A 57,671-nucleotide genomic window follows, 5' to 3' on the forward strand; every position below is an offset into this window, starting at 1 on the left:
TTTAAGAAATGTTTTACCTTTGGAAATCTATTTTTTAAATTTTAGTTCCCGAATCTTGTTTTGATTTGCTTTCACTTTTAAGAAATGTTTTACCTTTGGAAATCCATACCGATTAATTTCTATTCCAAAGATAGTTTTGATTTGCTTTCACTTTTAAGAAATGTTTTACCTTTGGAAATCTCAAACGGTTGGAAGGGCTTATTTGCGGTGTTTTGATTTGCTTTCACTTTTAAGAAATGTTTTACCTTTGGAAATCATAACGCATACGCCAATGATAATAATGACAGTTTTGATTTGCTTTCACTTTTAAGAAATGTTTTACCTTTGGAAATCGATGAACTACACAACCTGCCTGAACTATTAGTTTTGATTTGCTTTCACTTTTAAGAAATGTTTTACCTTTGGAAATCAAAAATTTCATGGTTGATTGTGATGCCGTTGTTTTGATTTGCTTTCACTTTTAAGAAATGTTTTACCTTTGGAAATCAAAAGGGTATGTGTGTCAAAAGAAATTATTGTTTTGATTTGCTTTCACTTTTAAGAAATGTTTTACCTTTGGAAATCTTTCCTGATTCAGACCCTGTAGAGCCTTGTGTTTTGATTTGCTTTCACTTTTAAGAAATGTTTTACCTTTGGAAATCAAGATTATGCTAATAATTTGATTTCCAAAGGTGTAAACAATGTTCCTTCCAAAAAAAATCTACAATTATTAAACGTAAATTCGCTCCCAGTTTTACATTTTTTAAAAAAGTTCTAACATTGGTTTTTGGCCTTCCAATGGTTGTTTTGCAATACCGTGATAAACCTCCATCATTCCAAACTGCTTATCAGTCATACAACCTATAACCACATGCCCCTTCGCTGGCAATATTTTTTTTACGCCTTGGATATACCGATCTGCATATTCCTTGCTAAGACAATGTCTGGAATAGATGGAAAATTGAAACATGGAAAATCCTGCCCGAATTAAGTTCTTTCTAAACAAGGCATATTCTCGCTTTTCTGCTTTAGTTTCTGTTGGTAAATCAAAATACACCATGACCCACATGATTCTATAATGGTTAAATCGTTCTGACTGATTCATAACAAATCAGGTAATTCAAGAAACTGAATGCTTGATTCATCGTAGCATTTGGAAAGTGATCGACACATCGTTATAATGGCATTTTGGACTGGACTTTTATGGCCTGCGATATCCACGTCAAATAATAAAAAATCCAGAATTTCTTTCCTAACTGAAATCTCTAATTCTAAGATTGCCTGTTCACCAAATTTTTCAGAATCGATCATATGCAATATATGCTGGTCGATCAGTGGTCTAAACGGCTCCATCATATCATCCGCCAAACAAAATGGATTGTATTGATTCCTGTGGTTAATACCAATAATAGGCAAAAGGCCAGCAAGTACCAAGCCTCTTGCGACCGCTGATCTTAAAATGATATAGCCATAATTTAAAATTTGATTGGGCGACTCTCCAAACCGATCTCTAACAAATCCTTTTATTGGAATTAGCCTTTTCCAATACCAGGCCGCGCCTTGAGCTTCTGCATTGGCTGTATCTCCACTCCTTACTCCTGCTGACAATTTCTTTAGATATGCTACATCAATTCCCCTTTTCTCCAGTATTTTGGCTTGATTTTTCAATTTTGAAGCTATTACTCTTTGCCAAATATTTTTATTCATTGGCTTGGATGCATTTACTTGGTTTTGGATCTTCAATGTTGCTTGTGAATGTCCATAAAGAGGCAACCACATTCCAAGCGGCATATGCTTTACATCACATACTACTACATTCACTTGATGTTCAATACATGCTTGAAGGGTAGGAATTGTTAGATAGGCTTGGGGATGATCAATCATGATCATCATATAGTCCTCGATTGGGCGAGAATGAGATTGTCCTGCCTGATCTGTAATAATAAATTGATCCAGTTGTGTCCTAATCTTGACAGGATTCTGTATGGTAATTGTCTTCTTAATCAATTGTTTAATTAAAACTCTTTAGAAATAATATTGCCTAGCAAATCCAACTTCACTTTAACGGCTTTAAATGTATTTGAAGTCCAACGTATTTTAACAGGAGGTTTGTCATAATCAGCTTTGATATTGGAAATACACGATTTTCCTATATCAATAATATTCCCTGTAAACTTTATTACATGGTAGAGATTATCATTTAGGTATTCCTGATTACTCCAATCAATTTCGTCAGTATGTTCCTTATAAATGATAAATTTATCATAAGCGGATACCGTAAATTTCAATTTTTTATCATTATACATTCTATTAATAACCGGTTCTCCATTCAATTTTCTACTTACAGCTTTATAAAAATTTAAGGAATCAAAGTCTCGTTTCTTGGTTATTTCATCTTCATAAATAGCCAAGGTAAAATTATTGCCAGGTTCTACAAAAGTCTTGGTATCACGTCTGAGCATTGGTAGTTCCCTAGAATTATTGATGCATCTCACTCTTCTTAAAGGCCTTCCTTGCCAATAAATTGGTTCTTTTATAACTGCGGCCCATCCTCCAGAATTAATTTCTATGAGACTATTCAAATAATTTCTAATTGATGGATCAACTATTTTATCAAATTGCTTTGGGACTAAAGTTTTAACATCCTTTCGGACAACATAACTGTATGTTCCTGAATCATTAAAATTGATTCTTCCGTACAAAGTATCTTCGTGTAAAGAACCTCTCAAGGAGATTGTGCTCTGTAGATGCCCTCTTTTACTATATCGATACTTATTGATAGATTTAGAGATTAACTTTTGGTTGTATTTATGGACTACCAGAATTGAATTTATTTTATCTTCTATCTCAGTTCTAAAAGAAGGCCATGGAGTCAATATATCATCAAATCTGAGATTATTATATTTTCCGGATTTGGACAAAGCCAATTGTTGAATATGTGAGGGATTCGTAGAAGCAATCACTACCGCATCAATAAAATGGTGCCTATGATCACCTCTGTTTTTTACAAATGTTCTCATTTCCTGGTCCAATCCATCGTACAATAATTTATTCAAGCCCCAGGCCTGTCTTAAATAACTGGTTGTACCACCTTTTGTCGTGTAAACATTAGGAATACATTCTCTTATCTTACCGACTGCCAATCTGGCTATATAGGCAGAATCTGTAAGTTGATTGCTTAAGAAGTCCTCAGACAATGACTCCTGTAAAAAAATATCCCTCTTTGCTTCATTTGCAAATAAAGCGATTCTTTTCTTGAAATTTTCATAGTCTGCTTTTGACTTTGTTGCAAAGTACTCAATTGGCGTCCTCTCTCCTTTCTCCTTGTTTACCTGTCTTTCACAGATCGTTTTATTCATAAAGGAATCATCCAAAGATCTGCTGAAAGGAATTATATGTTCAATTTCAATTTCTGGGCTGATCAATTGACTTAAATTGATCACTTTTCCAGTGTACGGTGATATTCTATCAGCCTCCAACCACAATCTATATTTCTCCAGATCCGATGCCTTAATAAATTCTGCAAATCCTTTAAATTCTTTAAAATCATCTGCATCACAACCCAATTCTAACCAAAGTTCATATTTTTTAAGCATAGAATCATTATAAGCCAACTCATACCCACAAACCTTTGAAAGTACTTCTAAATAAAGGGCTCTCTTTTTCTCTTTATTTCTATTTCTATTAAATATTTTTTCTCTTTGTTCCTTTGGTTTTTTTAATTCTCTGCCCAATTCAATTCTAATCACATCAGGTTTGCCGTGTTTATCGATGATCCTATTCACCAAATTGATACAGATATGTACGCTTTTCTGAACAACTGGATTTCTAAACTCATTGGTTTTTGGATGCTCTACTTTATCTTTAAAAGTCTCTATTTTATTATACGAATGATGATAACCGGCCATGTCACATGCAGCTGAGTAATTATACCCACTTTTCAAATATTCCAAAATTTTCAAAGCCGCCTTATGACTAATATTGGAATAATCAGCCTCCATGGGCATAGACCATAATTTATCTGCTGTTTGTCCATCTATTTGGAACTTCCTCAATAAATATTCCTTAAATTTAATCTTTTGATCATCTTCGGTAAATAACAAAGAATGATAAATGGAGAGTATTTCATCGTATGAAAATAAATTGAATTTTGAAGCCAATACCTCTTTAATTCGAATTAAGGTAGTGGTTGATTTTAACTCAATACTATTAAATACAACCCTTCTTGATAAACCAAGTACCTTTTTTAACTCTGCTTCTTTCACTCCAACCTTAGAATAATACAAATTAGCAGCCAGCATTTTTTGATCTTCCGACAAGGAATCTGTCTCACCTGTATCATAATCCGTCCAAACTAAATTATGGATTGCGGACCAAAACCTAAATTCTTGAAATAAAGGATGACTTTTGGGCATGCATTTCTTGTTTGCTTCAAATCTACAATTGCTCACAAGATGTTTGCATGATTTGAGTTTTCTTTGAAAAAATATTTCCTGCATCACATCCAAAATAATCTGTTCATTCACCAAATGATTATTAAGACTCAATTGCTTACTTAGAATATCGTGCAGCTCCTTTTTATACATTTCTCGATCTGTATACCTATCGAGAATTCTCTCTTCCAACCTGTTTCCCTTTCTGTGTTCACAAATTAAGTCATAATAATAATGTCCTAATGTCATAAATCCTCCTTCCTTAAGTTTAGCATGCAACTCATCAATGCTTTTCTTCACTTTTCCAGTCTCGGAGTTTCCTTCACCCTCTCTTAACTCCATAGATCTGGAACTCTTAAAGCCCCTCTTACCTGCAAAATATAATAGAATCCTTGATAATTCTATAGGATCCAGAATTCGATTTAATCCCTCAAATCTAATCCTGTACAAATCTAAGGGATCAGATGAGTGTTTAATCCCATCGTAGATTTCACATTGCCAAGATTGAGTTAGCAAAGCTCGAATTCTTCTTATGCGCATTTTCCTTCGAAAATTACGTCTTCTGGCACTTCTATATCCTGTGCGTTGCTGTGCATAAGACTCCTCTTTACCACTCACTTGATCTTGATTATTACCTCGTGGAAAAATAATTACTCCTCCATCTATCAAAGCTGTGTCCTTTTCAATCAATGCCCACCCCAAAGAATTGGTGCCTAAATCAAGTCCTAAAATTTTTGTCATTAATAGATAATTTCTTACAAATATAGTAACTTTGCTCTTGAAAGCAAATCAGAATAAAGATTATTCTGTAGGCTTTTAGCCTTAGCCCCACTTCGGTAGGGGCTTTTTTTATCTAATTTTTTTAGATATAAATATTAAAATTTTAACCTATAAATTAATTAGATATTTATAATATCCACACCTTGTAAAAAATATGCCTGATCAAGTTATGATTAAAATGATTCGTCTATTTATAAATACTTGACTTCATCCACGTTTCAGCATTCTGGTATGCCATTTTATCAAATAAATTTGGTGATAAATGTTGGCTCATTTTTTCACGCAAGCTTCTCTCCACTTTAGGCAGGTCTTTTTCTCCAGCACCCACCTCTGTGTAAGTCATATAAAAATCAGTACCAAATAATAGTCTGTTGGATCTGTGAGAATGTATGTTACTATCAAAGTCTGATTTAATTAATTCTTTTATAAAATGCTCATCGTACAACGAGTAAGAAACATCCATATAAACATTTGAATTATTGTCTACAAGCTCAAGACATTTTTGGTACCAATTTCTTTTGTCTTTGTTTTTTCCATTCCTGCGATCAATTTCAAGGTTGATCTCTTCATTGGATCCTGAATGAGCCAGACAAATTTTCAAATCCTTAAATTCTTTCAATACTTCTATATAATTATCCGGATCACTAAAGCATCTTGCTCTTCCGGTGTAGTCCTTTCTGACATTCAACCAAGCTAAACTGGGCAGGTTAATCTTTCTGTGTTGACCATTCAGATCAAGAGGATTCCTATCAATTTCAGTAGTTTGTTTGACATATCTTGATCCCCCAATGGAACAATGCGTCATGATTGGCAACTTATTATCAATTGCAAATTGGTAGAAGGGTCTAAGTCTGAAATCCCAAGGAAAATAACCCTCAGCGGGATACATTTTCAAACCAAGGAAACAACCTGATGCAAACTTTTCTTGCAGTAATTGGTAGATTTCATTTGGATCCGTTAAAAAATCATAATTTCTAGGCTCCATGAAATAAAATGGTAAAATCTCAGTTGGAAATTGATGTTTGAGTTCTAGGATTTCTTTGACAAAATCATCATAACTAACCTTAGCCTTTGCATTGCTTACAAATTTAAAATCTTGCATAAGAACTACAAACCGAGTCTTGGGTGGATAGGCAGAGCGCAAGATTTCAAATTGCTGTCTAACCGTCATTCCATAACCAAACTTAATAAAATTAATGTATCTTTTGATAGAGTCAGTACCGAAATATGAAAACAAATTGAGGGCGCGGTTTCCCAATGGATGATCCAAGATACTTCCAACAGAAGGCAATAGAAAATTTGGAATCCATTTTACATACAGCTTGAGTAAATCTTCCGGTACATGATATTCATTGAAAAGGTGGGTATGGCAATTGATCATTCCTTTCATGGCATTTGGCTTTGAGTTTCAGAACTAGGTTCGGGCTTTATACCACCCTTTCGAATATTTAGAAATCTGGCTAACAAATCAAACCAGAATCCTGACTGAACTGTCAATAATAAGCCCCCTATTAACCAACCTATGAAATTTGCCAAGTTCAGGTATTTCCCATAAATTTCAACAATCATGTCTCTAACCACACCAATTCCGGTAGATAGATTGGCTGATTCCCAGCGCAGCTCCAAACTACTGCTAAATTTATAACCAAATGGCAGCTCCACTTTTTGAAGATTCTTAATCGATTCAAGCCATTCTTTATAATTACTTTTATTTGCAGAATTTAAACTGTCTGCTACCATTTTTTCTGCGACTTGGATAGTTGCTTCTCTCAAAGCTGAATTTTGTTTCATTTCCTTGAAGATTTCAATAGGATTAAAATTGAAAACTATACAAAACAAGGTGGTCCATCCAATTAAATGGGATTGAACCTTCCTTTTATACCATCCGCTTGTCCGCTCTCCGTAATGTTGGTACCATATCATCAACTCTTTTGAAAGCTGCTCTAAATTAATTTTAGATGGGTCGACGAAAGCAGGACTTGATAAAATGGCTTTAAGTGGACTGTCATCCATATTTGTCACAGCATCCTTCAATAAATCTGCGTTTGTCAATTGATCTGGAGAGCTGAGAATCGCTTGACCTGATTCATAGGTATATTTTGTCAGTGAATTTTTATAATTCGACAACACCACATCCAAAACAGCCTGGGCAAAGTTACGATCCGGAATGTAGGATGGAAGTTCTTTGCTTTTGCTCAATAGTCGAATGGTAGGATGAGAGTAGATTTGTCCTATCAACTGACCTGTATTATGTGATTCAAACATCCTTGCCAAGGAATCTCGGAGAAATTTCCCCCTGCTGTTTGTATAAGAAGAATACCATTCGTAGAGAGCTCCAAAAAGAAGACTGGCCAGCAATATAATGGTGACCATCGAAATTATGAGATCCAAAGTTTGACCGATCATTTTACCCAAAGTTTTAACAAAAGTAAAGGCTTGACACCCAAAATGCAATATAACTTTTGTTATACTTCAGGTATTTTTCCAGCGCTGTAATTCAAGCTGGTTTTGTTTTGCTTTCTCTTTTAAGAAATGTCCAGGCTTTTAAAATCACACATTAGCCTATTTCTTAATCACACTCATTGATACCATTCCATTTGTACTCAAAGCTGAAAGCAAATACATTCCGGACGGAAGCTGTTGATCTGTTTTAATTTCAATCATTCGATCAGAGATATTCCTTGTGGATATTTCAATATTTTGACCCAATGAATTTGTTAATTGAAGCTCAGAAGTATTGGGAATTGAAACATTACATCGAAGTACCAATTTATCCTGAAATGGATTCGGAAAAACATTCCACTCCGTATCTTCAACATCTCTGTTTGCAATCACCATACCAGGTGTAAATCTAAACACCTGATTCTCCTTAGGCCATCCATTGAAATAGATACCGGGTGTATTTAAATCAGTAGCCGTATTGGAATGAATCGCACTGAAACTATCTGGATTGCCACTCACATATAGAAAAGTATCCAAATGAATATCTTCCGTGATTGTATCAAAACTGGTATTATAAGCCAAAGACACCAACGGACCAGGAAAGAATCCAAATATTTCCTGAATATTGTTTAATTCAGATGGTCCAAAATGCATTTCTATGGCATTGTCTTTCTCATAAAACCTAAATTGGAAGTTGACAAAATCATTGATCGTTGGATCGTCCGTGTAAAAACCCGCATTGTTGTATTCCACGATCGCCACACGCTCTCCAACGGTTCCGGTATTTTGTACGTAAATCGGTGACAATGGCTCTCCTTCTGCAGTATTCATCCCCAAATCCATATAATCGGCGTATAAGAAAATCACTGACTCTGGAAAATCATCCATCAAGGCATCAGGATGAACAAACCAGCCATTCGTGACTCCTAAGAGTCCATCAGCAGATTCACCCATAAAATTTAAAGTAAAATCGAGCGGAGCAAAAAATAATTCATCATCCCAAACAAAATCTTCGGTGACATTGATTCCTGTCGATTCGATAGAAAGGTAAGATTCCATTCGATGGCTGAAATTATACTTTATGGTACTCTGTGATTCCAATGCAATGCACCATGTAAAAAATATAAGGGTAATCATTTTATTCATATTCGTTCTTTTTGATTGTTTAAAAATTTCTGTTTATGGATGGCTATGATGAATTTTGACATTTATGGCAGAAAATTTTGCAATGTTTATTTTTTAGATTTCATAAATCCCGGTAAACCTCTTAAAGCAGCAAGCTCTCGGTATTTTACACCGATTTCTTCTGCAGGAGCGCCAAAGTAGGTTTTGCCTTCTTCCAGATCTTTGGAAACTCCGGATGTAGCTAACACAGTAACATGGTTGGCAATGTGAAGGTTTTGCGCCACTCCGACCTGACCATACAGGGTCACATGATCTCCAATGATGGTTTTACCTCCTATGCCGACCTGCGCGGCAAACAAACAATGTTTTCCAACGACGACACCATGCCCAAGATGCACCTGACAATCGATCTTGGTTCCTTCACCCACGATGGTGTCTCCGGAAACTCCTTTGTTGATGGTACTGCCTGCTCCGATTTCTACATGGTCCATGATTACCGTGCGACCGCCACTTCGCCATTTGACAAATCCGTCTTTCGTCTTCTTGTAATAAAATGCATCAGAACCAATGATAGCTCCAGCCTGTATCCTCACCTCTTTGCCGATGACAGAATATTCTCCAATATAAGCGTTGGCCTGTATCAATGATCCTGCTCCAATTACTGCATAATGTCCTATGACCACCCCGGGCTCGATGATGGCAGTTGGGTGCACAAAAGCGGTATCCGCGATGGATTGTATCAATGGTCTCTCAGGTCGGTGTCTCAGGACAAGAAGGTTGTACAAATCAAACGGATGCTCTGTGACCAGCAGGGTTTTTCCTTCGGGGCATTCAAACTCCTTGTTGATCAAAATCACTGTGGCTGCAGAATGCACCGCACGGTGGTAGTATTTTTCTGCATCGACAAAGGTCAAATCACCGGCGCAGACTTTGTGAATCTCATTGATCCCAAAGATCATCTGATCCGATGATCCGATCAGCTGTAATCCAAATTCTTCTGCGAGGGATTGGACGGGAATGGGTTTTGCTAATTGCATGTTTTGAATGTTCTATCTACTATTTATTAATGGGCTTCCAGCCAATTTTCTCCGAATCCAATGCCTACTTCCAGAGGTACTTTAAGACCCGGAATGGCATTTTTCATTTCGTGCAGTACAATTTCCTTCAGTTGGTCGGATTCCGGTTTGCTCACATCGAAAACCAATTCATCGTGCACCTGGAGAATCATTTTGCTGCTCATTTTATTTTCTTTGATCTTCTGATGAATGTGGATCATTGCTATTTTTATAAGGTCTGCGGCAGTGCCCTGAATGGGAGTGTTGATCGCAACTCTTTCTGCATTGCTGCGCGCCAAAGCATTTTTAGAATTGATGTCCCTCAGGATTCTTCTTCGGCCCATCAAAGTACTCACATATCCGTGAGTTCGCGCATTTTCAACCAAACTATTCATGTAATTGCGCAATCCGGAATAGGTTTTGTAGTATTGATCAATCAATTCCTTTGCCTCAGTTCTGTTAATGCCAAGTTGCCTGGAAATATTGGTCGCACCTGCTCCGTACAGGATGGAAAAATTGACCGTCTTTGCATTGCGTCTCTGGTCTGAAGTCACTTCATCATAAGGCACGCCATACACTTTGGCTGCGGTTGCGCGATGAATGTCCTGACCCTTGATAAATGCATCCAGCATGGCTTCTTCTCCACTCATGTCGGCAATGAGGCGAAGCTCAATCTGACTATAATCTGCAGACAATAAAACATGGTTTGGATTTCTGGGCAAAAATGATTTGCGAATCTCCCTTCCTGCTTCATCTTTGATGGGGATGTTTTGCAAATTGGGGTTTTCGGAAGCGAGTCTTCCTGTGGCTGCCCTGGCCTGATTGAACGAACTGTGTACCCTTCCGGTTTTGGGGTTGACCATGGTGGGAAGCGCATCGACATAGGTCGATTTTAATTTGGACAATTTCCGAAACTCAAGAATGGTCTTGACCAAATCGTATTCCGCAGAAAGTTCGTTGAGGATTTCTTCGTCGGTGCTGTATTGATTGGTTCCGGTCTTTCGCCAGCGATAGGGAATTTTCATTTTCTCAAATAAGACGTCGCCTACCTGCTTGGGACTTGCGATGTTAAATTTTACACCTGCTTGTTCGTAAATCAGTTTTTCTGCACCCAAAATCTGGGTTTCGAGGGTTTTGCTGTAAGCATTTAAAAATCCCGGATCAATCCTTACGCCTTCGTGTTCCATGTCGCACAGGACTTTGACAAGGGGCATTTCAATATTCTCAGCTACCGAAGTAATTTCATTCTTTTTTAATTCTTCCTGCAACAAGGGATACAACCGGACTACCACATCCGCATCTTCCGCAGCGTATTCTTTTATTTGATCCAGGGGGACATCCCGCATGGATTTTTGGGAAGCCCCTTTTTTGCCAATCAGATCTTCGATCGGCACCATTTTGTAGTTCAGATAGGATTCAGACAAATAATCGAGTTTGTGTCTTTGATCGGGTTCGACGAGATAATGTGCGATCATGGTATCAAAAGCAGGTGCAGGCAATTCGACTCCATACTGTCGCATCATCAGCATGTCAAATTTGATGTTCTGTCCAATCCATTTTTTATGCTTGTTTTCTAGAACGAATTTAAATTGATCCACGATTTTTTGAGCTTCTTCCTGATCAGCTGAAACCGGCAGATAATAGGCTTCGGCCGGCTTAACAGAAAAAGACATTCCAACCAGCTGTGCTTGGGTGGGATCGATACCCGTGGTTTCTGTGTCGAAAGAAATCACCTCCGCTTTTTCCAATAGGGACAAAAGTTGCTTTACTTCAGATTCGGTTTGTACCAGATGGTATTGGTGTGGGGTGGTATGGATATCGTGGTCTGCAATTCTGTATTCTTTGACTGCTGTCTCAGGTTTTTCTTCCTTGGCTTCCTCATCAAAGAGCAATTTGCCCGCAGTGCTGGGCTTTTCGCCCAATACCGCCTGAGCCAAAGTACGAAATTCCAATTCTCTGAACAGTTCGGCAAGCCTCTCTTTGTTGGCACCTTCGATGCGGTAGGCTTTTTCATCAAAGACCACCGGTGCGTTGATGTCGATGGTGGCCAATTTTTTACTGAGAATGGCGAGATGGGCGTACTGATCCACTTTCTCCTTTAATTTGCCGGCCAGCAGATCTTTGTTTTGGAGAAGATTCTCGACGGTATCGTATTCCTGCAACAATTTGGCCGCAGTTTTTTCACCTACCCCGGGTATTCCAGGAATATTGTCCACTGAGTCGCCCATCAGACCGAGCATATCGATGACTTGATCGACTCTTTTGATGCCCCAGGATTCGGTAATTTCCTTGGGCCCCAATTTGTCGATGCCGTTGCCTTGTCTGGAGGGTTTGTACATAAAAATATGCTCCTCGACCAATTGGCCATAATCCTTGTCCGGGGTCACCATATACACTTCAAAACCCTCTCTGGCTGCCTGTTTGGCGATGGTGCCTATCACATCATCGGCTTCGTAAGACTCAGCAGTGACAATGGGTATATTAAAGGCCTTGACGATTTCCTCGATGTAGGGCAGTGCGACCGTGATGTCTTCTGGTTGAGCTTCCCGGTTGGCTTTGTATTCCGGATAATCCTGATGCCTGAAAGTAGGACCGTGCAAATCAAAGGCAACCGCAATGTGACTGGGTTTTTCGTTGTTGATGATGTCCCAGAGCGTCCTGGTAAATCCAGAAATGGCACCTGTGTTCAGGCCTTTTGAATTGAGAAGGGGACGGCCGATGAATGCATAATGGGCTCTGTACACCAGGGCGTGTCCATCCAACAAATAGAGTTTTTTCATTGCGGATTGGTATTCGAAGGGCTAAGGTAGGGAGAATGAAAGAGTAGAGAAGGGTAAATTTGCTAAATTGATTTCGCTAAATATCCAGAGATACCAATGAAATTTCAGCAAAGGTATTCTTGCGGAATGCTCATAAAATACAATTTTTCAGTCCATGCTTCAGTCTGTGAAGACAAAACATGGTTTGTACTTTTCGCATAAAAAACTGCCGTGCTATTAAGCTTTCCGTCTCTTATTCTTTGCGATATTTCTTGATGGCGGCTTCAATCATCTCTTTTCTGTTGTCAGGATCCGGATGGGTGGATGTAAATTCTGGCCTGCTCTGACCACCAGAAGCCATTTTGAGAATCTCCATGACGTCGATTAGTTTTTCGGGATTAAAGCCCGCATCCATCATAAATCGCACTCCAAGATCATCCGATTGTAATTCCTGTTCTCTACCGTATTTAAGGCCAATCAATGCTGCAATTTGCTGTGCCATTTGAGCGGAATTAGGATCTCCCATGGCCACGCCCGCAGCTCCTGCCAGACCCCGTAGAAGCTGATCTTTTTCCATTCTCTCGCCGGAATGTCTCCCTACAACGTGACCGATTTCGTGTCCAAGAATGCCTGCCAATTGCTCCACATCCGTCAAACGATCAAACAGGGCTCTGGTAATAAATATCTGCCCTCCGGGCAGTGCAAATGCATTGACCACATTGCGGTCTGCCAGTAAGTGGAAATCGTACTGATAAGGAGTTTTAGATGCGATGCTGGCTTGCACCAGCCGCTGACCAATTTCTTTGACCAGTTGCTGGGCGCGTTGGTCTGCATCATAACCCCCATATTCCTGCACCATCATGGGTTTGGATTGCAAGCCAATGGCGACTTCCTGCTCGGGGCTTATGCTCACATTTTGGCGGATACCCAGGTATTCATTGTATGTGCTGGTAGAACAATATCTAAACAAAGTGACTGCAGCGATGATGAGACCTACAATCAGGGTCCCTCCGGTACGGCCCCGGTTGCCTAAAATTCCAAGGGGTATTTGTGATTTTAACTTATTCATAATTTGGATGGCTTGAAGAATAAACAACAAAGTAAATAAATAAATCGTTCCTAACAGCCCTTTGAAGGACATGCCAAAGGATTCACCCGGGCCAACGAGCCGGTAAGAAGGGTGAAAATAAATCCATATTAAAAGTATTGTAAATTCTTAATATGCGTATATATTTATTTAACAATATTTAATATATATTTAATTTTTAATATGTATAAAATAGATCAAATGAATTATATTAGCGTTTTGTTTAATACATAAATCGTTATTAATATGGGAATTAAATTTAGTATTGGCAAACTCCTTCGACTGTCTCTGTCCATTGTCTTCACCATTGGATTAAATTCCTGCGTGAGTTCCCATTCAATGGGACATCCATACCAGGACAGCAGCCGCATCCAAAAGAAAGTTTCATCCAGGCCACAACAGAACACCACGGATGCAGGCCTGAAACCCAAAAAATCATCCAATACGCAAAAGCAGAAAAATAAATCCCATCAAAAAACTTCCGCAAAAATTGCCAAAAAACCGGAACAAAAGCAACAGCGAATCCTTGTAGCGGATACCAGGTTGGATTCTGTTTTATCCCCGCCGGTACAAACCATCCGTGAAAAAATCATCCGCGAAGCAAGAAGTCTTTTGGGTACTCGATACAAACCAGCTGGCAAGACCCCGGCTGGATTTGACTGCAGTGGCTTTGTCATACACGTTCTCAGCAGGTTTGACTTTCAGATGGCCGCGTGCAGTGCTGATCAAAGCAAATGCGGTCGGAAAATTTTGGCGGCTGAAGCAAAACCAGGAGATCTGATTTTCTTTGGGTCCAAAGACAGAATCCACCACGTCGGTATATTGACCGAAATAGATGATCGGAAAATGATGATGATTCACAGTTCATCCTCCAAAGGAGTCATCGAGGAAGACATCCTAAAGTCAGATTATTGGCTCAAGAGAATCAAGATGATCAGGGATTTGGATAGTTTCACCCGACAGAAAGGTATCACCATGAACTAAAAAATTGGTAATTTTGCGGTTTTCCAATCAAAAGGGGATGATTCGGAAAAATTGGACGATCCTGTTATGTAGTTCCCCAACGATCTCTTATGATTCATTTAATATTGTTTGGTCCACCTGGATCAGGAAAGGGTACCCAGGCTGAAAAACTCATTAAAAAATACAATCTGTTTCACATTTCTACCGGTGATTTGTTTAGAGCCGAAACAAGTCAGAAAACACCACTTGGTCTGAAAGCTTTGGAATACATGAACCAGGGTATTCTCGTACCCGATGAGATTACCATTGGCATGCTTAAGAACAAACTTCGCGAATTGGACCATGTTTCCGGTATTATTTATGATGGATTTCCCCGGACCATTGCACAAGCCATTGCATTGGACAACATGCTCAATGAAAATGAGGAAGAAATTAAAATTTTATTGGCTCTTGAGGTGCCGGATGAAGAAATTGTCCGCAGGATTATCAAGCGCGGAGTCACATCCGGAAGACCGGATGACAGCGATGAGTCGATCATCCGAAAAAGAATGGAAGAGTATCGTCAAAAGACTTCTGAAGTTTTTGATTTCTACGACCAGAAAAACAAATCCAGAAACATTGATGGAATGGGCACGGTCGATGAAATATTCAAAAGAATATGCACTGAGTTGGATCCTTTGATCTAAGTAAGTAGATGCTTCTAAATCTTCATCCTTTCATAACTTGGCTGAACAAAATTTTGTAGATTACGTCAAAATCTGTTTCCGATCAGGACACGGAGGGCCCGGTTTTGTGCATTTTTTCAGAAGCAAGCACAATCCCAAAGGTGGACCAGATGGCGGAAACGGCGGAAGAGGAGGACACATCATCCTGCGCGGCAATAGCCAGTTGTGGACCCTGCTGCATTTGAAATTTAGAAAACACATTTACGCCGAAAATGGTGTCGCCGGAGGTGAAAACAATTGCACCGGAGCTGATGGGAAAGATATCATCCTGGATGTTCCTCTTGGAACGGTAGCCGTACATCCTGAGACCGGAGAAAAGCTACTTGAAATTACCCAGCACGATCAATCCGAGATTTTATTGGCAGGTGGACGCGGTGGAAAAGGAAATGCCTTTTTTACTTCCAGCACGAACCAATCACCGGATTATGCACAACCCGGAGAAGCCGGAATTGAAGAATGGCTCATTCTAGAACTCAAAATCCTGGCTGATGTTGGACTTGTAGGTTATCCAAATGCCGGAAAATCCACCTTGCTTTCGGTTCTTTCTGCTGCGAAACCCAAGATAGCCGATTATGCCTTTACCACCCTGGTGCCCAATCTCGGGATAGTGTCTTACAGGGATTCGAAGTCCTTTGTGATGGCGGATATTCCGGGAATAATCGAAGGTGCCCATGCTGGAAAGGGCATTGGAACCAGATTTTTAAGACATATTGAACGAAATTCTGTGTTGTTGTTTATGATCCCCTGCGACAGCGCTGATATCCGCAAAGAATACCAGGTGCTCTCCAATGAATTGCATCAATTTAATCCTGAATTGTCTGACAAGCCCCGCTTGCTGGCCATTACAAAAACGGACATTGCTGAACCCGAATGGAAAGATCTGATTAAAAATGAATTGCCTTCCGGCATTCCGTATGTATTTATTTCCTCTGTAGCACAACAGGGACTTGAAGAACTCAAAGACAAGATCTGGCAGCTCCTGGAGCATCCGCTGCAATAAATCAGCACTCAAAATCTGTAAGTTCCATTCAACTTCCATTTCCAACGATAGGTTCTGCCTGAAGGTCTTGAATGGATTGTCACTCGATGCCAGCTTTTGCTGAAACCACTCTTGAATATAAAATATCTTTGCATCATGGATCCCAAGGAAAAATTAATAAAAGACCTCCTTCATCAACACTACGTGATGTTAAAGCCATCCGCGGTAGCGGGTGTGGGCGTATTTGCCATTCGCGACATTCCAAGCGGATGCAGAGATATTTTTTCAATAGATCCGGGCGATTGGATTTGCCTGGATAAAAAGGAAGTGGAAGCCCTGCCAAATCACAGCAGGCTTTTGGTTGAAAACTATTGTCTCTTTGACAAACAACAATATTATGTACCCGCACATGGATTTAAGACCATGGATCTTTCGCTTTACCTCAATCATTCGGATCAACCCAACTTGAAATCGGTGGATGAGGGGGCCTTTTTTGAAACCATCAGAGACATTCGAGAAGGAGAAGAATTGTTTTTAGACTATGGGGAGATTTGTGAATATGACTCGTCAAATTGAAATGATTGGATCTAAGTGATGGATTGAACGGGTTCGTTACTGGTTCTACATGAATAGTATTCACCCATTGACCTTGATCGCGAACTTTTGCACAAGATTTTATAAACACAAATCCAATTTCATAAAAAAAGCTCCAGCTACAATTCCCATCCATTGCTACTTGTAGCGATCATTCAATCCAAAACCATTCTTGATCATTGGTATTATTTTGTCCAGACGTTTAAGTTTGGTCGCTTCCTGCTTGGCTTCTTCAATATGCAGAATGTATTCTTTTTGTTTACCGGGAGACAGTTTTTGGAAAGCCTCTTTGAGTGTATGGTCTTTGGAGAATGCATCTGAAACAAGATCCGGAACGGGCAATGCTTTGAATTTCTCCGGTTTAATTTTAAGACCCTTCCTTTCGATTTCAATGGCTTCCAGAATGTATTCCATGATCTTACTTTGGTCCATTTCAGATATTGAGCCAAAGCGCCATTGACGCTGAGATTTTGTCTTACCTTCCTGGGCATTTACAAGCACCATGTATGGATCTTTTAGAAAGACGCCATTGTAAAACCATATGGAAAAAAAGTTTTTAAATCCTGAATAACTGACGACATTCTTTGTATGATAGGTATAGACTGGAGCACCCCATTTGATGGTTTTCTCCAAACCGGTTTTTTCAAGGATTGCAGCCATTAGCGATTCTTCTTTTTTCCACTTATTTTTAGAATTCATTTATAGAAATGTTTAATGTTTCATAATAAATAATTTTCCACAATATCCGGATTTACTTCATACACCAATACAAGAGAATAGGATTAAAGAAAAGGCGACTTAATATTCATTTTTGTATTTCACTCCATTTATTTTCAAATGCACAAAGTTGCTCATTTAACATTTGTGCTTTGCAATTTCATTCTCGCCTTTAAAACAAGTACGATTGATCATTTATTTTTTTGTGATTCTCACCTTGCAGGATAAGCATCATTATCCATTTTTTCCAAATCATTATTTTACAACTTTTACGTCTTTCGCAACAAGTTTCCATTATCACCTGTCAATTCTCAATTGTCAATTATCAATTCTCTATTGTCAATTCTCTATTGTCAATTCTCTATTGTCAATTATCAATTGTCAATTATCAATTATCAATTATCAATTATCAATTACAAATTGTTCGATTTGCTTGTTTTGATGATACTAACCAATAACTTCAACAACTCTCTAATCTTCAAATTGAAACTACCAAATTGAACTTCGTCGATCATCTTTGTTTTTACAAGAATTTCCAACCAATATTCCGTTTCATTGGCCTCTTTCAACGCAATGGAAAGTTTGTGAATAAAATCCTTGATGCTTTCCGCCTGCTCTGCCTCACGAATCAAAGCACCAATCGCAGTTCCAGAGCGCATTAATTGTTTAGAGAGTACATACTCTTTCTTCCCTTGAAGTTCATTGCACAAATATACAATTTCAATAGCAAAAATCAGACTCTTTTCCTTAATAATATTTGGTCCTTTCATACTCTCAAGTCAATTCCCAATTCTCAATTATCAATTGTCAATTCTCAATTTTCCATTGTCAATTCCCAATTCTCAATTCTCAATTATCAATTGTCAATTCTCAATTATCAATTGTCAATTCAAACATCATAATTAATCTCCAACTCCTCCGTAATCGGGTGAGCCTGGCAAGTCAGGATATAACCCGCAGCAATCTCTTCTTCTTCCAATCCCAATGCCACATCCATTCGCACCTTTCCTTGAATGACTTTTGCAATGCAGGTAGCACATGCTCCGGAAGAACATGAATAAGGAGGATTCAGCCCTTGTCGGATCAACCCATCCAAAATTTTTTCACCCGGATTGAGAATCAGCTGGTGGTTTTTCTTTTCGAGTTGGACTTTAAGATCGCAGAGGGTAAGGACTTCCAGTCCGGTATTTGAATTGGAGTCAGTTTCGGGTAAACTAAAATATTCTTTGTGCACCAGAGAGGCCTCGATCCCCATTTCAATGAGATGTTTTTCAAGATCCTGAATAAATGCACCGGGTCCACATAAATAATAACTGCAATCCTTTATTTCAGCGGGATGCCTTTTCAAAAATTCTGCAATCATTTTACCATCGATTCGACCCTTTAGTCCGGACCAATCGGATCTGGATGTCCAAAGAAATCCTTTCTGGTGCTTACTCAAGGCATATTCAATCATCAACTGGCCTTCGTATTTCTGAGCAAGCGCATCAATCTTTGATTTGAATATAATATCTGATTCTCTCCGATTGCCATACAACAAATGAATCTTGGATTTAGGTTCGTGTTCCAACAAGACTTTGATCATGGAAAATACCGGAGTAATACCACTACCTGCCGCAAAAAAATAATAAACTCTTCTCCGTCCTGGATCTGCGTCAATCATAAATCGACCATGGGGACCGGAGACCATAATTTCATCACCTACTTTTGCCTGATCTACGATCCATTTAGAAATCATTCCCTTGGGTACTTTTTTAACCGTGATGCTCACCGTCTTTTGGCCAGGCATCCCTGAATAGGAATAACATCGCAGGTATTCTTGTCTTTGGTACCTCATTTTGAGGGTGAGGTACTGCCCTGCCTTAAATTGTGACAATGGGTGCCCCGCCCCTGTCTCAAATTCAAGACTCACTGCATCCTCCGTCTCTGAATGCCTGGCTTTTATAACGACCGGGTAGAATTCCATTGTGATTAGATCTTTGCTCGCTCAAAACAACGCAAATCGGTCATTTAGGTTTATGAGGCTCATGGATTATAAACTACCCCACTACCAAAGGAATATTTTCTTCGTTTCTTTTGGCTTATAAACCTCCGCCTTGATGCCGTAAAATATAAGATCCTTGGAGTCTAAGTTCCAAACATAGGATTTAAACAAGTCTTTGTTTCGCGCAATTTTGGGAATCATAGACCAGTATTGAATGGTTTTAATGGTATGATCTTTGAATAATTCAGGATCTTGATTTGCAATATGCCATCTATACACTTTTGATCCAGTCACCATATGAGCAACCAAACCAAATTTAATGCTATCCAATTGATTTTTTGAACCCACCGTAGCTGATAGTTTAATCCATTTATAGTCGGCATTGTTCAAATAGGCATTGGGGATTAAGCTGCCTCTTTGACCAAATGACTCAGAACGTCACCAACAGGTCCAGCTTGCAATTACATAAAAATTAATCACTGAAAATGATAATACACTTAGTCTCCATTCCCGGTGATATTTATAGACAAACCAATGACCTGCTATCATTAACAGTGCCATAGAGGTATAAACAAATAATCCTTTTCTAAAACTAAAAGTTACTTCCAGTAAATAAGGATTAAATTGATCCAATTTTTCCCCCGGATTGTCCCGATAGGAATAATAGAAAAATGGTCCTGTAACGATATTCCAATAAATCAGTTGAATTCCGATGATGGTCAATCCTGATAAAAACGATATCAATAATTTCAATTGGTTATTCCATAACAAGTACAAGCTGTGCGGTTCCTTCTGGTGTGCATTTACGATATAAAAAAAGGAATGAATGCACAAAATATTTCAGAAACCCTGCAAATGGTAATCCGTGCAGTTAGAAAAAGAAGGACCACTAAAAATAAAAATCCAGAACATCCAAAAAAAACTCAATCTGTAAGCATTCAGTACCAATTTATTTCCCCTCCACATAAAGCGCATCAGACGGATCGGGTAAAGGCAATTTAATTTCATCGTAAAATGTTGCCAAACTTAGATAAAACCATGGCGCTACGATTAACATTCCCAAACCTAAGGTAAACAAGGAGAGAATGGTCAGGAACATGAAAAAAATGCAAATTTTAAACAATCTCCATTTGTGACCCATCATTATGGTCCTGCTTTTTGACATTGCCTCAAAAATATTGATGTTCTGATCTTCTGCCAATATAAAAAACATCATCGAACAAGAAAGTGCGATCACAATCCCAGGAATAATGAGCAAAAGCAGAAACAATAAAACCATTATTCCATACACCAAATAAGCAGCAAATGATCTGAAAAATCGATTAAATCCAGAAAAAATCATTCGCCATGAATATTCTAAGCCTCGAACTATGGCCAATGATGTGGCTGAAATTCCAATTGTCATGGCGCCACCAAAGATCAAATCAAACAGAAAATCAAAATGAAAATTCAATTTTAATTCTTCAAACCGAGGAGAAAAGTATTCATTGAACGTAAAATAAAAACTAAAAAACTGGTAGAATAGAGGAATCAGAAAAACTGGAATTATTGATGTCCAATCTTTTTTGAAAATCAACCAGGCGGACTCTGTGACACTGGAGATACCAGGATTTTGATGACTTCTATTGGTAAGATCCATAAAGCAGGCAGAATTTAAAGAATGATGAATAAAATTACATTAAAATACAATTCAAAAACATGTAAGCCTCAATAACAAAGGAATAAAATTTACTATATATGATATAAGGGAAAGCGCTTACTGAGGTTTGTTTTGTTCAAGGTCAAAATTATCATCTTTCTGCAAAAGTCAAAAAATTATTTAAACTAAATCTAAAATAGGGTTTGTACCCTGTATTACCAAAAATAATTTATGAATAAGCATTTAACATAGATACCAAATAAAATCCATCTATTGAAAGGATGGCTATTGGACGGTTGCCACTGATTAAAATTCTATCCGCTGGGAAATCCAACCACCGGACTTAAAAAACTTTTGCTTCAGCTTAAAATATGATGTAATTTTCGGCAAGATATTCTTCATATAATAAAAATTCAAACAATGAAAAAGCTCATTCTGATCCATTTAGGGTTTCTGTCTATGCTAGCTGGCAATGCCCAAACGAGCTATTCCTCCGCCACCAGGCTGGCTAAAGCTTGTCAGGTATGGGGATACCTCAAATATTTTCATACGAATTTAAATACCTGCAGCATGGATTGGGATAGCGTCATGTTAGCTCATATAGACCCAATAAAAAACGCAGTGGACGATGAGGCTTTTAATAGAGCATTGGAATCGCTGATCGATGCTGCTGGCGAAATGCCTGTTCCAACTACCCCATCCGATGAACCGGAACCTCAACTTTTAAATAATTTACAATTTTTTTGGAAAGACGATCTGGTATTTTCAGAAAGGGTCAAATCTTCCCTGGATACCGTAAGAGCAAGGTTTCGCTCAACACTCAATTGTTATGTCAAAGATAATTCAAACTACTCAATTCCCAATGAAGGTTGGCTCGCATTTACCAACGAGAATGTGCACATTCCTTCTCCGGAGTTTCCTTCTGAGGCTTATCGACTTCTGATTATGTTTCGCTATTGGAATATTATTAATTACTTTTTCGCATACCGGGATCTTATGGATGTCGATTGGTTTAACTCCCTTGAAAATTTTATTCCCGTAATGATCGGTGCAAAAAACCAGATTGAGTATTTGCATACCTTGCGATATTTTTCTGCCACCATCAATGATGCGCATGCTATATTCAGTAATTCAGATTATATCAAGCTCTATCTTGGCGGGAGCAGTTTTCCGCGATTTTGGATGACGCGAATCGGAGATCAATATGTTGTCAGTCGGGCATGGTTGCCGGGAAATGAATTACAACCGGGAGATATCATTCTATCGATCAATGGTCACACCATCGAAAAACTTGTGGATAGCCTTTCCGGATCACGACCTTTTTGTACTCCGGCTTCCTGGTATCGCGATCTTGTCATTAACATGTTGCGAGGTGCTCAAGGAAGTACGATGCTGATTGAGGCTGAAGGCCCCAATGGCAAATTTACCACTTCCATTCAACGCAATGTTTCAAATTTTGCACCAGAATATCTGATGAGCAATCAATATTCTAAATCTCAATTTGTAGATTGCGGATATGGTTATGTAAATATGCAAAAACTTTTGGATTTTGATTTTGATCTAATTTATGAGGTGATGAAAGATGCTCCGGCCATTATTTTTGACCTCCGCAATTATCCGAATGGGACTGCCTGGGCTATCATTGATAAACTCATGGAACGGATTGACACATCAGCCATCCTCAACCTCCCAAGCGTTTTATATCCCGGAACCTGGCAACCCACTCCCTACTATGAAGTGAATAGAACCATTGGAAATCCTGAACCATACAAAGGAAAGATCATCGTCCTATGCGATGAGAATACACAAAGTCAGGCAGAATATTCCATCATGAAATTGCAAACCTTCCCGAATTGTAAAGTCATCGGCACTCAGACTGCAGGGGCTGACGGCAATATCGCTACGGTGCACCTCCCCGATACCACCGATATGTCATTTACGGTCCTTGAGGTGTTGTATAAAGATGGTTCTCAAACACAGCGCAGGGGAGTCCGGATTGACACAGTGGTCGGACCCACCATTGAGGGATTGAGGAGAGGCGATGACGAAGCTTTGCTGGCCGCACAGGACTGCTTGACCCATCTTACAAAAATTAGCCCCGAATCAGATTGGAGCATTTACCCAAATCCTGCTACGGATATGGTTAATATCAAAAATGCTCCAGAAAATGTCCAAACAATGACCATCAAAAATATCACAGGCCAAACAGTAATGGAAGCCAGTAAGACCACTTCCATTCATCTGGGTCATTTGCCAACAGGTACTTACCAACTATCTCTTCGGACAAATAAAAGTGTATTCGTTGGACGAAAATTAGTCATACTGCGATAGGGTCAATCGATGCTCAATCGTTGGATCGATCCTGGTTCCCTTGATTTAATATGAAATAAAAAATCAAACCCAAAATTGTAAAATCAGAAAAGGACTTTAAATTATTTTTGCAATACACTGAATCCAAAAAAGTCAAAAAGGAAGGTATCTTTGTCGGATAGATAAAACACGAATAAATTTTATTTATGAACTAAAATGAAACACAGTGCTATTGCTTGGCAAGCTACTTTGCTTTTATATTTTCTTAAAATAAATTGATTATTTCATTCCGATGATTGAAGCCTCAAGTCAAACCCTGTCCATCGTCATACCTGTATATAACGAAGAAAAAACCATCCATCTGATTCTTGATAAGATTCGCTCCGTTCAGTTGCGCAACCACATCGAAAAGGAAATCATATTGATCAATGATTGCTCGAAAGACCGCAGTGAAGAAGTTTTACAAACCTATATCCGAAATTATCCGGAAGTGCGTTTTATTTATCACAAACAAACCTTCAATCAAGGCAAAGGAGCTGCTTTGCACCAGGGAATTCGGATGGCTACTGGTGATTACATCATCATCCAAGACGCAGATTTGGAGTATGATCCATCGGAGTACAACGAACTTTTAGCACCGATACTGGATGGTTTTGCAGATGTGGTTTATGGTTCAAGATTCATAGGTGGTAAGCCACATCGCATTTTATTTTTCTGGCATTCGATTGGAAATTATATTCTGACATTCCTCTCCAATATGTTCACCAATCTCAATCTCACAGACATGGAGACTTGTTATAAGTTGTTCAGGGCCGATGTCATCAAATCGCTTCATCTCAAAGAAAAGAGATTTGGATTTGAGCCGGAAGTAACCGCAAAAATTTCCAGGGTCAAGGATGTAAGAATTTATGAAATTGGAATTTCTTACTATGGCAGAACCTATGCAGAAGGTAAAAAAATTAACTGGAAAGATGGGTTCAGGGCAATTTATTGCATTCTTAAATACAATCTATTCCCTCATTAATTGGGATAAGATATCGGCGGACAATTCAAACGTCCAAAATAATACATCAATCCCACTCCAAGACTTACATACATATCCCGATCGTGGCTGTCACCCCTTTGGAAGCCCCTTGTACCGATTTTCTGCTGATTGACATCCGGAATACTGGGATCTGCTAAAAATGCAGCGATGGCTCCTTTTTGACGGGCCAAAGCCAATACATCGGGATAAACAGTACTGACATCGTCCAGGTAATCGGTGAAAGCAAGTCTGGCGTTGAGATCCACCTGCACACTCCATCGATAATTCAGATCAAATTTCGCACCCAGACCAAAGGTCCAGGCACCAGAGATGGTTCCGTATTCTTGCCCGGTCACCTGTCCTTCCGTGCCGATCTCCCTCAACCGATAAGTGGTGCCATCCACCCTGCGCTTTGGACTGTATTGAAAAACGGCAAAGCCCATGGTCATATATGGAATCAAATGAAAACCCCTTTGGCCATGGATGTATTCAAAAAAATGAAGACCGAGCACCGGGTTAATTTCAAATACATCGGTGTGAAAGGCGAGGTTGCGGCGCTGATCAAAGAAGTTGTCTGATTTGGCGTCACTGCCTCTGAGTCTTACATAGTTGAGTTGTGTCTGGATGTACAATCGACTGTTAAAATTATACCTCGCTGTTGCTCCAAAGGCAAGTCCAGGCTCGTTGATGCGGTAGAGATTGTTGATATCCCCAAAATAATGAGAGGCGCCCAGCCAGGCTCCAAGTTCAGCGCCTTTTTGGGCATTTGCATCCACAAAACTCAGCAGTATACTGCTCAAAACACCAACAATCAGCTGAAAAGATCTCATAAACAGGACAATTAACGGCAGATTCCGGCCAATTGTTGCAATAAAACCATTCTAAACCCTTCATGGAGTGCCCATGCAACTTTGGTTGTAGATCATCCCCGAAATCCTTTGTTTGAAATCAAAGAAAAAAAAGAATTTAACCTGCTGATGGTGGTTTATCCTGAGGAGGTCTGTTTCTCTTTTTAAAGCGATTTTTTCTGTTTTGATTTTGGCCCGGAGGCTGAGCGGACCCTCCTTCCCGAGGCCCTCCCCCTTGAGGAGATGGGGGTTTTGGACCCGTATTGACATTGCCAGGTGGATTCTGGGCCTTGGGTGTTGAGCCCGGAGATCCCTGAAATCCTTCCCCACTTTTCTTTTTCTTCTTTTTCTTTTTCCTCTTTTCTACCGGCAACTCGATCTCTCCGGTGACATCTACAAACTGATCTTCGGGTTTGACCACTGTGTTGTTGTCTTCTGCTGCAATGATGTCATCCGGATATTCGCCCCGGTCATTCATGGCTTTGATCCGGCGCACTTCATCGGGTTCGAGGGGCATGACCATAGAGCGGCCTTTTTTTGGTTCGTACAAGTAGTACACCACTCCTTTGAAAATATCTATTTTAACCAAACTTGCGACTCCATTTTTTGCTTTGAGGCGTTCCACATCGGAAGGGTATTTCTCCAATTCTTCGATGTACAAATCGAGCTCGTAGTTGAGACAACATTTAAGGCGTCCGCATTGACCAGATAGTTTGGATTGGTTGATGGCGATGTTTTGATACCGAGCAGCAGTGGTATTGACTGATTTAAAATCGGTCAGCCAGGTAGAACAACAAAGTTCCCTTCCACAGGAGCCAATACCTCCGATACGGGCTGATTCTTGTCTGGATCCGATCTGCCGCATTTCCACTTTAACCCTAAACTCCTTGACATATTGCTTGACCAGCTCTCGAAAATCAATCCACCCATCAGCCGTATAAAAGAATGTGGCTTTTCTGAGATCGGCCTGATACTCGACGTCACCCAGTTTCATGTCCAGGCCTAAATTTCTGGAGATCACCCTGGCTTTTACCAGAGCAGCCTTCTCCATGGATCTCGCCTCCTGCATACGCTCAATGTCCCGGGGATTGGCTTTTCGCAAGATGTCGAATGATATCCGGTCCTGCTTAAAATTCTTCTTTTTCATCTGGAGCTTGACCAGATCGCCCATAAGGCTTATTCTTCCAACATCATAACCCCCGCTTCCGGTGTCCACCACCACGAGATCACCGGTGGTAAAATAGTGTTTGCCCCCAGTCTTATAAAAAGTCTTCCTGGCACCATTCTTAAAACTGACTTCCGCCAAATCAGAACCCGTCGGATCTTCGATGTCGAGCGCTGTTAGCCAGTCATACGTATTTAATTTATTGCAACCTCCCGAAGCGCAGTGTCCCTTATCTCCACAACCTGCCGGCGAACCATTTTTGCCGGTACTACATCCTGAACATCCCATATTTTGTACTCCTCCTGCTTATTTTTCTCTAATGATTCCTGACAACTTTATCAGTAAATCGTGCAGCAAGATACGAATATTTGCATTTCTTTGGATTGCATAAGCGCAATCATTGATTATGTCATTGATTTTCTGCATTTTATATAAATTTAACGACTGGCTCAATTTGTTGGCGTATTGCTGGATGGGATGGGTATTTTTCAGCTCTACCTTATCATTTGGTTGGTTTCTAAGACTAAGACTCAGGACCATCTGAACAAAATAAAAATAAGCCCTTTGCTGGTCTCTGTTCATGCCTGCAATTCCTTCTATCCAATTGAAAAATTCCAAGGGATCTTTTTTAAAAGCTGTTTGAAACATGCTTTGAAGAATTCGCAGGGATTCAGATCTTCCCTCCGCAGACATTTCCCGGGCGTAGGCCAGATTGCCTTCCACAGAAAGCGCAATGCCAAAAGCCTCCTCGGAACCAATACCTGTTTTTTGAACAAGTGCTTCAGCAAGCGCTTCTTCATTTACGGGCAAAAGACTAAAGCGCTGGGCGCGGGAAATAACAGTTGGCAGCAAGGCATGAATGTCTTCCGTCACCAGAATGATGTATGCATGTCCGGGAGGTTCCTCCAAGAGTTTGAGAAGTATATTGGATTCTTTGCCCAAAAATTCCGGCAACCAAAGGACCAATACATTTTTATCAGCTTCAAAAGGTTTTAAATACAATCGGTCAATGATGGATCTTGCCTCTTTTGCAGTGATGTTGGCTTGCTTGTTTTCTTTATCGGATGCCGCGAGCCAGTTTTGTACATTCATCCAAGGATTCTCCTTTACCGCTTTTTTGAAACTGTTATAGTGGTCCACAGCCAACTCCCCTGCACCAAAAAGCGGAAAACTAAAATGAAGATCAGGATGGTTGAGTTCGCCAACCTTGTAACAACCCAAGCAGCTTCCGCAAGCTAAGGGACCATTTTTGCAAAACAGATTTTGTGCAATGGTCAAGGCCGCCATTAAGGAAGCTGATCCCGAGCGACCACTGATCAAGGAGCAATGCGGAAACTTGCCGGCAGAAAGAGCGTTCTCTATGGCATTCAATGCTTTTGCCTGAGCGACCACTTCGCCCCTCCACATAAAGCTTGAGATCTCTTCAATATTTTGGACTTGTTCTTCCGCGAATAACATCCGTCATTTTTTGAATGAAAATTAAAAGCCGGGTTGCAGTTATTGGGTAATTGCTATGACAAATATCATGCGCTTATCCAGCGTATCAACCAATATGGGAAAATCCCAAAACAGAGAGTTGCCGCAGAAATCAAAACCAAAACAGCCTGATAAGTCCAACCAATTTTCCAGGAAGCAGTAGACTCCTGATCATTGGTGAAAAACTGGTTGATCACTTTAAAATAATAATACATGGAAATCACAGCTAAGACCAATGCCACCACCACAAAAAATGGTGAGCCGGTGCCCGCTGCATGATAAAGCACAAACAACTTCGCCATAAATCCGGCAGTCAATGGTCCTCCACCCAACGACAACAAAGCAATGGTAAAGACCACGGCTAAAAAAGGATTTTGGAAAAACAATCCTTTGAATTCTGCAATATCATCCGAACCTTTTTTAGATTCCACAAAATAAATCGCGACAAAACTGACGATAGAAGCCAGGGCATACGCAACCAGATAGAATAAAATCATCCAGCTGTTTTCACTCTTCAAATGAAGAAAACCCACCAGAATAAATCCTGCCTGAACAACCCCTGAATATGCGAGTAAGCGCTTGACGCTTCTTTGTCCAAAAGCCATGACATTGCCGATGAGCATGCTCGTTATCGCGATCAATGCTATCAGCCAATAGAACCAATCGCCTGCATGCTGTACCTGGTATCTTAAAAACTGAAACAAAGCTCCAAATCCAGCAATTTTTACGATGGTGGCCATGATCGCAGTAATCAGAGTGGGTGAACCCTGGTACACATCCGGTGCCCAAAAGTGAAAGGGTGCCAATGAAACCTTGAAGGCAAGTCCCGCAAATATAACCATAATACCAATGGCGAAAATTTCAGGAGAAATGATTTTAAAATCCACCAGTTTAAACGTTCCTGTAGCGACATAATACAATCCAACCCCAAACAAAAAAATCGCGCTTGCAAAAGCTCCAAGAATAAAATACTTGAGAGAAGCTTCGTTGGATTGAATGATTCGCCGGTCAGAACCCGCAAGAATGTACATTGCAATGCTCAACATCTCAATGCCCAAAAATAAGATCATCAAATCTTCGTGTGAGACCATCATCATACCGCCAATGATTGCAAACAACAACAAGCCTGTCACATCACCCATCTCTCCGGCTCCCCTGGGTTGGTACCGGTTTAGAAAAGGAAGCAGCAAGAGTGTACACACCAAAAGCAAACCAACGAATACTCCGGGGATGGCTTGGGTGGCCATCATGCCTTTCATCCATTCCTGACCCATGGTATCATAAAAAAAATAAGATCCTCCGGCCGCGACCACACCCAAAGCAGCGATGGGAACAATCAGCTCTTTCCCTTTTCGAAGACCGAGGAATAAAACCAAAACTCCGGTGATGGTTAATATGATCATTGAAAGCATAGATATTCCTGCTTTATTTGTTAAGTAATGTATTGGCTGCCTGTAGGGTTAAATCCATCCAGGTAGCCGGAAAAAAACCAAAGCTGATAATCAGAATAACCGATACCAACAAGACGTAATCTTCAGAGAGTTCCAATTTATGCCATTTGTGCGCATGATCTGCATTCAATTCACCAAACATGGATTTCTGATAAAATCTCAGCATATAGATGGCGCCAAGGACAATGCTCAATCCAGCGAAGGCACCATACCAAATAGATTTCTCGGTCAAGCCCCACAGCATGTAAAATTCACCGACGAATCCACTGGTGAGTGGTAAACCCACAGAAGCAAGCACTATAATAAAAAAGTAAACGGACAATCTCGGATGAATTTTGGCCATACCGGCAGAGGCGTACAAATTGTTGTTGTCCGTCCTGCGCATGATTAAATCCACCACATAAAAAAGTGACACTGCGATGAGGCCATGGGTAAACATTTGAAAAATAGCACCCTGCAAGCCAACCACACTTCCCGTAAAAATCGCTGCAGCAATCATTCCGATGTGAGACAAGGAAGAATAAGCCAGTATTTTCGTCATAATGGATTGTCTCCACGCCACAATGGCTCCGTACAATATTCCTACAATGCAAAGTGGAATCAGAATATAGGCCAAGGAGCTCACTGCTTCCGATACCAATGGAAAAAACCGGACGAAACCAAACACTCCCATTTTGGACAACACTGCTGCAATAATCATAATCGCCGGCCGATCGCCCTCTGAATACAGATCTGCCTGCCAGGTATGAAATGGGAACAGCGGCGACTTAATCGCAAATGCAACGAACAGCGCGGCAAAAATCCAAATCTGGTGGGTAAGATCCACTCCCACGGATCCAATTGAATTCCATTGTGCGCCAACACCAGCGGCACCGGAAATGGAATAATAATAAACGATGGCCGCCAACATCAGGAAGCTTCCAAAAACGGTGTACATCAAAAATTTAAACACAGCCCTTCGTCTGTATTCACCACCATACATTAATACCATGAGATAAAATGGGATAAGGGCGAGTTCAAAAAACAAGTAAAAGCTGAGCGGATTTTGTGCGGCAAAAAATCCGATTAAGGCTGCCTGACCCCAGGAAATCAATGCATAATATACTGCAGATTTTTGCTCTGAAGATGACATAGCCGCCAGTATTCCGACCGGAACAACCAGAAATACCAATAACAACAAAAGTATATTCTGAACATCCAATGCAAGGCTAAAATTTATTTCCAAGCCTGGTATCCATTTGAATTCAAAAGGATACATTAATCCACCGCTGAGATCAAGGTCCGTCAGCAAAAAAAGATAGAAAAGCAATCCAATGACAGCAGAGGCCAATCCGATGTTAGAAGCCCATTTTCTTCCGGTTGCCAACTGAATTGCACCGGTGATGATGTAAAATAAAATCAGTATCAATATCGGACTCATCATACTTTGCTAGAATAAAAATAAATAAATTATGGTCAACAAACCAATGGTAAGACTCATCACATACCAACCAATCATTCCTGACTGCAGAGGCTTTAATCCCTGTCCTGCTTCAGTCACCAAATTGCCGGGCCACTTGACCACACGATCAATAATTGCGGGATCCAGGACATTTTTAGACCAGGTACCCAGGGCTTTCAAAGGATTTGCGAAGAGGGTATCATAGATTTCATCCAGGTAATATTTGTTTTTTAGTAGACTGGCCGGAAATCCTTCTGACTTATCAAATACAGACGGATCTGAGGTGCTGTATCGTCTGTTGGTAAACCAGGCAATGCTGACCAGGGCCAGCACAGTGACTGCCCACAACACATATTCAAAAAAATGAGAAACATGGTGTGGCTGATCAGAAACAGCGGGTTTTAAAAATTGAGACACATAATGTTGTTCGCTTATGATATCAGGCATTCCCGCAAATCCTCCGACCGCGGACAAAATGGCCAACACAAACAGAGGCGCCAACATGATCATGGGGGATTCATGTATTTTATTTTTAACTTCATCTGTTCCCCTAAACGTTCCATGAAAGGTTCCAAAATAAAGTCTGAGCATGTACCATGCCGTAAAAACCGAGCACACCGCCAAAATGATAAAATTTATTTTGCCATGATTGTAAGCCGCTGCCAAAATTTCATCTTTCGAGAAAAATCCAGCCAGCGGTGGGCATCCAATGATGGCCAAAGTAGCCACTAAAAATACGAGGTGGGTGCTTTTCATTTTATGGTGTAATCCACCCATTTTGCTGATGTCTTGCTCGCCATGCAATCCGTGTATGACGCTTCCCGCCCCAAGGAAAAGAAGTGCTTTGAAAAAGGCATGGGTCATGACATGAAAAATGGCGGTGCTGTAAGCGGCACATCCCAAAGCAACAGCCATATAGCCCAATTGACTTACGGTGGAATAGGCCAATACTTTTTTAATGTCGTTTTGTTTAAGTGCAATGCTTGCAGAAATAAATGCAGTGGCCAATCCAACCCACAATACAATGTCCAGCGTAAAAGGAGCCAGATTGTACAATCCGCTCATGCGCGCCACCAGATAGATACCAGCGGTCACCATGGTGGCAGCGTGAATCAATGCTGAAACCGGTGTTGGGCCAGCCATGGCATCCGGCAACCAGGTAAACAATGGTATTTGTGCAGACTTGCCGCACACCCCAATGAATAACAGGATGGTGATCAGTACTATTTGTGGGTCATTGGGCTGAATGTCTTGTAGTCCGGATAAGATGGTTGGAATATCAAGTGACTTGAAGTAAAATCCGGTGAGAAAAATTCCCAAAATAAATCCGAGGTCACCAACGCGGTTCATCACAAAAGCTTTGCGGGCTGCTTTGTTGTAATCAGCATTCTTAAACCAAAAACCGATCAACAAAAAAGAACAAAGTCCCACACCTTCCCAACCTGCAAAAAGCATCACCAGGTTGGAACCCATGATGAGCAGCAGCATCGAGAAGATAAATAAATTCAAATAAGCCATAAACCGGACAAAACCCTTGTCGTGACCCATGTATCCCAGTGAATAGACATGAATCAGGGTGCCCACACCAGTTACCACAAACAACATAAGTAAAGTGAGCTGATCCACCATGACACTGAAATCCACACTAAATTGATCTTCCGATCCGAACCATTTGTAATAGCTGAATTGAATGGGTTGCTGGAAAGAAAAATACAATAAAACCGTGGCAATAAAACCCACCAGTGGACCTAAACAAGCAATAGTTCCAGCGATGGATGAATTGTAACGAGAGCCAAAAACACCATTTAAGACAAATCCCAGCAATGGAGACCATAAGATAAGGTGAATAAGCAATTCTGGATTCATGGTTATATTTTATTGACTTGCATATCAGATTATCCTTTCAATTTTTGAAAAGCATCGATATTGATCGTTTTCAAATTTTTATAAATCATCACAATGATGGCCAATCCAACAGACACCTCTGCTGCTGCAACTGCCATGGTAAAAAACACCATAATCTGACCACCGCTATGGGAGTAATAGGCTGATGTAGAAGTAAGCATCAGGTTGACAGCATTGAGCATGATTTCGATGCACATAAACATGATGATGACGTTTTTTCGTACGATGACTCCAATGATGCCGATGACAAATAAAATTGTACTCAGCAATACATAATGGGTATGTGGTATGACATTGAAAATTTCCGGTACTTGGTTTTCCATAATGAAGATTTAATTCAACTTTTCTTTGCGACTTAACAACATGACACCGGCCATGGCAATAAAAAACAAAACTGCACTCAACTCCATGGGAAGCAAATATTCGCGGTATAGCACTGATCCAAGATTTTCCACCAGTCCGATGGAGTAATCCTTGGTGGGATAAGGTGACATGAGAAGGGATTTTTCCAGGGCTGAAGTAATGATCAACATCAGAGATCCTCCGGATATGACTGCAGCAAACCATGGCAGAAAGCTCTTGTGTTTTTCTACGTCTTCATTCAAATTTAAAAACATGACAACAAATAAAAACAAAACCATGATAGCCCCTGCATATACAACGATATTGACCAATGCCAAAAACTGAGCATTGAGTAAAACATAATGTGCTGAGATCAAAAAGAAAGTCAAAACCAAAAACAAAATACTCCGGATGGGGTGTTTGGACACAATCACAAGAGTGGCAGAAACAATCGTCAGAGCTGATAGAACATAAAATATTTTATCGATCATGATTTTGAATTTAAAAAAGGTTCGACCAATCGGTCTTTTCCAAATATAAAATCTTCTCTATCATAACTGGCAAGGGCCATCTTGTCGTTTTGAAGAAAAATAGCTGCCTTTGGGCAGGCTTCTTCGCACAAACCGCAAAAAATACACCGGAGCATATTGATCTCGTAAACGGCTGCATATTTTTCTTCGCGGTACAAATGTTTTTCTTCGGGATTTCTTTCTGCAGCCGTCATGGTGATGGCTTCTGCAGGACAAGCGAGCGCGCACAATCCACAAGCAGTGCATCTCTCTGCCCCATGGTCATCGCGTTTGAGTACATGAAGTCCGCGAAAGACTTCACTCATTGGACGCTTTTCCTCCGGATACTGAATGGTGGCTTTTTTGGTGAAAAAATGGCGGATGGTGATACCCATTCCTTTGAGAATCGCCGGAAAATACAATCTTTCCATCAGTGTCATTGGCTTCCGCTCCATGACCTTTATTCTATCGGTTAGTTTGATGATGCTCATTTCCTTTATAATTATTTCAGTAAAATAAAAAGACCTGTCAACAATATATTGACTATGGCCAATGGAATCAAAACTTTCCATCCCAAATTCATTAACTGGTCAAAGCGAAATCTTGGTAAGGTCCATCTTATCCACATAAATAAAAAGATAAAAAAGAAAATTTTTCCAAAAAGCACGACTGCCTCCATCAATGTTTTGAGCCAACCAGAATCCATGTCGGATACCCAGGGGAAATGATATCCTCCAAAATACAAGGTAGCGAGAATTGCGCTGCTGATAAACATATTGATGTATTCTGCAAACAGATAAAATCCCAATTTCATCGATGAAAATTCAGTGTGGTAACCACCGACCAGTTCTGTCTCACATTCCGGCAAATCAAATGGCGCCCGATTGGTTTCTGCAAAAGCGCAAATAATGAAAATAATAAAACCAAGCGGTTGATAGAAAACATTCCAATGCCAGCCAGCTTGTTGGTCAACAATGGACTTCAACGATAGACTAGAGCTCATCATAACCAAAGCGATGATGGAAAGACCCATTGCAAGTTCGTAACTTATATTTTGCGAAGCTGCGCGAATTGCACCCAACAATGAAAATTTATTGTTGGACGCCCACCCACCGATGAGGATGCCATAAACTCCCAAAGACACCACACCAAATATATACAGCAATCCAACATTGAGATCTGTTCCTTGCAGAGAATAACTCACTCCATCCAATGTGATTTCTGAGCCAAAAGGGATCACAGCGCTGGTCATTAATGCGGTGATCATAAAAAATCCGGGACCCATCAGAAAAAGCATTTTATCGGATTTGGCAGGAATGAATTCTTCCTTAAAAAACAACTTCAATCCGTCTGCTAATGGCTGCAAAATACCAAAAGGTCCTGCCCGGTTGGGACCCAGTCTGTCCTGCAGAAATGCTGCTACCTTGCGCTCAGCATAAGTAGAATACATGGCAATAAATAAAGACAGACCAAATATGATCGCAATATAAATTATTTTAAAAACTACAATGCTCATTCCGATACAAATTTTGCGTCCACATTCACTGCGGGAGATACCACAGGCAATTCGTATTTATTGGCCGAAATCACAGAATTTTCACCCATGTCACGCGGTCCTTCAATGTTCCAATGACTGACATCTTTATGTTCAAATCTGCATTCGTTGCAAATAAAATCAATGACCTCACCAAATTTATCTTTTCTTGAAGTGACCCTGATGATCTGATCGTTTTTCATCCATAGCACAGATTTTCCACTGCACTTGGGACAATGACGATGTGCATCAAAAGGCTTGGAAAACCAGACCCTTTGCTTGAAGCGATAGGTTTTGTCTGTCAAGGCACCCACGGGACATACGTCGATGATGTTGCCGGAAAAATCATTTTCGATGGCATTTTGAATAAAGGTGCTTATCTCAGAAACGTCACCGCGATGAATGACACCGTGCACTCTTTGATCGGTCAGCTGGTCCGCGAGATACACGCAGCGATAACAAAGAATGCAGCGCGTCATGTGCAATTGTATATTAGCACCTATGTCAATTTTCTCAAATTCCCTTCTACCTTCCTCGTAGCGAGTTTCTGCACGCCCATGTTCGAATGACAAATTTTGCAAATCACATTCACCGGCCTGATCGCACACGGGACAATCCAGTGGATGATTGATTAATAAAAACTCCACCACACCATCGCGGGCTTCAAGTACTTCGGGAGAAGATTCATTTTCTACGACCATACCATGTTCTGCGAGTGTCAGACAGCTGGCGACCAATTTTGGCATGGGCCTTGGATTCGCTTCTGACGATTGACTCACTTTGACCAAACAGACCCGACATTTTCCTCCCGTGTTTTTAAGCGGAGTATAATAACACATGGCCGGTGGATAATTTTTTCCAATCATTCTGGCTGCCTGAAGAATGGTGGTTCCTTTTGGCACTTCGATGGAATTTCCATCGATGGTTATTTTGATCAGATCGCTCATGGTTTAATGTACTTGTTTTTCATTGTCATCTATAGATCGTAAAAATCAATGGGCATGTGCCATTTCACGGTGTAAATGTTTTTTGACACAGGAATCAGGATGCCGCACGTGTTCTTCAAATTCTGCTCTGAAATGACGGATGGCTGATGCCACAGGCCATGCAGCAGCTTCACCCAATGGACAAATGGTTTTGCCCTCTATTTTTTTGGCTACGTCAACCAATAAATCGATGTCCGACATCTTTCCATGCCCATTTTCGATGCGGTGCAATACTTTTTCCATCCATCCGGTTCCTTCGCGACAAGGACTGCATTGCCCACAGGATTCGTGGTGGTAAAACCGGGTGAAATTCCAAAGATTTCGCACGATACATTGTCTGTCATCGTACACAATAAATCCTCCTGAACCCAACATCGTGCCTGACACAAAACCACCATCGGACAAGGATTCGTAGGTCATTCGTCTTTGTTCACCACTGGCAGTTGTGAGAATGAGATCTGCAGGTAAAATTGGAACAGAACTTCCACCAGCAACCACCGCTTTCAATTTTCTTCCATTTGCAATACCACCACAGTATTCATCACTGTTGATAAATTCTTCCACCGTAATCCCAAGTTCTATTTCATAGACCCCCGGATTATTAATATTTCCACAAGCGGATATCAATTTTGTTCCTGTACTTTTTCCAATTCCTATACTGGCATAAGCTTCTCCACCATGGTTGATAATCCAGGGTACATCTGCGATGGTTTCTACATTGTTGACCACGGTAGGGCAGCCATACAATCCCCATAGGGCAGGAAAAGGAGGTTTGTTGCGCGGATTACCCCTTTTGCCTTCAAGGGATTCCAGCAATGCGGTTTCTTCACCGCAGATATAAGCACCACCACCCGGCTGAACGTACAGATCCAGTGAATAATCGGTTCCCAAAATATTCTTACCGAGAAAACCTGCTTGATAGGCTTCCTGAATGGCTTTTTCCAAAATTTTAATCACGTACATCATTTCACCTCTCACATAAATGTAAGAAGTTCGGGCTCCCAAAGCGATGGATGAACAGATCATTCCTTCAATGAGGATATGGGGAATTTTTTCCATCAGATACCGGTCTTTAAATGTGCCGGGTTCTGATTCATCCGCGTTGCAAACGAGATATCTGGGTTTGTCGGATTTTTTATCGAGAAAAGACCATTTCATACCGGTGGGGAATCCCGCACCACCACGACCTCTGAGTCCAGATTTTTTGACTTCTTCCACGATTTCATCCGGAGACATTTGTTTTAAAGCTTTGGCCACCGCCTCATATCCACCCATTTTACGGTAGACTTCAAATGTTTGAATACCTGGTACATCGATGTGCTCCAACAATATTTTTCTGGCCATACTATCCTTTTGATCTTAATTCGTCAATGAGTTCGTCTATTTTTTGAGGAGTCAGATTTTCACGATAAATGTATTCAGGCCCAACCTGAAGCACAGGACCTGTGCCGCAGGCAGCCAGACATTCGACCGTTTTTAAGGTGAACAAACCATCCTTGGTAGTCTCTCCCACCTGTATTTGCAATTTGTCTTCGATGTATTGAATTAATTCCTCAGCACCTACCGTACAACAAGGCCCGGTACGACAGACTTCGAGCACATATTTGCCCACGGGTTTCAAATGGAACATGGTGTAAAAACTGGCCACTTCATAAACTTCAATGGGTTGAATCTTAAGAATTCTGGCCACTTCATCCATCAAGGCCACCGGGAGCCAGCCATGGTCTTCCTGTGCCAGATGCAATACCGGCAGCAAGGCAGATTTATGACGCCCCTCCGGGTATCTCTTAATAATCTCGTCAATCTGGGACAATCTGGATTCTGAAAACATCTTTTATAAATTAAAATTCGCAGACATTAAACTTAAGTTATAAAATAACTTCTTCATGCCAGGGTAGAGTTTGAATTAATTGATTTTTCATCCTATTTGCTGTTTTGTTTTTTTTACATTGCCTATTCCATCTTTTATACTAAGCGTCCAGTTCGCCAGCAATCACATTAAGACTGCTCATCACCACAATGGCATCAGAGAGCAATTGGCCACGCACCATTTCCGGAAAAGCCTGATAATAAATAAAACAAGGCCTTCTGAAATGCAATCTGTAAGGCGTTCTTCCACCATCACTGATCAGATAAAAACCCAATTCTCCGTTGGCGCCTTCCACAGCCTGATAAACCTCACCAGATGGAGCGTCAATTTCTCCCATGATGATTTTGAAATGATAGATCAGCGCTTCCATGTTTTTGTACACTTCTGCTTTTGGAGGAAGGTAATAATGGTCGCTGTCTGCATGAAAGATCTCTGCTGGTTCTGCTTCTATTTTTTTCAAAGCTTGCTCCACCAGACTTAAGCTCTGCCAGATCTCTTCGTTTCTCACCACAAAGCGATCATAGGTATCGCCAGTCGTTCCAACGGGTATGTCAAATTTAAAATCTTCGTAAGAGCAATAAGGTTCTGCAGAGCGAATGTCATAATCGATTCCGCATGCGCGCAGATTGGGTCCTGTAAACCCGTAATTGAGGGCTCTCTCGACATCCATGGCCCCGGTGCCAATGGTTCTATCCATAAAAATACGATTGCGGCTGAGCAGACTCTCAAACTCTCTCCAAACCTCTGGAAACTCTTTTAGAAATTTTCTTGTGAGTTCAAATGTTTTTGGGCTGAAGTTTCTTTCAAATCCACCAATGCGTCCCATGTTGGTGGTAAGCCTAGCTCCACAAATTTCTTCGTATATTTCGTATATTTTTTCTCTGTACTGATACACATAGGTAAATCCGGTCAGTGCACCTGTGTCTACGCCAAGTATGCTGTTGCATATCAGATGATCGGCGATTCTGGCCAATTCCATGACCATGACCCTCATGTAGTCCACCCGTTTGGGCACTTTCATTCCCAACAATTTCTCCACGGTCAAATACCAACCGGTGTTGTTGATGGGCGCAGAACAATAATTCAATCGATCGGTGAGCGGTGTGATCTGATAAAAAGGCCTTCTTTCTGCAATTTTTTCAAATGCACGGTGGATGTACCCGATGGTTTGTTCTCCACTTACAATGCGCTCCCCATCCATTTTGAGAACGTTTTGGAAGATACCATGGGTAGCGGGATGCGTGGGTCCCAGATTCAGGGTATTGTAAGGGATATCCGGGATATCCGGATTAATAAACTCAGCTTTATATTCTAAATTGGTCTTCATGCCTCACGATCTAAACTACCTTCCAAAATGAAAATCTTGCTTATCCTCACGCAACGGATCTTCCAGCGGATATTCTTTTCTCAATGGAAAACCCACCATCTCATCCATGTTCAATATTCTTCTTAAATCCGGATGCCCTAAAAATAAAATACCATAAAAGTCATAAGTTTCTCTTTCCATCCAGTTGGCCGATGCATAAATTCCGCTGACACTTGGCACCTGGGGATTCTCCTGAGAAACAAAAGTTTTGATTCTCATCCTTGTGTTATTTCTCATGCTATGCAAGTGATAGACAACGGCCAGTTCTCTGCCCCGTTCATCCGGATAATGGACTCCACAAAGGTCTGTCAGAAACTGAAATCCAAGATGCTCATCCCGGTACAAAAATTGTACGGTGCGGTACAATTGAGATACGGGTAATTCAATGGTAAATACTCCATAATCGTCTTGCAGCGTTTTAAAGTTTTCTCCAAGTCCGCTGATAAGATGAGTCTGTATCTGTTCGTGAGTCAGTTGGTTCATTACTTGATGTAGTATGATTCTTTCATTTGGAGATATTCTTCAGAATTTCGTCTGCGCAAGCTCTCATTGCCAATCAAATCCTGTATGCGCAAAATCCCGTCAATGATTTGCTCTGGTCTTGGAGGACATCCGGGTACATAGACATCCACAGGTATGATCCGATCAATTCCCTGCAAAACGCTGTAGGTATCAAATATACCACCACTCGAAGCACACGCGCCTACTGCAATTACCCATTTGGGCTCTGCCATCTGCTCATACACCTGTCTTAAAACGGGTCCCATTTTCTTGGCGATGGTACCCATGACCATCAATAAATCTGCCTGTCTTGGCGTGAAGCTCATCCTCTCCGAACCAAATCTGGCCAGATCGTAGTGAGATGCCATGGTGGCCATAAACTCGATGCCGCAGCAGGAAGTGGCAAAGGGCAGGGGCCAAATGCTGTTTTTTCTGGCAAGACCCACCACCTGATCCAGGGAAGTGGCAAAAAAACCCTGACCTTCCACACCGGGAGGTTTGTCGGTCATTTTTATCTTTTCACTCATTCTTTCCTATTTTGATTTTAGCAAGTGATTAATCCCTTTCTTCAGCTGTCTCCCAGCTTAATACTCCTTTTTTAATAACGTAGTAAAATCCAGCCATCAGCAAACTGAGAAATACCAAAATTTCAAAAAATCCAAACCAGCCCAAACTTTTAAAATTGACCGCCCAGGGGTACAAAAAAATAATCTCCACATCAAAGAGAACAAATAAAATAGCGGTAAGAAAGTATTTAACAGAAAACGGGTTTCTTGCATTGCCAACACTGTCCAGACCACATTCAAAACTATTGTCATGGCGCAAGCCTTTGGATTTTGGTCCCAGAAGGTGGGTGGCCAGTAAGGTCACCACCACGAAGGAAGCAGCAATGAGAAACTGAATAAAGATGGGGAAGTAATCGAATGGCACTGGATTCATACGTCAAGGATTCAATTGAATCGCAAATATAATCTTTTTATAGATCTGTCCGTATTTGTAATACTGTTCTGAATGGATTAGCCATGATCCATTGCTTGCTAAAGTAAGAATATGTATATTAATTTCAATATATTAAACATTAGTGAATTATTTAATATATATAAATTGTTACCAAGAGAAGGCATTTTTTCGGTCCCCAAATTAAAGTAGGAGGCAAAGATATCATCAAAATATAGCTTTGCCGTCCTCTCACACCACCGTATGTACTTACGTGTACGGCGGTTTCCTTAGAGTAACTCCCGATGAAGCTTTTCATGGTTAGCGGCTAGGCTATAGTAGCCCAGTTCGGTAAACCATTTGTTGTTCATTCCAATACTGAGGGCTGGACTATTGCTCAACCGCCACCAGCTTTTGCCACTTAGGGCAGTACGCCAGCATAAGGTTTCTTCAACACCTAAGCTCCTTAACCAGCGCACGATACCAATACTGCGTTTGCATTGTTTCAATCGAAAACATTTCAGGCGTCTCCGCAACCATCCGTCTATTACTTTAAGCTTGCTTTGCATACTTGCGTATTTGAAGTAGTTAAGCCACCCTTGTAATACTACCTTGAGTTCGTGGAGTACTTGTTCTAATGAATCTCCACGATTGCGTTGCGTGATCTTCTTCAGTTTCGACTTTAACTTCACCTCGCTTTCTTTACTTAATCCAACTCTGCCTTTATTAAGTATACTATGGCCCAAAAAGTTTGTTTCATAGTATTTTCTAATTGCACTCTTGTTCCGGTTTACTTTTAGTTTCATCCTGCCTTCTATGAACTTTGTAATGCTTTTCATCACTCGTTCCGCACTTGCAGTGCTGCTTACAAATATTTGCAGGTCGTCAGCATATCTCACATAGCTTATTCCTCGCCGATTTAATTCTTGGTCTAATTCGTCGAGCACTATATTTGATAACAACGGACTTAATGGACTCCCTTGTGGTGTTCCTTTTATCCGTTGTTGCATAAGTCCGCCTTGAAGTATTCCTGTCTTTAGAAATTGGTTAATTATCCACATCACTCGCTTGTCGCTTATTCGTGTTCTAAGTAACCACATTAATCGATGATGATTTACTTCATCGAAAAACTTCTCTAAATCAATATCCACAACATGACGCTTTCCTTCTGTTACATACTTTGCTGCTTTACTCAATGCTTGATGTGCATTTCGCTTTGGGCGAAATCCGTAGCTATTCTCGCTGAAACTAGGATCGTAATACTTTTGCAATTGTTGCGCTATGGCTTGTTGTACTATTCGGTCTCGTACTGTCGGAATCCCCAATTGACGATAGCCTCCTTTGGGTTTGCGTATTTGTACGCCTCGCAATGCTTCTGCTTTGTATTTGTTATTTAGTAGTTCTTCCCGTAATGTCTGCATATTCTCTTGCAGCCATTTCCTGATTTCACCTACTTCCATTTCATCTACTCCACCTTTGCCTCCGTTGCGTATTACTCGCTTACTCGCTTCTGATAAATTTAATGGGGATGCTATCTTCTCCATTAAATCTTTCGTCTGATGTCGTTGTTCTTTGCATGCAGATAGCCATTCAGGACTTACCTTTCCGCTGCTTTCATACCATACGGGTATGTTCGCAACGAAAAGGCTATCGCTTTTATCACATTCTTTCTGTCTCGCAGATTTCATCTGGATATTCGATATTTTACTGTCCTGTAATCTTTCCAATTTTGACTTTTACTACTCTAAAAAAAAACTTCATCAACTCTTAGGATTCGGTCCTTCCCTCCTTTTCCATTACAGAAATTTCTTAGGTACTATGACCTCTGCTGACTTCTGCTGACACTCACTTTGCTATTCCATTTCGCTCGTCGTTGCCTCCGCTTGTGTTTACAGATCTCCTATGGTAAACTCATTAATCTTTCATTGTAATCCACAGAATTTACTACCGCTGTTTACGTCCAACTTTTGGGCTTCGCAGTCTAATGCCCACTCACCCACAGCGTAAGCCTTTTATTCCGTTTCTGTTCGTTGGTTCACAATTTTATCCGCTACTTCCTTCAGATTTTACCTCGCGATAAACACCCTTGCTTTGGATTAACGATTCCCGTTGGTTGGCTCGTTCGGGACTTTCACCCTATAGATTAATGGTATGCATAGCGCACAATAAAAAGCCCTCCTTCCGGTGGAAAGAGGGCTTTTTATTTAACTAAATATTATCTTACTCTGCGATGATCATCCTCTTTGTAGCTGTATGGCCTCCCATCGATGTCTGAGCATCCAATTGGTAGTACAATACTCCGGCTGCATTGATTTCTGATCTCTGTATGGTGATCTGGTTTAAGCCCTTGTTCATCTCCTGCTCATACACCCGGATCACTTTTCCTGCTGCATCGTAGATGGTCAATTTTACATGACTTGCTTCTGGCAACCTGAAAGCTACGACCGTCTGCTTAGAGAATGGATTCGGCTCGTTCTGATACAATTCAAACACACTCGATTCCACCCATCCTTCGCTGGTTCTCACTCCAAGTCTCACTCCTCTGACTTCATCAGATGTTGTATAAGCCTCTGCGCGGGTAATGTCATCGGTTACTGCAAGCATTTGTGCCACATTACCGGCCTTCAATGCTCTGAAGGTCAATTTAAACAATACCTCATCGCGCTCTACGGTCAATGGATCTCTGGTATTCCAGCTGGTACTCATCAGACCTTCTGCCAATTTCTGAATACCAAAGTTGGATTCATTCAATTGGATGGCGCCTGATTCAAATCCATCGAACACCAAAGCATTCTGATCAAACTTGAAGGTAAACTGGTATCCGTTGATTTTCTCAAAATCAGAAGATTTGAATTCAATCTGATAAGTCTGACCGGCCTGTAGGTTTATTTCATCAATTTCCAAATTCAAAAATCCTTTGGTTCTTACCTGACTGCTTCCATTGAGTCCTGCAATGGCATTTCCGGTCACATCTCCCATCTTAAAGGCCATGAAGTTGACTGCTTTGTTCTCATCCAACATCACTGACTTCGTTCTTGGAGCCGTCCATGGAGTTGCAGGATCTGTAAAGACATAATCTGTCGGTACAAATGACCAGGATCTCACTTTGGAGAATTCAGAAATATTACCCAAGACAAGTTTTCTGATCTCATTGATATCTGCAGTGGTAATGCTTCCGCTGTTGTTGACATCTGCAGCCAGCAATTTGTAGGGTGAAGTAATCGCTTCCTGACTCAGAATATGTTTCTGGATTCTGATGATATCCTGAGTGGACACTCCATTGCTGTGTTCATCATTTCGATCAGGTCTCAATTCGTATTCGATGTCCTTGGCAAGATCTCCAAACAAATAAGGATTTCCTGTGCGCTGAACCATCATATTGCCATTGCGGTACAAGGATATTTCGACCGGATTCAGTTCATCGCCTTTCTCATCTGTCACAAGTCCTGTAATTCTGGCCTTGCCGTTGAGGTTGTCCGGACAGATGTTTTGGTTGTCCTGAACAATGATGACGGTTTTGCAGTAATCCTTGTTGCCTTCTTCATCTTCTACCCACATTTCGACTTCGATTCTCAATTCATCGTTTGCGTTGGCATTTACAAAATCATCACAACAAACGGTGATGGATTGTTTGGTCGCATCGTTGTCAAAATAGAATTTCAGATTGTCTTTAGAAGTACAGTTGTCAAAACTTCCAAGATCCAAATCTTTCGCCCAGATTTCCACACATCCCGAAGTTGGCATTGGCACAGTAATAATGCCGGTATGACAATACGGTGTAGGCGCTTTGCAATCCTTAATTTCAAACAATGTCTCGCATACTCCCACATTGGCACATCCATCTTCGACAAACCAAATGATCTTGTGGATACCGATTGGATAGGTACCACTCGCATCAAATGGATTGCGAGGGTTGTCTGCAAACGGATTGTGGCTATATTCCACGGTATCGCCCGCATTGAAGGCTCTTCTGGTCAATGATCCTACTCTGAAGTCATATCCTGCATGGACACCTACTCCATCGTTATATGCATCGATTTTGTATTCCCACAACAACCAATCTTCAGGACTGCACTGATCGGTGGCAGAAGCAGTCAGACTGATGTGACCCACACATACACCCAAAGTGGGGTGAATGCTAGCTGGTTCACAAGGTCCTACATTGCAACTGACCACTGGTTTGTCCTGATCCCTTACTTTGATCACCTGAAGCCTTTGCCATCTTCCTTTGTCAGGATCGATGAACGGATCATACTGACACCAGTCGATGATGGTCCAGGTTCTAAGTACTTTCAGGCAAGCATCCGGTTCGATGGTAAATACATCGTCGCTGTACTCTATTGATAACAAGGCACAATTGTCATCAGCATTGTTGATCACTTGAGGACGGCCCAACTGCGGATTGTCCGGACTGATATCCGTACCACAACCGTTGATGGTCACCGGTGTCTGTGTACACACACCATTTGGCCAGATCACATCGCTAAAGCGTGGATCGTTGCATGTCAGGTCGTCTATATAGAACGGATCGCAGTCAACTACCCAGATGGTCTGGATAGCAGTCACATTGATGTTGTTTGGTCCGGTTGCACTTACGATACGCTGGATAATTCCCTGACCGCATTCTCTGAGGTCATTGACCGTGATGGTCGGACTGACATTGCAACTATTCAGAGCATATCCGTCAAATCCCCAGGTCAGTTCATATTTATTATCCCAGTGTGCTGTATCAAAGTACTGATAGTAATAATCGCAAGCCTGATTTGGAGCTGGTTTTGGAATTTGATTGCTTGGAACAAAACCAGGATAACCTGTAATGTCATTGCGCTCGCAGTATTTACGGCAGACCAGATCCTGTGTCACTACTTTCTTCCTGTCGGACAAATCGGTCACCACCCTACCAAAAGTTGGGTCATTCGGATCGGTCAATTTAGCGATGTCAAACCAGAACCAGCAGCTTACCACAATGTTTGGTGGTGCAACTACGGTGGGCACGTTTTTATTCTGAACTTCTACTTCAACCATGCAATCGTTGAATCTACCAAACAAATTGCTGGTCCGGTTGGTCATCCTTGCAGGTGCAATTGGTCCTGGACCAGGATCAACGTCAAACACCCTCAAGACCACCATGACTCGCTGATTGGCATCGGCACAGCAGAAATCAGTATAATCATCAAAGTAAACCTGGTTGCCCGCAAGGGTCAGGTTGTCATCTCCATTTCTTCCATTGCATGCCACGGTATTGTTGGAGTTGGAACCATTGTTGGTTCCCAGCAATTCAGCCATGCGAATGACTTTGAAGAAAATATGATGCGCACAATTGTCATAAGAACCTTCATCAAAAGCTTCTGCATAGACTCTTGCATAGTTTTCTCCTGGACTTTGATTACCTGTTATATTCACAGTAGTAAATGCCCTGCAAACTGGTGTTGGAATGATGGCATCTACAACGGAAACCATTATTTTCTTAATGGTTTTATTGCCGCAACCATCCAAAGCAGTAAGCTCGGCTTCATGAACACCCAAAGGAATATTGATCACAGCCCATCTTCCGTCTGCATACTGAATGGATCTTCCGGCTCTCATCCTGACGGTATAGCGCAAATCATCTGAACAATTGTCTTTCATCCATGGCTCAGCAAGATCCCAAATCGCCGTACAACTATTGTTGGTAGTAGAAATCACAATCGTATCAGGATATACAATTTCTGGTCCTTTGCTGTCGAGTACTTTAATCACCTGGATGTATTCAATTGGATTCAAACCTGCTACAGGAGGCAAGCACATATTTCTGACTTTCCAGTAACGGAGAATCTCATAACTGTCATCACAAATATCGTACACTTCATCCTCGTAACGAATGGATACAGCACAACGTCCTCTTGAGAACAGATCAACACCATCCACCGTTGGGAATCCAGTTCCTGTCCATTGAATGATTTCGTCAGGTCCCCAACAGAATCCATTCTGAGGTGTCCAGCCTGGATGTGCATCGTAATACACTGGATATGGACTTGGATGACCTGCATAAGGTCCTGTTTCAAGGAAATTCCAACCCAAAGCTTTAGGAACCCTCACTCCGGCTAGGTCACCGGCAGGAGAAGGATAGAATCCACCCGTTGCACTCCAAATGGCTGAATCCAATAAATATCCATCTACACAATACTGATAGGGTAGGAAATGTGCACTGAAGTCCTTATTAGAACGCTCTTTGTCACATTCCAGATGAGGCAGATCGAGATCGTCGTAATGGCGAGGCCAACGAATATCAGCCAGATCGAATCTTTCAACATCAATTCTCTGCTCGCAGGTATCGCGATTGCCATTCTCATCTTCCACACTCCAGTATCTGACGATTCTGGCTACATAAGGAAGTGCACATTCACCCAATTCGGTGAATTCATCCCAATAGATAATGGTGGCAGAAGGCTCACAAGTTGTAACAAAAGCCCTGCCCAGAATATCAGGATCGAGGGATGAGATACAATTGACTACAGTATCCGGAGGACAAGCAAGATTAGGTCTTTGTTTGTCTTCTATACAAACTTCGCCCCAGCAGCTGTTACCAGATCTTGGATCGCGGATCGTCACTCTAAAACATTTACCCACATCTGCGTAGGTGAATGTGTTTGATCTCACGATACCTCTGCTGTCTGTAACGATGATTTCGTACTGATCATAACACCAGTGCTTTCCACCTTCCAGAATCATATCTGCAGTCAAGACAGCTGTACAGGTAGCATCGAGCGACAAATTGATTTTATCATTACAAGCAAGTTCGCTGGAGCTTGGAATGTAAGGATTTACGGTCAATGTGAAGCAGGATGAATCGAGATTACCGCTCTTATCTATAGCATAGATACAAATTCTGGTTTGACCTACTTTAAAGAAGGTACCACTTGGTGGATTTGCCCAGATGGTATCTATGCCGCATGAGTCAGTGGCATCAGGTACAAAGTAGAAGAATGCGCCGCATTCACCAGGAGATGCATTTGCACTCACATCTTTATAATCAGGTATCGCCGGTGCATCGATGTCACGTACAGTAACATTAAACATGCACATGCCTTCATTACCAGACATATCAATGATTCTGTAAGAAATCTTGGTAACTCCAATTGGCAATATCAGGGAATCACATGCGCCAGCGGTTACGGTATCCGTTATAGGTCCTAAGACGGTATCTGTAACCCCTGTTCTTGCATTTGTACAAGTGGTGATATAAGTCATGATTGAAGTGCCGCCCGGGCAATTGTCATTGATCAGAGGATGATACCACAGGAATTTCTTACGGCATTGTCTGAAATCAGCCGTTATGGTAGTGTCTCTGAGCACAGCCGGAGCTTTGCACAATACCTGCAGTCTCCAATTGGTCAGGGCATTGGTAATGGCCGTAGTTGCACAACTGTTGTCCTCTATTTCTATTCTCCAGGTACCCTGTCCCTGTTCGTTGAAGAACTTCTGGAAGCTTTCCTGAGGAGTATAGAATTGTCCATTACCAAAATTAGGCACGCAAGGCGCTAAATTGACACTGGTCAATGTCATGCCCTTATTGTTGAGCGTTCCAAAGTTTAAGTCAAAAGTGGTGGATGCGTTGCACACATTTTCCCAAAGTTTGACCCTGGTTCCGCTTGGACTGATCAAAGTCACTTCCCAGTCTCCAAGATTCTGATTGGAAAATCCGTTCATGTTTAATATCCGGACATCACCCACTTTGCAGTTATTCGGAATTGTAACAGACGAGCTGTAACATACTCCCTGATTGAAAGCCACATTCAGATTGGTCGGTATTCCGCTGGTCAGGGTATCGTACCTGCCGCAGATCGGAGCCTGATCGTCTGTAATTGTGATGGCCACTTTGCAACAAACCGGAGGATGTACAATGGATTGCATGGATACGGTATCCAAATTGGCATTTGAAAACAGATTTCCTGGATTCCAACTGCCTATGGTCGCTGCATTGCAAGATTCTGCAAGTTCAAAGTCTGAACTTCTGTTATTGTCTTCATGATTTGTCCGGTAGTAAGAACCACGACAGAAGTGAGGATCCGTAGCTCCGACCCAATCAGCCGCAGTAACCACTGCGATGGTACCGCGACCTACCGGATTAAATCCATTGGTAGCGACCACATCGATGACTCTGTCATTTAACCGAAGGATATACGCCCTCTGATCGTTGATTCCAGCCTGAGTACAATTCATGTGGAAAAATCTGCTGGCCGGAACATCGGTACCACTTCCAATATGGAAGGTAGCCACTTGACCAGGAGCAAGGAAATGTACCGGTTTGAGCGGGAATGGAGGTGGTATGGTGTAATCGCAGATGGATCCTGCGGGTCCTACCACTTCAATGCTGATGCAGGTAAGATCTATCACGCCTCCGCCGTAATTACCAATTTCCAAATAGTCTCCATCGATCAGATCGGTGGTGATAAATCCCGGAACAGGATTGGTTCTGCCTATCGTAATGGTACCTCCGGCAATCGGTGTACCCAATTGCTGAGTTACTTCGGTAATCTTCAACAATGGCTGATCATAAACACAATAGGTGATTGTATCCACCCCAACTGGGAAGAAAGTACCAGCCGCTGTGTTGAATCCCCTTCTAACCACCTGACCAGCCTCATCAGTTACCACAAAAGTGACAACCGTATTTGGACAATTGTCTCTGACATTCCTTGGATGAATACTGTCAGCTACCGTCAAGGTTCTGCCACAAGAGTCAAGAGAAGCGGTGAAGCTTGCCGTATCCGGACAGGTGATGGATGGAAGATCCCAGTAATCATTTACGATAATTTTGAGATAGCATGTATCGCGATTTCCACAGGAATCAGAAGCCTCGTAAACCAAAATGGTGGTACCAACAGGGAATCTGCTACCAGATCCCAACCCAGTGCTGTCTATTTGTCGGATCACCGGAACGTCGCAATTGTCAAAAGCAGCGACTGGTGAGAAATTGACATAAGCATCACAGTGGAAGGTTTCTGCCGGCACGACGATCGGCGGTCTTTCACAATTGAAGAAGACAGGTTTGGTGGTATCCACTGTACCTACCCTGAGGGTTCTTGTAGAGAAGTTACCACAATCGTCTGTGGCCGTAAAGGTCACATCCTGGAACCTGGTATCTCCACAACCATCGATCCATCTGGTATCGCTGAAATTATGTCTCCAGTTGATCACATCGCTGCACATGTCGGTGGCAAACAGGCCTCCCATGGAATCCAACCAGGCGATGATTTCATCATCATTGGCCGCATTGGATTGATCACAAGAGGTAATCTTGTCGTATCCGCTCGCAGGATCGATCAAAGGACGTGTGGTATCCTGAACAATAAATCGCGCTTCTCGCCATGCACTGTTTCCACAGGAATCAAAAGCTGTGAATCTGTACACGTAGTCCGCAGTATTGCTGCATTTGTCAAGTTCTGCTACCAAGTCGGTTTCCCATCTGAGAGGACCGCTGCAAACATCTGTGGCAATGGCACGACCATTTAGTCTGAGCCATTCTGCAAGAGCTGCTTCGTTGCCCAACCGATCACAGTTTACCGCAGTGTCTCTTGGATTCACAAGGAATATTGGAGCCATGGTATCCTGGATGATAAATCTGGCAATGGTGGCATTGGAAATATTGCCACAAGAATCAACCGCTGTAAACATATAAGTCAGGGTTCTGGTGCCTCCGCAGTCTTCCTGTGTGCGCATTCTGACCGTATCCCATCTCATAATGCCGTCTGATTCCGGCTCTTGATTGGGCAATGTAACGTTGTTCAAATAATACAGGAAGTTGGTATATAAATTATTCGCTTCCAATGCCGGGCTGTGCCAGATAGTGGCAGTGATTCCACCAAAAAATACAACACCATCACCCCATAATGACTCCATCAGTATTGGACGCTGTGCGCCTGAGGTCTCTCTTAAAATGGCGGTCATACCAGGAGGGCAAACGAGTGCATGTGCATAATAATTGCCTGTAAAATTGATTGCAGTAGGCAAGTTTGGTCCATTGAACACCGGATGAGGATTGGCTTGAGTGACATTGGTGATCCAGGTGCCAGGAGGAGCATACAAAATTCTAACACCTCCAAAGCCCAAATCAATATTACCACCCACGTTTGGAGCAGCATTTAAGAATAAGCGCCCACCGCAGGCCACCCAAGACTCCATCAACGCGCGATGGGTATTGACAAAGGTGTTGAATTCATTTGCATTGCCATCTCCACCTTCCAGATACACAAACTTGTAAGTATCAGAGAATAGAGTGGCAGGATTCACCGATGCAAAAAACAATCTGTCCCAATTGCCCGCACCAACTGCTGCGTTCATTTGAGCTGTGTAGGTGCCTGCACCCCATGGGAAGCCCGGACCTGTGACAAAGGCTGCCCGCGCATTGGCAGGTGGAGCACAACTCAGGTTTCCACTGCAATAATCCAAAGCAGTTGCACCACCGTGGTTGTTGATCCAGGTGGCAAATGCGCCCAGATTACCCTGACCATCACAATCTACGACGGTGTCTTTGGCAGGGCTTGTTATTTCCGGCGGTGTAATGTCAATAATTTCCACCACGGCAGTTCTCGAACTGGCGTTACCGCAACCGTCTATGGCTGTGAAAGTGACTGTCTTTCTTCCGGTATTCCTGTTACATCCTCCTGTCCAAGGCTGTGAGGCAAAGTTGTTGGTGTATCGAACGGACAATTGACATGAGTCAAGGGCTACTCCGCCGCCAACATTGGCTACCCAGGCACTGACTTGCTCATAAGGATCTCTGCCAAATGAGGTATGACATTCAACCAGAAGATCCACCGGATTTTTGTTCCAAACTGGCGGAATCAAATCCCGGACAATGATCCTGGCGCTGGTGGTATTTGAATTGTTGCATTGATCGTAAACAGTAAAAGTCACCAAGTTGCCGGTGGTCGTACAATAACTGGCTATGTCACCATTGAAGTTGTGCGACCATCTCAATATATTACCACTGCAGGCGTCATTGGCAACTGCTCTTCCGTTGAGGTTAAGCCAGGACAAAATCTGAGCATCGGTTTCGTTACCGCACTCAATGACAAGGTCACTGGCCGGGGTTACGATGACCGGTCTTGTGGTATCTATTACCCGGTAAGATGGGAATACCCTGGTTTCATTGCCGCAGGTATCTCTACCCAACACTTCATAGATGTACAATCCGGTGCTTGGAGAACATCCGGAACGACGATCATAAATTCTGAAGCTGGTCCTGAATTGACAATTGTCGGTAAAACTAAACCTGCTGGCCCAGGCATTCATCCTGGCCGTCTGATCGATTCCGTCGCAATTGACCACCGTATCAAACCTGTTGGCAGCGGTTGGGCCAACAAATACGGGATTGGTCCGATCGGTGAAGAAAGTCTGTGATGATTGATTGATACAACCTGCCGGCGTTTCCAAGGTATAGGTCACCACATAAATGCCACAGGCCGTAAATCTCACTCCGCCGCTGGTGCCAACCGGATTGCTATTGCCCACATTGGTACCCGTAAATATTCCTCCCGGAACATTCGGTATCAGGGTAATGGTATCACCCGGACAGTATTCAGCTTTAGCACCAATTACTGTGAATCTTGCATCCTGTGCCGTACCATCTTGTACACTAACCTGCCTGCAAACAGTGTCTCTGCAGAATCTTCCGGCAGGAATTCCTGTTCCACAGGCTGCATAAGTCAGGGTTTCCTCCAGGCACAAGACCACATTTCCTGCACCGGTATATTCCACCGCATAAATGGTGGGGCCGTTGGCAATGACAATGGCAGGTCCTGAAAGGACGCGCAATACCCTTGTTCTGGTTCCGGCAGGATCATAGGTCGGACTATTGATAAATAAAGTATCTCTCTTTAGCGCTACAGGGTCTGTGATATTCCAGCATCTTTCGTTTTGAATATCAAAGCTCGGAGTAGGCTGTTCTGTAATCAATAAACAAGCTGTTCCGGTGGCGGTACAAGCACCGTCAGCACCTGGGAATGTACTGACTGTATAGCTAAAGCAGTAACATCCGGCTTCCAAATAGTTTAATTGATTGTCGCCGATGACCCTTCCGGTGGCAGGTCCTGAAGTCAGGGTGAATACGCCACCTCCGGTGGTGAGTGGGTTAAACAAAGCAGTCAGATCCACAATTCCAGTAGGTTCCACCTGACAAACGATGGAGTCGCTATGTAAAGTGGCATTGGCGGCAGGATACACTTCGATGTTTCTGGTAAAGACACCGGTACATCCGTCCGGAGAATTAACAGTATAAGTCACCGCATGAACTCCTACACCGGCTACTGCAGGGCAGAATTCATATTCCGGATGTACCAATAAACCTCCCGGTGGACGCACACCTCTTCCGGTGAAAATACCGCCTGTCGTGCCCGTCACCAAAACATCGAGCCTCACACATGGATCATCGATACAGAAAGGCCCTATTGCTGTCCAGGCCGGATTGACAACGGTTGTATTGTTTAATACCCGAATCACTTCACATACTTCCGCTCTGCAGGTGGTTGTTAGCCCACAAGCATTGGTGGTAATTGTTTCCTGCATACAGATGGAAGCAATTCCATTACCAACAATGGTAACCACCCCGCTGCTGTTAACGGTGGCCACAGAACTGTTTGTGGTTCTGTAGGACCTTGCAATTGAACCTGAATAAGTAGGACTGGTCAGGAAGTTCACCGGAATATTGAACTGAACAAGGTTGACCTGATCCCAACACACATGATCTGGCAGATCAAACATCGGCATTGGCATTTCTCCGATATGCACCTGGAAGTCCTGAGTGGCCAAACATCCGCCATCTGCTCCGGGGAAGGATGAGACTGTATATCTAACAGTGTAACAACCGGGGCTGGTGTAATACAACAGATCGTCGTCCACCGTGCCGGTTCCTCCTGCCGGTCCACTGACGAAGCTCCAGCTTCCTCCTCTTGTTGCCGTAGCACAAAGCAAGGAATTGAGGCTATGAGAACCCAACGTATATCTGGAGGTCAATAATACACCATTGAATGGTCCGTAATTATTGGTATTTGGTCCAAGTGCTTTGGTAGCGCACTGGATGGTATCCCTGGTATCTGAACAAGCAAGACTGACCTCATCGTAAACATATACGTTGTGGCATTCTGTGGCCGAACAACCGGATCCATTCTGGACTGTATAGCAGATGCTAAAAATTCCGGGACCGGATTCATCCGGACAGAAACGGTAGTTTGGATGAGTGGGATCTAAAAATACACCTACACCGGTAAATACACCAGCGGTATCACCTGTAATTAAGGCATCCAAGTCGACACAAGGATCATCCACACAGAATGGTCCGATCGGGCTCCAGGAAGGATCCACTTCTTCGTCCGTTTGGTGAATGGTGATCCGCTCGCAATAGATTTGTGTACAGGCCTGAGTAGCGAACAATGGACAGGTTAAATTAAGTCTTTCAGTAAGACAGATCTCAAAAACTCCGTCTCCGTTGACCGTAACGGTAGGATTATTGATTGCCTGGAACACTCCCACTCCACTTGAAAGGGTTGGAACGGGGCCAGGTCCAGAAATGGTGCTGACCGTCCAGAGGTAATCTCTTGTATGGCCTCCCGTGCCCCAGGTGGTACCCTGGTAATAGGTAGGCAATACCAAAGATCCTGTGATTCCATCCCAGCAAGCTTCCTCTGCAAGATCAAATACAGGGGTGGGTCTTTCGATGATGGCAAAATTGATTATACTAGAAACCGGGGCACAAGGATCACAGCTAACGCTATATTGAAGGGTATAACAGCCGGGACCTCCAAACAAGGTTTCGTTTTGGATGGCTTCTGTACCCAGCGGTGAAGATATTATGGTCCAAACTCCTCCTCTTGTCGTCTGAGGCAGATAGAATCTGGATAAATCAAAATCAACCCTTGGTCCAAAACTGGATGCTCTGAACTGGGCTGAATTATAACATCCCCAGGCAGTGATATTCCCGGAAATGGTGGCATCACATTGTTCCACTACGACAATATTTCTCGTCATAACTCCCGTGCATCCATCCGGAGAATTGACGGTGTAAGTCACTGCATGAATTCCAACTCCGGCAACAGCTGGACAGAATCTGTATTCCGGATGAGCAGGGTCTAATTCAACACCCCGGCCTGTGAATACTCCATTCGGTGTTCCGGTGACAAGGTCATCAAGATCAATACAAGCTGCAGTCACACAGATCAGGCCTGGATCACCCCAAGCAGGATTGGCCACTGTCAAGGTATTATTCACCCTCAACACTTCGCAAACTTCAGAAGTACATCTGGTGGTGACTCCGGCACAAGCGATGGTGGTGATGATTTCCTCCATACAAATGGTGGTAATACCATTCCCTACAACGGTTACCAAACCAGCCGCATTGACACTCGCAACTGCCGGGTTGGTGCTTCTATAGTTTCGGACAACAGACCCTGTGTAAGCAGGACTCGTTAAGAACGATACAGGAATATTATAAGTGAGCAAAGTCACCTGATCCCAGCAAACATCATCCGGAAAATCAAAACTTGGATTGGGTCTTTCACCCACATGGATGGTAAAATCCTGGGTGGCAGTACATGCTCCGTCAGCCCCTGGGAAAGAAGAAACAGAATACCTCACGGTATAGCAACCCGGGCTGGTGTAATAAAGTATATCATTTGCTACAGCACCGGAATTAGCTGCGGGACCGGAGACAAAACTCCAAACTCCATTTCTGGTGGCTGAAGCACAAAGCAGTGCGCTCAAGCTATGGGTACCAAGGGTATATCTTGAAGTCAGGGTAGATCCATTAAATGGCCCATAACTATTGGCGTTCTGACCCAAAGCCATGGTAGCGCATTGCACGGTATCCCTTGTATCTGCGCAGGCCAAGCTGACTGCAGCATACACAGTAATGTTATGACATTCTACTGCGGTACATCCGGCACCGTTCTGGACTGTGTAGCAAACGGTATGGATACCGGCTCCTGCGGTTGCAGGACAGAATTGGTAATTTGGATGCGATGGATTCAATAATACCCCTGTACCTGTAAATACTCCACCAGTGTCACCGGTGATTCGAGCATCCAGATCCACGCAGGCATCATCAATACATAAAGGACCGAAGCTTATCCAGGATGGATCTGCCACCAAAGTCGTTTGGTGAACAGTAAGGGTTTGACAATAAACTCTGCTACATGATCCTCCTCCGGGAAGTGAACCACAAGAATTATAAACCAAAGTTTCATTCAGACAGATTTCAAACACACCTTGACCCTGTATTGTAATTGTAGGTTCCTGAATAGCAGCGTTGCTGAAGGTTGGAGCAGGTCCACCAGAAACAACATTTACAAACCATCCATAATTTCGAGCGGCAGCATTATTGCCAAAAGTCTCGCCATTATATAGGGTTGGCAGTATGACAGAACCAGCGATACCATCCCAACAAACTTCTTCCGCTAAATCAAATTCTGGTTTTGGTTCTTCCCAAATTGAAAGGAATACTGTATCTGACATGGAAGCACATTCTCCTGTAGCTCCAGGAAATGAACTTGGAACGGTATATCTCAATTGATGACAACCGGGTTGAGCTACGTAAATTTCATTGTATAAAAAGAAACATCCACCCGCCGCAGAGATGATAGACCAGGTACCACCTCTGGTGGTTTGTGGAAGGTAAAAGGCAGATAAATCAAAATTGATCATGCCGGTTCCACATCCGGGAACATATCTCAAATCCCAACAGGCCGTACCCAAGTCAGCTCTCAGACTTGCATCCGGGCCTTGGTGAACAACAATATTTCTACTGAAAGAGGCTGAGCAACCATCAAGGGAATTGACGGTGTAAGTCACAACATGGATACCAACTCCAGCCAGGGCCGGGCAAAAATCATAATTCGGATGACCTCCTGCTCCCAGAACCACACCTTGACCGGTAAAAATACCATTGGGAGTGCCGGTCACCAAGTCATCAAGATCAATGCAGCCATCAGATATACACAAGGGGTCTACCGGCCCCCAGGCAGGATTGACCACTGTTGTATTATTGATGACCCGAATCACTTGACAAACTTCACTTGTACATCTGGTGATGGCGCCACAAGCATTGGTAGTAATGATTTCTTCCATACAAACGGAAGCAATTCCATTTCCGACTACTGTGACTGTGCCCACAACGGGATGAACCGCAACAACAGCTGGATTGGTACTTCTGTATGATCTGGTAACAACCCCTGTGTAGCTTGGACTCGTAATGAAATTGAGCGGGATGTTGTATCCAACAAATGAAACCTGATCCCAACAAATGGCATCCGGTAAATCAAAGCTTGGATTGGGTCTTTCACCTATATGAACAAAGAAATCTTGAGTTGCAATACAAGCTCCATCCAACCCAGGACCAGATAATACAGTGTATCTGATGACATAACAACCCGGAGTTGTATAATACAAGGTATGTCCTGCGACTGCACCGGTATTGCCTCCTCCCGGAGGAGCACTGATCAATTCCCAAAGTCCACCTTGGGTGGCATTCGGACACAGCATGCTTGACAAATTGTAGGTACCAAGAGTATATCTCGAAACCAATACACTTCCATTGAATGGTCCATAGTTATTGTTGTTTGGACCCAATGCCATGGTAGCACATTGCAATGTATCTCTGGTATCAGGACAGGACAAAGTAGCAGCCGGATACACCACAAAATTATGGCATTCTACAGCGGTACAACCTGCCCCGTTGTTAACGGTATAGCAAATGGTATGTGTTCCTGGTCC

40 protein-coding genes and 1 CRISPR repeat array (2 of these 41 only partly in view) are annotated in these 57,671 nt (G+C 42.0%); of the genes, 6 read left to right on the forward strand and 34 right to left on the reverse strand.

What is annotated here, in order from left to right:
• Positions 1–641: a CRISPR direct-repeat array (repeat unit 47 nt; unit sequence GTTTTGATTTGCTTTCACTTTTAAGAAATGTTTTACCTTTGGAAATC); it begins 249 nt to the left of the window's first position.
• 101 nt (positions 642–742) lie between these two features.
• From cas2 to IPM48_02965, 9 genes are all read right to left on the reverse strand, one after another.
• Positions 743–1,084: a CRISPR-associated endonuclease Cas2 gene (gene cas2, locus IPM48_02925; GenBank protein MBK9270526.1), complete on the reverse strand. Its 342-nt coding sequence runs from the start codon at positions 1,082–1,084 to the stop codon at positions 743–745.
• A complete protein-coding gene (gene cas1 / locus IPM48_02930; GenBank protein ID MBK9270527.1) occupies positions 1,081–1,986 on the reverse strand; it encodes a type II CRISPR-associated endonuclease Cas1 in 906 nt (301 codons plus the stop codon). Before cas1 ends, cas2 begins: the two co-directional genes overlap by 4 nt.
• An 8-nt stretch (positions 1,987–1,994) precedes the next feature.
• The gene (locus IPM48_02935; GenBank protein MBK9270528.1) at positions 1,995–5,153 is read right to left on the reverse strand and encodes a hypothetical protein; all 3,159 of its coding nucleotides are present in this window, start codon (positions 5,151–5,153) and stop codon (positions 1,995–1,997) included.
• Positions 5,154–5,379: 226 nt separating this feature from the next.
• On the reverse strand, positions 5,380–6,582 hold the full coding sequence (locus IPM48_02940; protein MBK9270529.1) for an amidohydrolase family protein: 1,203 nt from the start codon (positions 6,580–6,582) through the stop codon (positions 5,380–5,382).
• Positions 6,579–7,598, reverse strand: a complete 1,020-nt coding sequence (locus IPM48_02945; GenBank protein MBK9270530.1) for a hypothetical protein — start codon at positions 7,596–7,598, stop codon at positions 6,579–6,581. The genes IPM48_02940 and IPM48_02945 overlap by 4 nt, the downstream gene beginning before the upstream one ends.
• Before the next feature lie 156 nt (positions 7,599–7,754).
• Entirely contained in the window at positions 7,755–8,780 is a 1,026-nt protein-coding gene (locus IPM48_02950) for a T9SS type A sorting domain-containing protein (GenBank protein MBK9270531.1), read from the reverse strand.
• Between the two features lie 86 nt (positions 8,781–8,866).
• Positions 8,867–9,796 (reverse strand): UDP-3-O-(3-hydroxymyristoyl)glucosamine N-acyltransferase, encoded by a 930-nt coding sequence (locus IPM48_02955; GenBank protein ID MBK9270532.1) that lies wholly within the window; start codon positions 9,794–9,796, stop codon positions 8,867–8,869.
• A gap of 26 nt (positions 9,797–9,822) precedes the next feature.
• The gene (polA, locus tag IPM48_02960; GenBank protein ID MBK9270533.1) at positions 9,823–12,594 is read right to left on the reverse strand and encodes a DNA polymerase I; all 2,772 of its coding nucleotides are present in this window, start codon (positions 12,592–12,594) and stop codon (positions 9,823–9,825) included.
• Positions 12,595–12,826: 232 nt separating this feature from the next.
• Positions 12,827–13,642 carry a M48 family metalloprotease gene (locus IPM48_02965; protein ID MBK9270534.1) on the reverse strand — a complete coding sequence of 272 codons (816 nt, stop codon included), beginning with the start codon at positions 13,640–13,642 and terminating at the stop codon, positions 12,827–12,829.
• Between the two features lie 264 nt (positions 13,643–13,906).
• Between IPM48_02965 and IPM48_02970 the strand changes: the two genes are divergently transcribed.
• The 4 genes from IPM48_02970 (at position 13,907) to IPM48_02985 (ending at position 16,903) form a co-directional block, all read left to right on the forward strand.
• Positions 13,907–14,644, forward strand: a complete 738-nt coding sequence (locus IPM48_02970; protein MBK9270535.1) for a C40 family peptidase — start codon at positions 13,907–13,909, stop codon at positions 14,642–14,644.
• An 89-nt stretch (positions 14,645–14,733) separates the two neighbouring features.
• On the forward strand, positions 14,734–15,309 hold the full coding sequence (locus IPM48_02975) for an adenylate kinase (GenBank protein MBK9270536.1): 576 nt from the start codon (positions 14,734–14,736) through the stop codon (positions 15,307–15,309).
• Positions 15,310–15,346: 37 nt separating this feature from the next.
• Complete coding sequence (gene obgE / locus IPM48_02980; protein MBK9270537.1) at positions 15,347–16,348, forward strand: GTPase ObgE; 1,002 nt, start codon at positions 15,347–15,349, stop codon at positions 16,346–16,348.
• Between the two features lie 135 nt (positions 16,349–16,483).
• Positions 16,484–16,903: an SET domain-containing protein gene (locus IPM48_02985; protein ID MBK9270538.1), complete on the forward strand. Its 420-nt coding sequence runs from the start codon at positions 16,484–16,486 to the stop codon at positions 16,901–16,903.
• Positions 16,904–17,059: 156 nt separating this feature from the next.
• Here the strand turns inward: IPM48_02985 and IPM48_02990 are convergent, their stop codons facing one another.
• The 6 genes from IPM48_02990 to IPM48_03015 all read right to left on the reverse strand — a co-directional run bounded on the left by IPM48_02990 (position 17,060) and on the right by IPM48_03015 (position 21,261).
• On the reverse strand, positions 17,060–17,620 hold the full coding sequence (locus IPM48_02990; GenBank protein ID MBK9270539.1) for a YdeI/OmpD-associated family protein: 561 nt from the start codon (positions 17,618–17,620) through the stop codon (positions 17,060–17,062).
• Positions 17,621–18,051: 431 nt separating this feature from the next.
• Positions 18,052–18,408 (reverse strand): four helix bundle protein, encoded by a 357-nt coding sequence (locus IPM48_02995; GenBank protein MBK9270540.1) that lies wholly within the window; start codon positions 18,406–18,408, stop codon positions 18,052–18,054.
• A gap of 119 nt (positions 18,409–18,527) precedes the next feature.
• Complete coding sequence (locus tag IPM48_03000) at positions 18,528–19,604, reverse strand: ferredoxin--NADP reductase (protein MBK9270541.1); 1,077 nt, start codon at positions 19,602–19,604, stop codon at positions 18,528–18,530.
• An 81-nt stretch (positions 19,605–19,685) separates the two neighbouring features.
• Entirely contained in the window at positions 19,686–20,012 is a 327-nt protein-coding gene (locus tag IPM48_03005) for a hypothetical protein (protein ID MBK9270542.1), read from the reverse strand.
• A 48-nt stretch (positions 20,013–20,060) separates the two neighbouring features.
• Positions 20,061–20,366 (reverse strand): hypothetical protein, encoded by a 306-nt coding sequence (locus IPM48_03010; protein MBK9270543.1) that lies wholly within the window; start codon positions 20,364–20,366, stop codon positions 20,061–20,063.
• Positions 20,367–20,571: 205 nt separating this feature from the next.
• A complete protein-coding gene (locus IPM48_03015; protein MBK9270544.1) occupies positions 20,572–21,261 on the reverse strand; it encodes a DUF975 family protein in 690 nt (229 codons plus the stop codon).
• 420 nt (positions 21,262–21,681) lie between these two features.
• Between IPM48_03015 and IPM48_03020 the strand changes: the two genes are divergently transcribed.
• Together IPM48_03020 and IPM48_03025 are read left to right on the forward strand one after the other, a co-directional pair.
• Positions 21,682–23,592 (forward strand): T9SS type A sorting domain-containing protein, encoded by a 1,911-nt coding sequence (locus tag IPM48_03020; GenBank protein ID MBK9270545.1) that lies wholly within the window; start codon positions 21,682–21,684, stop codon positions 23,590–23,592.
• 271 nt (positions 23,593–23,863) lie between these two features.
• Positions 23,864–24,595, forward strand: a complete 732-nt coding sequence (locus tag IPM48_03025; protein MBK9270546.1) for a glycosyltransferase family 2 protein — start codon at positions 23,864–23,866, stop codon at positions 24,593–24,595.
• Here IPM48_03025 and IPM48_03030 read toward each other — a convergent pair.
• The 19 genes from IPM48_03030 to IPM48_03120 form a co-directional block, all read right to left on the reverse strand.
• On the reverse strand, positions 24,592–25,425 hold the full coding sequence (locus IPM48_03030; GenBank protein ID MBK9270547.1) for an outer membrane beta-barrel protein: 834 nt from the start codon (positions 25,423–25,425) through the stop codon (positions 24,592–24,594). The two genes, IPM48_03025 and IPM48_03030, sit on opposite strands and share 4 nt — an antisense overlap.
• A 136-nt stretch (positions 25,426–25,561) precedes the next feature.
• Entirely contained in the window at positions 25,562–26,896 is a 1,335-nt protein-coding gene (locus IPM48_03035) for a hypothetical protein (protein MBK9270548.1), read from the reverse strand.
• 18 nt (positions 26,897–26,914) lie between these two features.
• Entirely contained in the window at positions 26,915–28,066 is a 1,152-nt protein-coding gene (locus tag IPM48_03040; protein ID MBK9270549.1) for a hypothetical protein, read from the reverse strand.
• Positions 28,067–28,131: 65 nt separating this feature from the next.
• Entirely contained in the window at positions 28,132–29,496 is a 1,365-nt protein-coding gene (locus IPM48_03045; protein MBK9270550.1) for an NADH-quinone oxidoreductase subunit N, read from the reverse strand.
• Positions 29,497–29,509: 13 nt separating this feature from the next.
• Positions 29,510–30,958: an NADH-quinone oxidoreductase subunit M gene (locus IPM48_03050; GenBank protein MBK9270551.1), complete on the reverse strand. Its 1,449-nt coding sequence runs from the start codon at positions 30,956–30,958 to the stop codon at positions 29,510–29,512.
• 6 nt (positions 30,959–30,964) lie between these two features.
• The gene (nuoL, locus tag IPM48_03055; GenBank protein MBK9270552.1) at positions 30,965–32,842 is read right to left on the reverse strand and encodes an NADH-quinone oxidoreductase subunit L; all 1,878 of its coding nucleotides are present in this window, start codon (positions 32,840–32,842) and stop codon (positions 30,965–30,967) included.
• A 29-nt stretch (positions 32,843–32,871) separates the two neighbouring features.
• On the reverse strand, positions 32,872–33,204 hold the full coding sequence (gene nuoK, locus IPM48_03060) for an NADH-quinone oxidoreductase subunit NuoK (GenBank protein MBK9270553.1): 333 nt from the start codon (positions 33,202–33,204) through the stop codon (positions 32,872–32,874).
• A 9-nt stretch (positions 33,205–33,213) separates the two neighbouring features.
• Entirely contained in the window at positions 33,214–33,714 is a 501-nt protein-coding gene (locus IPM48_03065; protein MBK9270554.1) for an NADH-quinone oxidoreductase subunit J, read from the reverse strand.
• Positions 33,711–34,223, reverse strand: coding sequence for an NADH-quinone oxidoreductase subunit NuoI (nuoI, locus tag IPM48_03070; GenBank protein ID MBK9270555.1), 513 nt, complete (start codon positions 34,221–34,223; stop codon positions 33,711–33,713). The genes IPM48_03065 and nuoI overlap by 4 nt, the downstream gene beginning before the upstream one ends.
• 11 nt (positions 34,224–34,234) lie before the next feature.
• On the reverse strand, positions 34,235–35,254 hold the full coding sequence (gene nuoH / locus IPM48_03075; protein ID MBK9270556.1) for an NADH-quinone oxidoreductase subunit NuoH: 1,020 nt from the start codon (positions 35,252–35,254) through the stop codon (positions 34,235–34,237).
• Positions 35,245–36,213: a (2Fe-2S)-binding protein gene (locus IPM48_03080; protein MBK9270557.1), complete on the reverse strand. Its 969-nt coding sequence runs from the start codon at positions 36,211–36,213 to the stop codon at positions 35,245–35,247. The genes nuoH and IPM48_03080 overlap by 10 nt, the downstream gene beginning before the upstream one ends.
• Positions 36,214–36,258: 45 nt before the next feature.
• Positions 36,259–37,596 (reverse strand): NADH-quinone oxidoreductase subunit NuoF, encoded by a 1,338-nt coding sequence (nuoF, locus tag IPM48_03085; protein MBK9270558.1) that lies wholly within the window; start codon positions 37,594–37,596, stop codon positions 36,259–36,261.
• A gap of 1 nt (position 37,597) precedes the next feature.
• Entirely contained in the window at positions 37,598–38,083 is a 486-nt protein-coding gene (locus IPM48_03090; GenBank protein ID MBK9270559.1) for an NAD(P)H-dependent oxidoreductase subunit E, read from the reverse strand.
• A gap of 139 nt (positions 38,084–38,222) precedes the next feature.
• Positions 38,223–39,449, reverse strand: a complete 1,227-nt coding sequence (locus IPM48_03095) for an NADH-quinone oxidoreductase subunit D (protein MBK9270560.1) — start codon at positions 39,447–39,449, stop codon at positions 38,223–38,225.
• 15 nt (positions 39,450–39,464) lie between these two features.
• Positions 39,465–39,971 carry an NADH-quinone oxidoreductase subunit C gene (locus IPM48_03100; protein ID MBK9270561.1) on the reverse strand — a complete coding sequence of 169 codons (507 nt, stop codon included), beginning with the start codon at positions 39,969–39,971 and terminating at the stop codon, positions 39,465–39,467.
• Entirely contained in the window at positions 39,971–40,516 is a 546-nt protein-coding gene (locus IPM48_03105; GenBank protein ID MBK9270562.1) for an NADH-quinone oxidoreductase subunit B, read from the reverse strand. The genes IPM48_03100 and IPM48_03105 overlap by 1 nt, the downstream gene beginning before the upstream one ends.
• A gap of 28 nt (positions 40,517–40,544) precedes the next feature.
• Positions 40,545–40,928, reverse strand: a complete 384-nt coding sequence (locus tag IPM48_03110; GenBank protein MBK9270563.1) for an NADH-quinone oxidoreductase subunit A — start codon at positions 40,926–40,928, stop codon at positions 40,545–40,547.
• A 287-nt stretch (positions 40,929–41,215) separates the two neighbouring features.
• Positions 41,216–42,613: a group II intron reverse transcriptase/maturase gene (gene ltrA / locus IPM48_03115; GenBank protein ID MBK9270564.1), complete on the reverse strand. Its 1,398-nt coding sequence runs from the start codon at positions 42,611–42,613 to the stop codon at positions 41,216–41,218.
• 532 nt (positions 42,614–43,145) lie between these two features.
• Positions 43,146–57,671, reverse strand: the 3' portion of a protein-coding gene (locus IPM48_03120) for an HYR domain-containing protein (protein ID MBK9270565.1). 4,524 nt of this gene lie beyond the right edge of the window; 14,526 of the gene's 19,050 nt are visible here — the last part of the coding sequence; its start codon lies beyond the right edge, outside the window; it ends in the stop codon at positions 43,146–43,148.

It is taken from the genome of Saprospiraceae bacterium, from assembly GCA_016715965.1.
GTDB lineage: Bacteria > Bacteroidota > Bacteroidia > Chitinophagales > Saprospiraceae > Vicinibacter.

What these genes read in the sequence shown, in the direction of transcription:
- cas2 (MBK9270526.1), bottom strand. Translation starts at nt 1,084, where the DNA reads ATGAATCAGTCAGAACGATTTAACCATTATAGAATCATGTGGGTCATG.
- IPM48_02935 (MBK9270528.1), bottom strand. Translation starts at nt 5,153, where the DNA reads ATGACAAAAATTTTAGGACTTGATTTAGGCACCAATTCTTTGGGGTGG.
- IPM48_02940 (MBK9270529.1), bottom strand. Translation starts at nt 6,582, where the DNA reads ATGAAAGGAATGATCAATTGCCATACCCACCTTTTCAATGAATATCAT.
- IPM48_02945 (MBK9270530.1), bottom strand. Translation starts at nt 7,598, where the DNA reads ATGATCGGTCAAACTTTGGATCTCATAATTTCGATGGTCACCATTATA.
- IPM48_02950 (MBK9270531.1), bottom strand. Translation starts at nt 8,780, where the DNA reads ATGAATAAAATGATTACCCTTATATTTTTTACATGGTGCATTGCATTG.
- IPM48_02955 (MBK9270532.1), bottom strand. Translation starts at nt 9,796, where the DNA reads ATGCAATTAGCAAAACCCATTCCCGTCCAATCCCTCGCAGAAGAATTT.
- polA (MBK9270533.1), bottom strand. Translation starts at nt 12,594, where the DNA reads ATGAAAAAACTCTATTTGTTGGATGGACACGCCCTGGTGTACAGAGCC.
- IPM48_02965 (MBK9270534.1), bottom strand. Translation starts at nt 13,642, where the DNA reads ATGAATAAGTTAAAATCACAAATACCCCTTGGAATTTTAGGCAACCGG.
- IPM48_02970 (MBK9270535.1), top strand. Translation starts at nt 13,907, where the DNA reads ATGGGAATTAAATTTAGTATTGGCAAACTCCTTCGACTGTCTCTGTCC.
- IPM48_02975 (MBK9270536.1), top strand. Translation starts at nt 14,734, where the DNA reads ATGATTCATTTAATATTGTTTGGTCCACCTGGATCAGGAAAGGGTACC.
- IPM48_02985 (MBK9270538.1), top strand. Translation starts at nt 16,484, where the DNA reads ATGGATCCCAAGGAAAAATTAATAAAAGACCTCCTTCATCAACACTAC.
- IPM48_02990 (MBK9270539.1), bottom strand. Translation starts at nt 17,620, where the DNA reads ATGAATTCTAAAAATAAGTGGAAAAAAGAAGAATCGCTAATGGCTGCA.
- IPM48_02995 (MBK9270540.1), bottom strand. Translation starts at nt 18,408, where the DNA reads ATGAAAGGACCAAATATTATTAAGGAAAAGAGTCTGATTTTTGCTATT.
- IPM48_03000 (MBK9270541.1), bottom strand. Translation starts at nt 19,604, where the DNA reads ATGGAATTCTACCCGGTCGTTATAAAAGCCAGGCATTCAGAGACGGAG.
- IPM48_03015 (MBK9270544.1), bottom strand. Translation starts at nt 21,261, where the DNA reads ATGGATCTTACCAATAGAAGTCATCAAAATCCTGGTATCTCCAGTGTC.
- IPM48_03020 (MBK9270545.1), top strand. Translation starts at nt 21,682, where the DNA reads ATGAAAAAGCTCATTCTGATCCATTTAGGGTTTCTGTCTATGCTAGCT.
- IPM48_03025 (MBK9270546.1), top strand. Translation starts at nt 23,864, where the DNA reads ATGATTGAAGCCTCAAGTCAAACCCTGTCCATCGTCATACCTGTATAT.
- IPM48_03030 (MBK9270547.1), bottom strand. Translation starts at nt 25,425, where the DNA reads ATGAGATCTTTTCAGCTGATTGTTGGTGTTTTGAGCAGTATACTGCTG.
- IPM48_03035 (MBK9270548.1), bottom strand. Translation starts at nt 26,896, where the DNA reads ATGGGATGTTCAGGATGTAGTACCGGCAAAAATGGTTCGCCGGCAGGT.
- IPM48_03040 (MBK9270549.1), bottom strand. Translation starts at nt 28,066, where the DNA reads ATGTTATTCGCGGAAGAACAAGTCCAAAATATTGAAGAGATCTCAAGC.
- IPM48_03045 (MBK9270550.1), bottom strand. Translation starts at nt 29,496, where the DNA reads ATGCTTTCAATGATCATATTAACCATCACCGGAGTTTTGGTTTTATTC.
- IPM48_03050 (MBK9270551.1), bottom strand. Translation starts at nt 30,958, where the DNA reads ATGATGAGTCCGATATTGATACTGATTTTATTTTACATCATCACCGGT.
- nuoL (MBK9270552.1), bottom strand. Translation starts at nt 32,842, where the DNA reads ATGAATCCAGAATTGCTTATTCACCTTATCTTATGGTCTCCATTGCTG.
- nuoK (MBK9270553.1), bottom strand. Translation starts at nt 33,204, where the DNA reads ATGGAAAACCAAGTACCGGAAATTTTCAATGTCATACCACATACCCAT.
- IPM48_03065 (MBK9270554.1), bottom strand. Translation starts at nt 33,714, where the DNA reads ATGATCGATAAAATATTTTATGTTCTATCAGCTCTGACGATTGTTTCT.
- nuoI (MBK9270555.1), bottom strand. Translation starts at nt 34,223, where the DNA reads ATGAGCATCATCAAACTAACCGATAGAATAAAGGTCATGGAGCGGAAG.
- IPM48_03080 (MBK9270557.1), bottom strand. Translation starts at nt 36,213, where the DNA reads ATGAGCGATCTGATCAAAATAACCATCGATGGAAATTCCATCGAAGTG.
- nuoF (MBK9270558.1), bottom strand. Translation starts at nt 37,596, where the DNA reads ATGGCCAGAAAAATATTGTTGGAGCACATCGATGTACCAGGTATTCAA.
- IPM48_03090 (MBK9270559.1), bottom strand. Translation starts at nt 38,083, where the DNA reads ATGTTTTCAGAATCCAGATTGTCCCAGATTGACGAGATTATTAAGAGA.
- IPM48_03095 (MBK9270560.1), bottom strand. Translation starts at nt 39,449, where the DNA reads ATGAAGACCAATTTAGAATATAAAGCTGAGTTTATTAATCCGGATATC.
- IPM48_03100 (MBK9270561.1), bottom strand. Translation starts at nt 39,971, where the DNA reads ATGAACCAACTGACTCACGAACAGATACAGACTCATCTTATCAGCGGA.
- IPM48_03105 (MBK9270562.1), bottom strand. Translation starts at nt 40,516, where the DNA reads ATGAGTGAAAAGATAAAAATGACCGACAAACCTCCCGGTGTGGAAGGT.
- IPM48_03110 (MBK9270563.1), bottom strand. Translation starts at nt 40,928, where the DNA reads ATGAATCCAGTGCCATTCGATTACTTCCCCATCTTTATTCAGTTTCTC.
- ltrA (MBK9270564.1), bottom strand. Translation starts at nt 42,613, where the DNA reads ATGAAATCTGCGAGACAGAAAGAATGTGATAAAAGCGATAGCCTTTTC.